This is a genomic window from Streptomyces sp. NPDC043867 (assembly GCF_056435845.1).
The window spans coordinates 38,446-96,116 of the sequence record NZ_JBWKDS010000030.1; the positions used below are offsets into that span (position 1 = coordinate 38,446).

General features: G+C 72.1%; 30 protein-coding genes (1 of these 30 running past the window's edge). 23 read left to right on the forward strand and 7 right to left on the reverse strand.

Going from position 1 to position 57,671, the window contains the following annotated elements; all coding sequences use genetic code 11:
- The first annotated feature begins 183 nt into the window (after window positions 1–183).
- The 3 genes from AC069T_RS26610 (at window position 184) to AC069T_RS26620 (ending at window position 2,942) form a co-directional block, all read left to right on the forward strand.
- A complete protein-coding gene (locus AC069T_RS26610) occupies window positions 184–567 on the forward strand; it encodes a peptidoglycan-binding domain-containing protein (protein WP_478785132.1) in 384 nt (127 codons plus the stop codon).
- A gap of 541 nt (window positions 568–1,108) precedes the next feature.
- A complete protein-coding gene (locus AC069T_RS26615; RefSeq protein WP_478785133.1) occupies window positions 1,109–2,089 on the forward strand; it encodes a pectate lyase family protein in 981 nt (326 codons plus the stop codon).
- A gap of 28 nt (window positions 2,090–2,117) precedes the next feature.
- The gene (locus AC069T_RS26620) at window positions 2,118–2,942 is read left to right on the forward strand and encodes a pectate lyase (RefSeq protein ID WP_478785134.1); all 825 of its coding nucleotides are present in this window, start codon (window positions 2,118–2,120) and stop codon (window positions 2,940–2,942) included.
- A 143-nt stretch (window positions 2,943–3,085) separates the two neighbouring features.
- On the opposite strand, the gene AC069T_RS26625 is transcribed toward AC069T_RS26620, so the two are convergent.
- Together AC069T_RS26625 and AC069T_RS26630 are read right to left on the reverse strand one after the other, a co-directional pair.
- Window positions 3,086–4,417 carry a jacalin-like lectin gene (locus tag AC069T_RS26625; protein ID WP_478785135.1) on the reverse strand — a complete coding sequence of 444 codons (1,332 nt, stop codon included), beginning with the start codon at window positions 4,415–4,417 and terminating at the stop codon, window positions 3,086–3,088.
- A 377-nt stretch (window positions 4,418–4,794) separates the two neighbouring features.
- Window positions 4,795–5,436, reverse strand: a complete 642-nt coding sequence (locus AC069T_RS26630) for a nucleoside/nucleotide kinase family protein (protein WP_478785136.1) — start codon at window positions 5,434–5,436, stop codon at window positions 4,795–4,797.
- Window positions 5,437–5,660: 224 nt separating this feature from the next.
- Between AC069T_RS26630 and AC069T_RS26635 the strand changes: the two genes are divergently transcribed.
- Genes AC069T_RS26635 through AC069T_RS26645 form a run of 3 tightly spaced genes read left to right on the forward strand, consistent with a single transcriptional unit; the run spans window position 5,661 to window position 9,322 of the window.
- Window positions 5,661–6,398: a beta-phosphoglucomutase family hydrolase gene (locus tag AC069T_RS26635; protein ID WP_478785137.1), complete on the forward strand. Its 738-nt coding sequence runs from the start codon at window positions 5,661–5,663 to the stop codon at window positions 6,396–6,398.
- Window positions 6,395–8,761, forward strand: a complete 2,367-nt coding sequence (locus AC069T_RS26640) for a glycoside hydrolase family 65 protein (RefSeq protein ID WP_478785138.1) — start codon at window positions 6,395–6,397, stop codon at window positions 8,759–8,761. Before AC069T_RS26635 ends, AC069T_RS26640 begins: the two co-directional genes overlap by 4 nt.
- Before the next feature lie 24 nt (window positions 8,762–8,785).
- Entirely contained in the window at window positions 8,786–9,322 is a 537-nt protein-coding gene (locus AC069T_RS26645; protein WP_478785139.1) for an AAA family ATPase, read from the forward strand.
- A 7-nt stretch (window positions 9,323–9,329) separates the two neighbouring features.
- Here the strand turns inward: AC069T_RS26645 and AC069T_RS26650 are convergent, their stop codons facing one another.
- The 3 genes from AC069T_RS26650 to AC069T_RS26660 all read right to left on the reverse strand — a co-directional run bounded on the left by AC069T_RS26650 (window position 9,330) and on the right by AC069T_RS26660 (window position 11,560).
- Window positions 9,330–9,650: a YkvA family protein gene (locus tag AC069T_RS26650; protein WP_478785140.1), complete on the reverse strand. Its 321-nt coding sequence runs from the start codon at window positions 9,648–9,650 to the stop codon at window positions 9,330–9,332.
- Between the two features lie 238 nt (window positions 9,651–9,888).
- Window positions 9,889–10,275, reverse strand: coding sequence for a hypothetical protein (locus AC069T_RS26655; RefSeq protein ID WP_478785141.1), 387 nt, complete (start codon window positions 10,273–10,275; stop codon window positions 9,889–9,891).
- Window positions 10,276–10,636: 361 nt separating this feature from the next.
- Complete coding sequence (locus AC069T_RS26660; protein WP_478785142.1) at window positions 10,637–11,560, reverse strand: MurR/RpiR family transcriptional regulator; 924 nt, start codon at window positions 11,558–11,560, stop codon at window positions 10,637–10,639.
- A 171-nt stretch (window positions 11,561–11,731) separates the two neighbouring features.
- On the opposite strand from AC069T_RS26660, the gene AC069T_RS26665 reads away from it, so the two are divergent.
- On the forward strand, window positions 11,732–12,130 hold the full coding sequence (locus AC069T_RS26665; RefSeq protein ID WP_478785143.1) for a hypothetical protein: 399 nt from the start codon (window positions 11,732–11,734) through the stop codon (window positions 12,128–12,130).
- Entirely contained in the window at window positions 12,127–12,960 is an 834-nt protein-coding gene (locus AC069T_RS26670; RefSeq protein ID WP_478785144.1) for a DUF1206 domain-containing protein, read from the forward strand. The genes AC069T_RS26665 and AC069T_RS26670 overlap by 4 nt, the downstream gene beginning before the upstream one ends.
- A gap of 140 nt (window positions 12,961–13,100) precedes the next feature.
- Here AC069T_RS26670 and AC069T_RS26675 read toward each other — a convergent pair whose 3' ends face one another.
- Window positions 13,101–14,063 carry a mannose-binding protein gene (locus AC069T_RS26675; protein ID WP_478785145.1) on the reverse strand — a complete coding sequence of 321 codons (963 nt, stop codon included), beginning with the start codon at window positions 14,061–14,063 and terminating at the stop codon, window positions 13,101–13,103.
- 543 nt (window positions 14,064–14,606) lie between these two features.
- Between AC069T_RS26675 and AC069T_RS26680 the strand changes: the two genes are divergently transcribed.
- The 4 genes from AC069T_RS26680 (at window position 14,607) to AC069T_RS26695 (ending at window position 21,348) form a co-directional block, all read left to right on the forward strand.
- Window positions 14,607–15,440 carry a type VII secretion system-associated protein gene (locus tag AC069T_RS26680; RefSeq protein ID WP_478785168.1) on the forward strand — a complete coding sequence of 278 codons (834 nt, stop codon included), beginning with the start codon at window positions 14,607–14,609 and terminating at the stop codon, window positions 15,438–15,440.
- On the forward strand, window positions 15,437–16,636 hold the full coding sequence (locus AC069T_RS26685) for a ricin-type beta-trefoil lectin domain protein (protein ID WP_478785146.1): 1,200 nt from the start codon (window positions 15,437–15,439) through the stop codon (window positions 16,634–16,636). The genes AC069T_RS26680 and AC069T_RS26685 overlap by 4 nt, the downstream gene beginning before the upstream one ends.
- Window positions 16,637–16,780: 144 nt before the next feature.
- Entirely contained in the window at window positions 16,781–20,098 is a 3,318-nt protein-coding gene (locus tag AC069T_RS26690; RefSeq protein ID WP_478785147.1) for a right-handed parallel beta-helix repeat-containing protein, read from the forward strand.
- The gene (locus tag AC069T_RS26695; RefSeq protein ID WP_478785148.1) at window positions 20,095–21,348 is read left to right on the forward strand and encodes a S8 family serine peptidase; all 1,254 of its coding nucleotides are present in this window, start codon (window positions 20,095–20,097) and stop codon (window positions 21,346–21,348) included. The genes AC069T_RS26690 and AC069T_RS26695 overlap by 4 nt, the downstream gene beginning before the upstream one ends.
- A 182-nt stretch (window positions 21,349–21,530) precedes the next feature.
- Here the strand turns inward: AC069T_RS26695 and eccCa are convergent, their stop codons facing one another.
- Window positions 21,531–25,559 carry a type VII secretion protein EccCa gene (eccCa, locus tag AC069T_RS26700; protein ID WP_478785149.1) on the reverse strand — a complete coding sequence of 1,343 codons (4,029 nt, stop codon included), beginning with the start codon at window positions 25,557–25,559 and terminating at the stop codon, window positions 21,531–21,533.
- Between the two features lie 455 nt (window positions 25,560–26,014).
- Between eccCa and eccD the strand changes: the two genes are divergently transcribed.
- From eccD to AC069T_RS26755, 11 genes are all read left to right on the forward strand, one after another.
- Window positions 26,015–27,421: a type VII secretion integral membrane protein EccD gene (gene eccD, locus AC069T_RS26705; RefSeq protein WP_478785150.1), complete on the forward strand. Its 1,407-nt coding sequence runs from the start codon at window positions 26,015–26,017 to the stop codon at window positions 27,419–27,421.
- 46 nt (window positions 27,422–27,467) lie between these two features.
- Window positions 27,468–29,066, forward strand: coding sequence for a type VII secretion protein EccB (gene eccB, locus AC069T_RS26710; RefSeq protein WP_478785151.1), 1,599 nt, complete (start codon window positions 27,468–27,470; stop codon window positions 29,064–29,066).
- Between the two features lie 502 nt (window positions 29,067–29,568).
- Window positions 29,569–29,904: a hypothetical protein gene (locus AC069T_RS26715; RefSeq protein WP_121409269.1), complete on the forward strand. Its 336-nt coding sequence runs from the start codon at window positions 29,569–29,571 to the stop codon at window positions 29,902–29,904.
- 85 nt (window positions 29,905–29,989) lie between these two features.
- A complete protein-coding gene (locus tag AC069T_RS26720) occupies window positions 29,990–30,298 on the forward strand; it encodes a WXG100 family type VII secretion target (protein WP_476750293.1) in 309 nt (102 codons plus the stop codon).
- A gap of 340 nt (window positions 30,299–30,638) precedes the next feature.
- Complete coding sequence (locus AC069T_RS26725) at window positions 30,639–31,100, forward strand: type VII secretion system-associated protein (protein ID WP_478785152.1); 462 nt, start codon at window positions 30,639–30,641, stop codon at window positions 31,098–31,100.
- Window positions 31,101–31,221: 121 nt separating this feature from the next.
- The gene (locus AC069T_RS26730; protein ID WP_478785153.1) at window positions 31,222–34,905 is read left to right on the forward strand and encodes an AAWKG family protein; all 3,684 of its coding nucleotides are present in this window, start codon (window positions 31,222–31,224) and stop codon (window positions 34,903–34,905) included.
- Between the two features lie 223 nt (window positions 34,906–35,128).
- Window positions 35,129–35,584: a YbaB/EbfC family nucleoid-associated protein gene (locus AC069T_RS26735; protein WP_478785154.1), complete on the forward strand. Its 456-nt coding sequence runs from the start codon at window positions 35,129–35,131 to the stop codon at window positions 35,582–35,584.
- Window positions 35,585–35,586: 2 nt separating this feature from the next.
- The gene (locus tag AC069T_RS26740) at window positions 35,587–35,964 is read left to right on the forward strand and encodes a hypothetical protein (RefSeq protein WP_478785155.1); all 378 of its coding nucleotides are present in this window, start codon (window positions 35,587–35,589) and stop codon (window positions 35,962–35,964) included.
- An 81-nt stretch (window positions 35,965–36,045) separates the two neighbouring features.
- Entirely contained in the window at window positions 36,046–56,136 is a 20,091-nt protein-coding gene (locus AC069T_RS26745) for a hypothetical protein (protein WP_478785156.1), read from the forward strand.
- Window positions 56,137–56,223: 87 nt separating this feature from the next.
- Window positions 56,224–57,207, forward strand: a complete 984-nt coding sequence (locus tag AC069T_RS26750; protein ID WP_478785157.1) for an aldo/keto reductase — start codon at window positions 56,224–56,226, stop codon at window positions 57,205–57,207.
- A gap of 227 nt (window positions 57,208–57,434) precedes the next feature.
- Window positions 57,435–57,671, forward strand: partial view of a TetR/AcrR family transcriptional regulator gene (locus AC069T_RS26755; RefSeq protein ID WP_478785158.1) — the start only. It continues 474 nt past the right edge of the window; only the first 237 of its 711 coding nucleotides appear in the window; its start codon is at window positions 57,435–57,437; the stop codon falls past the right edge of the window.

A 57,671-nucleotide genomic window follows, 5' to 3' on the forward strand; every position in this document is an offset into this window, starting at 1 on the left:
CGGGGGGGGGGGGGGGGGGGGGGGGGGGGGGGGGGGGGGGGGGGGGGGGGGGGGGGGGGAAGGGGGGGGGGGGGGGGGGGAGGCCCCCCCCCCCCCCCCGCCGCCGCGAGGGCCGCGGGGCGCCGACGCGTACGAGGGCTCGGTGAGGGGCCGGCCCTGCGCCGTGCCGCCATCGGCGTGGCGATGGCCGCGGCGGCCGTGCTCGGCTTCGCCGTCGCCGTGCTGCTGCCCGGTGACGACGAAGCGCGCGCCGCCCGGCCCGCCGCGCCCGCCGCTCCGTCCGCGACGCCCGCCGCCGGCGCGCAGTCCGGGGACGCCGACCCGGACGGCGCCGGCGCCCTCCGCGAGGGGGACAGCGGTCCGGAGGTGGTGGAACTGCAGGAACGACTGCTGCGCATCCCAAACGTGTACGAGGACGGACCCACCGACGGTGCCTACGACACCGTGCTGACCGCCGCCGTCGCCCGCTTCCAGCGCTGGTACGGCATACGGGGTGACGAGACGGGTGTGTACGGGGACGACACGCGCCACGATCTGGAGGCGCGGACCACGCCGACCGCGGAGTGAACGACGCCTCAAGGTCCGCACCGCGAAGCCCTGCCCCCGCGCCCCAGGAGGGCACGCGGTCGGTACGGAGGTCGTGTGGCTGGCGGCCTCGCAAGGGCACGCGGTTGGCGCAGAGGTCATGTGGCTCGGCGGCCTTCCCAGGGCACGCGGTCGGTACCGAGGTCGTGTGGAGCGGCGCCCCCGCGAGGGCACGCGGTATCTAGGGGGACCCCGGCGCCCAGCCCCCACACGGGCGCGCGGCACGCACCGCGGCCATCGGTCGGCAACGCGGAACGGCAGCTTCAGAGTTGGCCGGATGCATTCTGCGCGACACGTTGACTAGAAAGCGCTTTCCCCATACCTTCCCGTTCAGCAGCGTGACCCGCAGGCGTCACCGCACGTACGGCATGTCGGTGCGCGAAGGCCGTGCGACCTGGGTAAGTGCACCTCCCGGAAAGCTTCACGATTCCTGCGGAAAGCGCTCGCGTGCGCACCTAGTTCAACATGGCGTACGTCGTTCATGCACATGACCCCCGGATCGCACCCGAAGGGACACACCCGCATGCGTACTCACCCCCTGCGCACCCGCTCCCGCGGACCGGCCCTCGCGACGGGCGCCGCGGCCGCCCTGGCTCTCGCCGCCGCGCTCGTCCTCCCGCAGACCGCGAGCGCCGCGGAGACTGCACCGATCGGTTTCGGAGCCGGCACCACGGGCGGCGGCGGCGCCACCCCGGTGACCGTCACGACGCTCTCCGCCTTCAAGTCCGCCGTCACCGGCGACTCGGCCAAGGTGGTCAAGGTCAGTGGCCTCATCTCGCTGTCCGGGCAGGTGGACGTCGGCTCCAACACCACGGTCCTGGGCGTCGGTTCGTCGTCCGGCTTCACCGGCGGCGGCCTGCGCGTCAAGGAGGAGACCAACGTCGTCGTACGGAACCTGAACATCAGCAAGCCGCTCGCGCCCTCCGACGGCATCACCGTCCAGAAGTCGACGAAGGTGTGGATCGACCACAACTCGTTCTCGGCGGACCGTGATCACGACAAGGACTACTACGACGGCCTGCTCGACATCACCCACGCCTCCGACAACGTCACGGTCTCCTGGAACACCTTCAAGAACCACTACAAGGGCTCGCTCGTCGGCCACAGCGACAGCAACGCCTCCGAGGACACCGGGCACTTGAAGGTGACGTACCACCACAACCACTTCAGCAACGTCTACTCGCGGATCCCCAGTCTGCGCTTCGGCACCGGGCACTTCTACGACAACTACGTCGAGGACGCCGACACCGCGGTGCACTCCCGCATGGGCGCGCAGATGCTCGTGGAGAACAACGTCTTCCGCTCGACGAAGATCGCGGTCACCACCAGCCGCAGCAGCGACGTCGACGGCTACGCCAACCTCCGCGGCAACGATCTCGGCGGAGCCGCCACCGAGATCTCCCGCACGGGCTCCTTCACCAGCCCGCCCTACAGCTACACCGCCGAACCCGCCTCGTCCGTCGTCGCCTCGGTGACGGCCGGCGCGGGAGCCGGAAAGCTCTGACACCCCCACGCACAGAAGGAATCGGGACATGACCTCATCAGTAAGCCCGCAATCGCGTCGCAGCCCCCACCGGCGTCGCGCCCTGACCAGCACCCTCGCCGCCCTCGGCCTCACCGCCGGCACCTTCCTGGTGAGCGGCCTGGCGGGCACCGCCGACGCGGCGGCGGCCTGGCCGACACCGACGAGCAGCGTGGCGGTCACCGCGACGAAGTCGATCTCCGGCACGTACGACGGCGGCCTCAAGCGCTTCTACGGCAGCGGTGACCTCGGCACCGGCGGTCAGGACGAGGGCCAGGACCCGCTGTTCAACCTCGCGGACGGCGCGGTCCTCAAGAACGTCGTCATCGGCGCCCCGGCGGCCGACGGCATCCACTGCGCCGGCACCTGCACGCTGCAGAACGTGTGGTGGGAGGACGTCGGCGAGGACGCGGCCACCTTCAAGGGCAAGTCGTCCTCGGCGACCTACCTGGTGAGCGGCGGCGGCGCCAAGTCGGCCTCGGACAAGGTGTTCCAGTTCAACGGGGCCGGCAAGCTGACCGTGACCGGCTTTCAGGTCTCGAACTTCGGCAAGCTGGTCCGCTCGTGCGGCAACTGCTCGACGCAGTACAAGCGCACGATCGTCGTGAACGACGTCGACGTGACGGCGCCCGGCAAGTCCGTCGTAGGCATCAACACCAACTACGGTGACACGGCGACACTGACGAAGATCCGCATCCACGGCGACAGCAGCAAGAAGATCAAGCCGTGCGTCCGGTACACGGGCAACAACACCGGAGCGGAGCCCACCGAGACCGGCAGCGGTCCGGACGGCACGTACTGCAAGTACACGGCGTCCGACATCACGTACAGCTGATCCGGACTCCCGGCTCCAGGTGGCCGGCGGACCTGCCCTCCCGCAGGTCCGCCGGCCGCCTGGCGCGTCCCGGACCGGCGCGACCGGGCGGCCGGATCTGAGCCTGCCGAATCTGAGCCTGCCGATGCGGAAGCCGCCCGCGGTCAGTGCCCGGTGTAGACGAAGCCGACCTTGTCGACCCCGTCCCCGCTGCGGCCGTGGAGTCCCGCGATGTGGTGCCCGTCGGGCGCGGTGCGGGTCACGCAGTCGGGCGTCGTCGTCCCGCCCGCGAGAACGCGGCCGAGGTTCGTCGTGAACTTCGCGTAGAAGATGCGGGTGCGGCCGTCCTTCGTGCCCCGGCACAGCTGGGCCGAGGCCAGGTACTCGTCGGCGCCGAGCGTCAGGGACGAGGCCGTTCCGCCGGTGCCTCCGTGGGCGAGTACCGTGCCGTCGCTCAGCGTCAGCCCCATCCGGTCGACGCGTGAGCCGCTGCGCAGGGAGACGGTGGTGACCCGCGCCCCGGGCGGTACGCGGTCGATGTCCGTGAAGTGGTTGCCGTGCGGTCCGCCGAACTGGTCGCTGACCCGGTAGGCCGCGTTGCGGGACCAGGTGAAGCCGGCGGAGACGGGGTCGTGGTCGGAGAGCCCGAGCCCGTCGTCGGTCAGGAAGCGGGCGCGTTCGTTGTGGTGGGACGTGGCGTCGAGCCAGACGAGCCGGCTGCCCCGGTAGAGAATCTTGTCGACCACCTCGCAGGTGTCGGTGGCCGCCTTCTCGTCGCAGACCAGGGCGTCGCTGCCCTTGGCGGGCGGGGTGCCGCCGCGTACGAGCCGCACCCAGGTGTCGGTGAGCCCGTTGGCCGACGCGAACTCGGCGATCGTGTCGCCCGAGCGCGTGTAACGGGTGTTGGTGTCGCCCATGACAACGACGGCGTTGCCTGCGGAGTGGCTCCTGATGAACGCCGTGAGCTGGCCGAGGTTGTCGGCGCGGGAGGCCAGATCGCCCTCCCCGGTACCGGCGTTGGTGTGCAGGTTGTAGAGGTCCACGTAGACGCCCTCGGCCAGGCGCTCGCGCATGAAGGTGAAGCCCTTGGGGGTGAGGCAGTCGCCCGAGTCGAGCTGACAGGAGTTCCAGCGCACCCGCTCGAACTCGTCGGTGTCGTCCGGGAGTCCGGCCAGCGTGTTCAGCCCGCTGCCGAGGCCGGCGCCCCCGCTGGTGGCGGTGCGGTACGGGTGGGAGTCGGCGGCGTACAGGTGGGCGTGGTAGTTGAAGTCCTCCTGCACATGGACGATGTCGTACGGGCCGAGGCGTCCGCCGATCGTCGTGGTGGCTGTCCCGCGGGGGGTCGGCGCGCTGGAGATGCCGTCGGGCAGTCCCGCGATGTTGTAGGTGAGCACGTCGAAGGTGCCCGAGTCGGCAGCCGCGGCGGGCGGGGCGGCGGCGGTGAGCCCGCCGAGGACGGCGGCTGCCGCCGCCAGGCAGGAGAGAAGTCTGCGCACGGAAGGTGTCTCCTCGAGTGGGGGGTTGAGCGGGCGCCGCCGGAGCTGTGGCGCCGGGCGGACGGTGCGGGAGGACCGGTGACGCGTGCCCGACGGGCCGAACGCGGTTCGGATCGAGCGCTGAGAACCTAGAAGCCGATCGTGTACGCGTCAATAACGCGGATGGCTCGACACGTGAACCGAGCCCGTCCGCACGGCCCGTGCCGCTCCGGGTTGGCCCCGCCCCACGCCGCTTCTCGGGCCCGCCCCGACCCCGTGCCGCTCCGGGCCGGCCCCGTGTCGCTCCGCCCCGGCCCTGTCGCCCTCCGCCCCGACCGTGCGCCCCGTCCCGTGCGTCCCGTCCCGTCCCGTGCCGCCCGTTCCGGGGCTGCCCGGGATCAACCACCCGCCGTGAGGTCCGCCGGTACCACCAGATCCGCGCGGTCGCGGGTGGTCGCGACCAGGTCGGCGTTGCGCTGGTCCGTGCCGTGGACCCAGGCCACCGCCGCCTCGTGGTCCTTGCCGAAGCGTTCGTGGCGGGCGACGAGACGGCGTACGCGCTCCGCCTCGTCGAGTTCGCAGAACCAGACCTCGTCGAGCGCCGGCCGGACGCGGGCCCAGTCGCCGTCCGGCACCAGCAGGTAGTTGCCCTCCGTGACGATCAGGCGGGCCGCGCGGGGGACCGGGACGGCGCCCGCCAGGGGCTGCTCCAGGGTGCGTTCGAAGCCCGGCGCGTACACGACGTCGTCCTCGTCGTCGCGCAGCCGGCGCAGCAGCGCCGCGTAGCCGGCCGCGTCGAACGTGTCGGGAGCGCCCTTGCGGTCCCGGCGGCCGAGCCGGTCCAGTTCGGCGTCCGCGAGGTGGAAACCGTCCATGGGGACGTGCGCCGCCCACGGAGCCCCGGTCCCGTTGAGCGCCTCGACCAGGTGCTCGGCGAGCGTCGTCTTGCCCGCGCCGGGACCGCCCGCGATGCCGAGCAGGGCGCGGCGGCCGGGACGCACGAGCGCTGCCGCCCGCTTCACGAGGTCGTCGAAGGTCATGGACGTGATTCCCCTTCGGTGTCGGCCGGGCGGTGCACGGACTGGTGGGGATGACGGCCCCCATCTCGGGCAGACGCTCTGTCGAGCTCGTGGAAGGAGTATGAACCGACGATGCCCGCAGCCGAACAGCACCTCCGTACCCGGCGTCGCGCGGCTGACGCAAGCGATAGGCATGTGGTGCCCGACACCCGCTGGAAGGGCACCGACCGGGGAAGGTTGTCACCATGACGCAGTTCGGTCTTCCGAAGAAAATCCAGGCCTGCCTCTTCGATCTCGACGGGGTCATCACCAAGACGGCCGTCGTGCACGCCGCCGCGTGGAAGCGGACGTTCGACGACTTCCTGCGCCGACGCGACGGCGACGGCTTCCGTCCCTTCTCGGACGACGACTACGGCCAGTACGTGGACGGGCTGCCCCGTGCCGACGGCGTCCGCGCCTTCCTCGCCTCACGCGGCGTCGAACTGCCCGAGGGCGGCACCGACGACGCGCCGGACAAGGAGACGGTGCACGGTCTCGGCAACCGCAAGAACGAGCTGCTGCTGGACCTGATCCGCACCGACGGCGTCGAGGCGTACGACAGCACGCTGCGCTACATCCAGGCGCTCCGCGCCGAGGGGCTGCTCACCGCCGTCGTCTCCTCCAGCGCCAACTGCCAGGACGTCCTGCGGTCGATCGGCGCGGAGTCCCTCTTCGACGTCCGCATCGACGGTGTCGTCGCCGCCGAGCGGAAGCTGCCCGGCAAGCCGCGTCCGGACACCTTCCTGGCCGCCGCCCGTGACCTCGGCGTCGACGCGTCGGCCGCCGCCGTCTTCGAGGACGCGCTGGCCGGCATGGACGCGGGACGCTCGGGCCACTTCGGTTTCGTCGTCGGTGTGGACCGGGTCGGCCAGGCGGACGCGCTGCGGGAGCACGGCGCCGACATCGTCGTACAGGATCTGGCCGAACTGAGGGAGCAGCGTTGATCACCCACACGTCGTACGCCGTCGCGCCGTGGACGGTGCGCGAACACATCCTGCACCTCGATGTACTGCCGCAGAGCGAGTCGGTGTTCGCGCTCTCCAACGGCCACGTCGGCTGGCGCGGAAACCTCGACGAGGGTGAACCGCACGGCCTGCCCGGCTCCTATCTCAACGGCGTCTACGAGAGCCACCCGCTGCCCTACGCGGAGGCGGGCTACGGCTACCCGGAGTCCGGGCAGACCGTCATCAACGTCACCAACGGCAAGATCATCCGGCTGCTCGTCGACGACGAGCCGTTCGACCTGCGGTACGGGAAGCTGCGCTCGCACGAGCGGACCCTGGACCTGCGCACCGGCCTGCTCACCCGGACCTGCGAGTGGACGTCGCCTGCCGGGTCGACGGTCCGCGTCCGTTCCACCCGGCTGGTCTCCTTCACCCAGCGGGCGATCGCCGCGGTCGCCTACGAGGTCGAGGCCGTCGACAGCGAGAGCCGCGTCGTCGTCCAGTCGGAGCTCGTCGCGAACGAGCAACTGCCGGGCCACAGCGGCGATCCGCGGGCCGCGGTCGCCCTGGACTCGCCGCTGGAACCGGAGGAGCACTTCGCGAAGGACTGCCGGCTGCGGCTGGTGCACCGCACGCGGCGCAGCGGTCTGCGCGTCGGTGCGGCCGCCGACCACGCGGTGGAGGGACCCGAACCGACGACCACGGACAGCGAGAGCGACGACGACGTGGCCCGCCTGACCGTCACCTCCGTCCTGGCCCCCGGACAGACGCTCAGGGTCGAGAAGTTCGTCTCGTACGGCTGGTCCAGCGCGCGGTCGCTGCCCGCCGTGAGCGACCAGGTGGACGCGGCGCTGGCGGCCGCCACCCGTTCGGGCTGGCAGGGGCTCGTCGACGAACAGCGCGCCTACCTGGACGACTTCTGGGCGCGGGCCGACGTGGAGGTCGACGGCGACGAGGAGATCCAGCAGGCCGTCCGCTTCGCCCTCTTCCACGTCCTGCAGGCCGGCGCCCGTGCCGAGCAGCGGGCGATCCCCGCGAAGGGGCTCACCGGCTCCGGTTACGACGGGCACGCCTTCTGGGACACCGAGACCTTCGTGCTGCCCCTGCTCATGTACACCTCGCCGCGTGCCGTGGCGGAGGCACTGCGCTGGCGCCAGAACACCCTGCCCGCCGCCCGTGAGCGCGCCACGCAGCTCGGCCTCAAGGGCGCGGCCTTCCCCTGGCGGACCATCGCGGGGTCGGAAGGGTCGGCGTACTGGCCGGCCGGCACCGCCGCGTTCCACGTGAACGCCGACATCGCCGACGCCGTGGTGCGCTACGTCGCCGTCACCGGTGACAAGCACTTCGAACGCGACACCGGCGTCGAACTGTTGGTGGAGACCGCCCGGTTGTGGAGGTCCCTGGGACACCACGACCACCAGGGGAAGTTCCACATCGACGGGGTGACCGGGCCCGACGAGTACAGCGCGGTCGCGGACGACAACACGTACACGAACCTGATGGCCCGGACGAACCTGCTGGCCGCGGCCGAGGTCGTCGAGCGCCATCCCCGGCAGGCCTCGGCTCTCGGCGTCGACGACGAGGAGAGCGCCGCCTGGCGGGACGCCGCCGAGGCCATGCACATCCCGTACAACCACGAACTGGGCGTCCACGAGCAGAACGCCGGGTTCACGCGCTACCAGCGCTGGGACTTCGCGGCCACCGGCCCCGAGCAGTACCCGCTGATGCTGAACTTCCCGTACTTCGACATCTACCGCAAGCAGGTCGTCAAGCAGGCCGACCTGGTGCTGGCGATGTACAAGTGCAGCCCCTTCTTCGACGACGAGCACAAGGCACGCAACTTCGCCTACTACGAACCCCTCACCGTCCGCGACTCCTCGCTGTCGGCCTGCTGCCAGGCCGTCATCGCCGTCGAGGCAGGTCATCCGCACCTCGCCTACGACTATCTGATGGAAGCGGCGCTGATGGACCTGGAGGATCTGGAGCACAACACCCGCGACGGCCTGCACATCGCCTCCCTCGCCGGTGCCTGGATGGCGCTGGTCGCAGGCTTCGGCGGGCTGCGCCACCACGGGGACGCGATCCAGTTCGCGCCGCGGCTGCCCGAGCGGATCAGCCGCCTCGCCTTCCATCTGGAGATGCTGGGCCGCCGCCTGCGCGTGGAGGTCAGGCCGAACAGCGCCACCTACACCGTGCTCAGCGGCGAGCCGCTGACGATCCACCACTACGGTGAGCCGCTGACGGTCGACGCGGACAAGCCCCAGCAACGGGACATACCGAAGACCCCGCAGCGTCCGGCACCGGAACAGCCGCCGCACCGGCGCCCGAACAGCGGACTGCTGGGACGCGTCGGCGGGGGGTGAGCGGGCCGGCCGTATGCTCCCGACATGCAGCGCATCCTCGTGGCCGGCATCAGCGGGGCCGGCAAGTCCACCCTGGCGCGTGCCGTGGCTGCGCGGCTGGACGTGCCCTACCACGAGATGGACGCGCTGTACTTCGGCGGGCCCCGCTGGGCGGTGAGCGCGACGTTCGGCGAGGACGTCGGCCGGATCGCCGGATCCGGGAGCTGGATCTTCGACTCGTTCGGCGCTCCTGAGGTCCGCGACCTGCTGTGGGAGCGCGCGGACACGGTGCTGTGGCTGGACTACCGGCGACGCGTGATCATGCCCCGTGTCCTGCGCCGTTCGCTGCGCAGGACGCTGTCGCGCGAGCGCCTCTTCGGCGGCAACCGGGAGACCCTGGCGGACTGGTTCCGGACCGACCATCCCGCCTGGTGGGCCTGGTCCCAGCACGGGACCAGACGCGCGGAGATCCACCGGCGCACCCTCGACCCCCGGTTCGCGCCGCTGCGCGTGGTGCGTTTCGGCACTCCGGGCGAAGCCGCGCGGTGGCTGCGCTCCCTCGGTCCCGCCGACTTGTCCTGACGGGACGTCAGCCGGAGAGCCGCTTCTCGGACAGGGCCCGGCCGGTGTCCCCGGGCTCTCCCGTCGGCACGGCCCCGCGCATCGACCTGAGGGCGAGCAGCAGGACGCCGATGTCGTCCAGGTAGACGGGGTCGGGCAGCAGGTCGGCGGGGAGTACGAGATAGGCGACGGCGCCCCAGAAGACCCAGCGGGGCCCGGCCGGGAGGCCGGCACGGCGCAGGTCGCGGCGGGCCCGCACCAGCCGGACCAGCAGCGCGACCGCCACCGCCAGGACCGCCGCCGCGAGGATCGCGCCGACGACGAGCAGGTTCCGTGTCGTGAAGTCCATGTCCGCGTCCTAGTCGTGGTCGGGTGCGTCGAGGCGGCAGACGGCGAAGTCGGCGAAGGCGTGCCGTCGTGCTGACCGGCTCACGGCACACCTCTCGGCCGGGCCCGGCACGGCCGCGCCGCCGCCGGGACATCACCACGGCTCGCATACCCGCCCTGGTCGCGATCAGGCGTCGGGTGACGGGTGGCGCCACAGCCGGAAGAGCCGGCCGAGCCCCCCGGCCGGGCCCGGGGCGCCGTCAGTGCGGACGGGCGGCTCCACCGCCGGCGAGGGCCTGACTGACGGCCCTGATGCCGCGGGCGATGTGGTGGAGCTGGCCGACCTCGGCGGCGTACATCTTGATGGTGTGCTCGATGACGGACTCCGGGATGCCGAGGGCGGGGAGTTCGGCCCGGGCGGTCTGCAGGGCGGTCCGCGCGACCCGGATCTCGTGCTGCACCTGGATCTGCGCGTGGCGGGCGAGCAGTACGGGGTGGCGCATCAGCGCCGGGTAGCTGGCGTAGCGGGCCGGCACCAGGTCGCGCAGCCACTTGGCGGCCGACCTCTCCCAGTCGTAGCTGCCGGGGCTCTTGACCTGGCACGGCCAGTCCGTACTGATCGGCGAGTAAGTCAGGGGCATGTTCATCGCTTCCGGGGGACATCGGCGGCTCAGTGCGGGTTCTGGGGCGGCCCCGGCCTAGGGGATTGACCGGGGCCGCCGCCACGGCACTCGCGAGCGAGTCCCGTTCCGAGCACCCAGGACCCGTTGGGTAGGAGCGGACGGCCCCGGGCATTCGTCGGACGCGGCCCCGGAGGCCTCTGGGGCCGCGTCCGTCAGAAGTATTTATATATACCGCGAGATACGCAAGAACATGAAAAAATTCATGCACCGTATGGGACGAATAGTCGCGTGAAGATGTCGTGACGCACTGTGCTGCGGTCCCTCAGGGCGACGGCCGCCGCGGCCGCAGATCCTCCGGTTTCCGCGCCCGCGCCCCGCCGGTCCTTCAGTCCTTCAGGAAGAACTGGTGCTGCTCGGCGATCTGCTCGTACCCCTCCAGGCGTCCCTGGGTCCGCTCCGGGTCGGCGTCGGTCATCGCCTGGAGCAGCGCCGCGGACATCACCAGGGGCGCGGCATAGGTGTCGAAGACGAGGCGGGAGCCGGTCCCGGTGGCGAAGGTGACGTCGGCCTCGTCGGCCAGCGGTCCGAGCGGCAGGTCGGTGACCAGCGCGACCCGCAGCCCCGCCCGGCGTGCCACCCGCATCGCGGTGAGCGTCTCGTGCGCGTGGCGGGGCATGGCGAAGGCGAGCACCCAGGTGCCGCCCGCCTCACGCGACTGGAGCAGGGCGTCGTACGCGACGCTGCCGCCCCGGGTCACCAGGCGCACGTCCGGGTGGATCCGCCGTGCGGCGTAGGCGAAGTACTCGGCCAGGGACACGGAGATCCGCAGGCCCAGCACGGTCAGCGGCGTCGAGCGGGACAGCGCCCGGCCGAGGTCGATCACCTTGTCCGGGTCGGCGAAGTCGCGCCGCAGGTTCTCCAGGTTCTCGATCTCGGCGTCCACCGCCGCCTGCAGTTCGTTGCTCCGGTTCTCCGCGGGTGTGCCGGGCGCGCTGCCGAGGGTGGCCAGCGCGATGGCCTGGAGCCGTTCCCGCAGCGCGGGGTAACCGCTGAAGCCGACCGCGGCGGCGAACCGGGTCACCGACGGCTGGCTGACCCCCACGCGCTCGGCGAGGTCGGTGATCGACAGGAACGCCGCCTCGGTGATGTGCTCGATCAGGTACTGGGCGATGCGCCGCTGCCCGGGGGAGAGCCGGGGGCCGTCGAACAGTTCCCTGAGCTGCGAGGTCGGCGACGCGCCGGTCTCGGGTGCCGTTCTTCCCGAGGTGATCGCAGATGCCTGCGCGCGTGCCTGCTGCGGCGATGGCACCGAGTCGCCTCCTTCACGTCCCACAAGGACTCAACATAGCTCACTGTCCGTGCTGACCTGGGCGGGTACGGCCACACACCGGAGGCCGCCAACCTGTTTCACCGCCACGCTCGGGGTACCCGTGTCAGCACGAACGCGTCTGCGCGCAGGCGATAGGGAGAGGGTTTTCGAATGAGTACGAGTCCGCTGGCCGCATCGCAGGTCCAGGTGGTGCTCAGCGACTGCTCCGCGGCGGACGCCGGGAGTCTGTTCGCCGCACTGTGCAGCCGCTTCTCCTCGGACCGCTGTGCCGAGGACAGGCCCCATGAGACCGAGGGGAACCGGCCGACGATGTGGACCGGGACCTTCGACACCTCCGGCACGGCCGGAGATTCCCCCGTACCGCCGACCGAGCTCTCGGCGCCCGTGACGGCGGACGTACAGGGTGGTCCTCTCGCGGTGAAACACCTGCGTGAGGCGCTCGCCGAGGCGTTCACCGTGCACCAGCTGGGCGAGGAAGCCGGTGACCAGGAAGTGGAGATCCAGTTGCGGCTGGAGAACAAGCCGGCGCATCGGTCCGCGGCCGTATGAACACGGACGCGGCCGTGAGGGGAGGGCGTTTCCGCGTCCGTGGGGCGGCGACCGGGTCTCCGACGGAGACCGCCGCCAAGGCCGGGCTGGCCGCCCGGGGTGTGATCTATCTGCTGGTCGGTGTGCTGGCGCTGCAGATCGCCTTCGGCGAGGGGCACCGTCAGGCCGACCGCACCGGTGCGCTGGAGGAGATAGGTTCGCAGCCCTTCGGTGCGGCGCTGCTGTGGATCCTGGGGGCCGGGCTCGTCGGCATGGCGCTGTGGCGGCTCTCCGAGGCGGTCTTCGGTGCGGTCGGTGAGAACGGCCGTTCCTGGCGGAAGCGGCTGATGTCGGCGGCTCGCTGCGTCTTCTACGCCTTCGTCGCCTACTCGGTGCTGTCCTTCGCCGCAGGTACGGGCGGAAAGCAGTCCAGTGACAAGCAGTCCAAGGACGCGACCGCGCGGGTCCTGGAGATTCCGGCGGGCCAGTGGATCGTCGGCGCGGCCGGGGTCGGCATCGTGTGCGCGGGCGCGTGGATCGCCGTCCGGGCCGTGATGCGCAAGTACCACAAGCACATGAAGCTCGGCGAGATGTCGCGTACGACGCGCCGGGTGGTCGACCTCTCGGGCGTGGGCGGCGGCGCCACCCGCGGTGCGGTGTTCGCGGTCGCCGGTGTGTTCGCCGTGCGGGCTGCGGTGGCCTACGAGCCCGACGAGGCCAAGGGGCTGGACGACACCCTGAGGTCGTTCGCCGGGACCCCCGTGGGGCCCTGGCTGCTGGCCCTCGTCGCCGTGGGCCTGGTCCTGTTCGGCGTCTTCTCCTTCACGATGGCCCGCTGGCGCAGGGTCTGAGGTCCGGGCCCGGGAACACGGGCAGACGGCCGGCTCCCGCACGTCGGGGGCCGGCCGATCGGTGCCCGGGGTCGTGCCGCCGCCTCCGGCGGAGGGCGCGGTCGGGCAGAACCCCGGCCGGGGGAGCGAATCGGGGAGCGTCAGGTCGACCAGATGACTCCGCCGTTGTGCAGGACGACCACCTTGCCGTCCGCCCGCAGCACCAGCTGGGCGTTGGCGTGGCCGTGCGTGCGCGAGGCCCAGATGGGGCGGTCGTCGCCGTTGTGGATGACGAGGTTGCCGTCCTCCTGGAAGATCGCCCGGTGGTTGGCCCCGAAGGTCATGGACGCCCAGATGGCCTTGTTGTCCTCGTTGTAGACGACGAGGTTGCCGTCGGTCTGCATGATCATGCGGATGCGGTTGGTGGACCAGGACTGTCCGGTCTGCAGGACGCTGGTCGCGTAGACGGTCCTGGTGCCCCAGTTCGGCTTCGGGTCCGCCTTGGGCTTGGTCTCGGCCTTCGGCTTCTTCTCGGGCGACTTGCTGGGCGTGACCGACGGCGAGGGTGCGGCGGGCGGGGCGGCGACGGCCTTCGGAGCCCTGGTCTTCTTCGGCTTCTGCCTGCTCGGTGACGAACTGGGCTTCTTGGCCACGTAGTCGTCGAGCACGGCGGGGGCGGAGCTGGCGTTCAGGACGGTGTCGGAGCCCGCGGCCAGCCCCTTGGCCGAGTCGGGGCGCTCGTCGTTCGCGCTCCCGGCCAGCAGCAGAGGTATGGCGACCAGGACGGCGCCGGCGATCGCGGCCCCCGCCAGGATCGGCCCCCGGGGCCGCCCGGTGTCGGCGCCGGTGCCGGACTTGACGTCCGGCGGCGCCGCCGCGACGGCCACCGCCGCGACGGCGCCCTCCTCGGCTTCCTCGGCGGACCCGGCGGCGGCCGGCGGCGCCGACGGTGCGGCGGCGGTCTCCTCGGTCTCCGGAGCGGTTCCGGCCCCCGCTTCGGGAAGCGCGGTCGCGCTCGGGACCTGCTCGTCCGGTGCCGGGGAAGGGGGTGGGGACCCGGCCTCCTCCGTGCGGGCGGCGACCGCCTCCGCGTTCGCGCCGGGGGTCTGGGGCTGGGGGGACATGCGGTACTCCTCCTCGGTGGCGGAGCTGTCGGTGGTGGGCTTGGGCCTGCGCGGCGGGCGGAGCGACGAACACCCCTCGGCCCCGCGGGCGTTGGTCAAGAGCCGCACCAAGTAAGCCAGTTCGGTCAGTTCCGGTCCGCCGAGCCCGCACGACCCTCCGCGGCGACGGCCGCAGACCGGTCCGATGCCTTCCGAGCTGCGCGAAGTACTCCCGAACGGCCTTGGGTTGGATGTCCGGGCGGAAGGCACTTGTGCGTTCGACGGGTCCGATGGCCCACCCAACTTAGCCCGTCACCCGGGCGACAGCAGCACCCGCCGCCCCGAGGGCCCCACCGCTTTGTCCACCCACGCCTCACTGCTCCCCAAAAGTTCTTCGACCGGGCAGTAATCGGGCACGTGAGCGGCCTCATACGGGCCCGCCCTCCGCGCCCACAAAGGGGGCCCGTGTGGCATCCTGTTGGCTTCCCGATCTGATCAGAGTCGGCGTGCGCGCATCCGGTGCGGCACCCAGGAATCCGTACGGACCGAAGAGTTCAGGTGAAGATGCGGCCCGGAGAACGGCAAGAGGGCAGGCATGAAGCCCTGTCCGTGGCGCCCGAGGGCTCCGGCCCGGCCGTCGCCCGCGAGTCGTCCGCGGCCGAGGCCCCCGAAACCGGCGAGAGCGTCGAGGCGCCCGAGATACCCGAGGCCGTGCGGGCCGCCGCCCGCCAGGCGCCTGGGCACTGGATCGGCGTCGTCGACCCTGAGTGGACGGACGCGGGGACGCCGCCGGAGTGGGCCGTGCTGGGGGAGTGGCAGTCGGACGGGAGCGGGGGCGTGGGGGACTACCGCGCCAACCCCGCCTACCGGCCTTCGGCCCGCGTGCTCGGCTGGCCGGAACCCACCGACCCGGTGGACGCGGCGGCCCAGCGCGCCGCCACCGGCTACGGCTCGGTGGACGAAGCGATCGCGGAACTGGCGGCGGCGGACGTCACCGTGGTGCGCGGCGCGGACGGCGGACCGCTCACGGCCGCCGGTCAGGACGGGGTGCCGGTGGTGCTGTTGTTCACCTCACCGGCACACGAGTTCATGTCCCCGGCACTTCGGCATGGCACGCTTTTGGCCCGGGACCTGGCCCGTTCGCTGCGCGGTTCCGGGACCCGACTGCTCGCCAACGCCGGGGCCGCGGCACCTTTGCTCGTACCGGCGGACAGCCTCCTCGATCCCGTACGCGTGCCCGGCGCCGAGGAGACGCCCGCAGCGGACGGCGGGGAGGCGGAAGGCGGTGGTGGCCTCGCCGGCTCCGACGGTTCCGCGGACCCCACGGGCCCCGCGGCCGCGCCCGCCGACGACAACTCCCCGGAACCCGGGCCCCACATCACAGGGAGGACCACGTGACACGTCCGGCCCAGCAACCCCCCGCCTCCCCGCGTGCCTCGACCGGTTCGCAGGGTGAGGAGACGGCCGCGACCGCGTCCGCCGCTTCCGCGGCTGAGCCCGACTCCGGACCCGCCGAGGCGAAGGCCGGAGCCGAAACCGGTACGGCCGCTGCGAAGGCCGCCGAGCCCGAGCCCGCGCCCGAGCCCGAGCCCGAGTCCGCGCCCCCAACGGCCGACACCGAAGCAGAAGTTGAGACCGAGCACGGAACGACGGCCGGTGCGGCCGAGGGGACGACCACCCGGGGCGGAACCACGGAACCCGACGCCGAGGCAGACCCCGGCGCCGCCGCGGCGGCCAAGAGCCGGCTCCCCGCGCTCGTCCGGACCATGACCGTGACGGCGATCGACCGGCCTCGGCAGGAGGCCGGGCCGGTGGGACGGCCGGGCAGGGCGGTGCTGGCCGGAGCCGCGGTCGTGGGCGCACTGCTGGTGTCGGTGCCGTTGCTGATGCTCGGCGGGAACGACGACGAGGACCCCAAGGGGCCCGCGTCGGCGGGAACCGTACTCGGCGGCAACGCCCAGGAAGCGCCCGGCGAGTTCGCGGCGGCCGCACCCAGCACCAGTTCCCCGGACGCCGCCCCCAAGGACACCGACGGGAAACAGGGGAAGCCGGTGAAGGAGGCTTCCGCGTCCGCCACCGGGAAGACCGACAACGGCGACGGGCCGAAGGACGCCGGCGAGAAGGAACAGCCGAAGAAGCAGGACAGCGGGAAGAAGGCCGACAGCGGGAACGACCAGGCCGCGAAAGCCGGTTCGGGCGTCACCCTCGGCGCTCCCGTCTCCCTGCGCAGTCATCTCTCGGGCCGCTGCATCGACGTACCGGACAGTGACTTCTCGGACGGAAAGCAGCTGATCGTCTGGGACTGCAACGGCGGCGCCGCGCAGAAATGGCAGTTCGCGTCCGACGGCACCCTCCGTACCAAGGGCGGCCTCTGCCTGGACGTGGCCGGCGCGAACTACAGCGACGGCACACCCATCCAGATCGCCTGGTGCAGCGACAACGCCGCCCAGAAGTTCGTACTCAACGCCAGCCACGACCTGGTCAACACCGTGGTGGGCAAGTGCGTCGACATCAAGGACAACAACCGGGGCAGCGGGGCCCGGCTGCAGCTGTGGAGCTGCGCGGGGACCGACAACCAGAAGTGGAGCGTCTGACAGGACGCCCGCAGGGCGGGAGCAGGACTCCCGATGCCCGTCCGCACCGCGGGCGGGGCATGATGGCACCGTCGGCTCGCCGACACGCGCCCCCGAAGCAGGGGACGTTCACTGAAGACGCCCCCGTGGCAAGGAGGTTGGTGCGTGTCGCGCCAGGTACTGTCGGTCGGTCCGGGGGACCGGGACCGCTACCGGACAATCGGTGAGGCCCTCGCGGCTGCCCGGACCGGCGCACTCATCAGCGTCCGGCCCGGGACGTACGCGGAGAACCTGGTGATCAACACCAGGGTCACCCTCACCGCCGCCGAAGGGCGGGGAACGGTGGAGATCCGACCGCGCTCGGGCAGCGTGATCGCGCTGCGCGCCGACGCCGTGATGCTCTCCGAGCTGACGCTGCGCGGCGGCGACGCCGAGCTGCCGGCCGTGGACGTGCGGCGCGGGCAGGCCGCGCTCGACGGCTGCGAGATCATCGGCGCCGCGTGGACCGCGATGCTGGCCGGCGGGACGGGTTCCCTCGCGCTGCGGGAGTGCCGGGTCAGCAACGCGCAGGGCGCGGGCATCGTGGTCACCTCCACCACGCCCACCACCGTCGAGTCCTGCACCTTCGAGCACCTGGGCACCAGCGGCCTGGTCCTCGCGGAGCAGGGCGAGGCACGCATCCGCGGCTGCACGGTGCGCGACGCCCGCGGCAACGGCCTGCTCGCCAACGACGAGTCCCGCGGCACGGTCGAGGACTGCGACATCTCCTCCACCGACAAGCCCTCCATCGCCCTGGAGGCGAACTCCTCCCTCTCCGTGGTCCGCACCGTCGTGCACGACACCAGCACCGGCGTACACCTGAGCAGCGCGGGCCGTACGACGCTGGAGGACGTCCGCGTCACCGGGGCGTCCGGGAACGGGATCACCCTGGCCAAGGGGACCGACCCGGTGCTGCGCCGCTGCCGCGTCTCGCGCACCCGCGGGCACGGCGTGCTGGTCACCGACCGGGCGCGCGGCACCTTCGAGGACTGCTGGGTGGACGGCGCGCAGGGCGCGGCGCTGCGGGTCGCCGGGGCGGCCTCCCCGGCCCTGACCGGGCTGACGGTCCGTGACTGCGAGCAGACGGGGCTGCTCCTGGAGGAGGACTCGGCGGCGGAGCTGGACCGCCTCGAAGTGATCGGCGGTTCACCCGCCGTCGCGGTGCGCGGCGGCGCCAACCCGCTGCTGCGCCGGGCCCGGCTGGTGGAGCCCTCCGGCGACGGCATCTCGACCGCCAAGGACGCCCGCGGCCGCGTCGAGGACTGCGAGATCGTCCGGCCGAAGGGTGCGGGCGTCCGCGTGGCCTCCGGCAGCACCCTCTACCTGGCCGGCGGTGGAGTCTCCGACACGGCCACCAACGGTCTGGTCGTGGAGGACGGCGGCAACGTCACCGTCCGCGACTTCCGCGTCGAGATGTCCGGCGAGGAAGGTGTGGTCGTCGCCACGGGCGGCGAACTGACCGCCAACCGCACGACCGTGCACGCCCCCAAGGGGCACGGCTTCCTGCTCCGTGAGGGCGCGCTCGCCTCGCTCAGCGGCAGCGAGGTCTCCGGCGGCGCCCAGGACGGCTTCCGGGTGGAGTCCACCGCGCCGGTCTCCCTGGTGAACTGCCTCGCCCGCGAGAACGAGGGCGGCGGCCTGGTGCAGACCGCGCCCGGCGAACGGCTCGCCGTGGACGGCCTGAACAGCACCGGCAACGGCAAGCGCGACGCCTGGGGCTCCGGCAGCGCCGAGAACACCGACCCGGCCGGCTCCGGCGCCGCGGACGCGCCCCCGCCGGACCGCGCGGACGGCCCGCTCGGCGCCCTCAACGCGCTGATCGGCCTGGAGAACGTCAAGCAGCAGGTGCGCACGCTGGTCAACCTGACCCAGCTCGCCCAGCGCCGTGAGCAACTCGGCATGTCGGCCCCGCCGATGAGCCGGCACCTGATCTTCGCCGGGCCGCCCGGCACCGGCAAGACCACCGTGGCCCGCCTCTACGGGGCCATCCTCGCCGAACTGGGTTCGCTGCGCAGCGGGCACCTGGTGGAGGTCTCGCGCGCCGACCTGGTCGCGCAGGTCGTCGGCGGCACCGCCATCAAGACCACCGAGACCTTCCAACGGGCTCTCGGCGGTGTGCTGTTCATCGACGAGGCGTACACCCTCGCCTCGGACAGCGGCAACGGCGGCGCCGACTTCGGCCGCGAGGCCGTGGACACCCTGCTGAAGCTGATGGAGGACCACCGCGACGACGTGGTGGTGGTCGCGGCCGGCTACTCCCGGGAGATGGACTCGTTCCTCGGCTCCAACCCGGGCCTGGCGTCCCGCTTCTCGCGGACCGTCGAGTTCGAGAACTACTCGGTGCCCGAGCTGGTCGCGATCATGGAGAACATGTGCGCCCAGCACCAGTACGAGCTGGGCGAGGGCACTGCGGCCGCGCTGGCCGCGCACTTCGAGGCGATGCCGCGGGACAGCGGTTTCGGCAACGGCCGTGCCGCTCGCGGGGTGTTCGAGGAGATGGTGGACAGACAGGCGGTCCGGCTCGCGTCGCTGCCGCAGGTCGGTGAGCACGACCTGCGGCTGCTGCTGCCGGAGGACGTCTCCGCCACCGCCGCCGCGCAGGCCACCGAGACCGCCGCCCCGGCCGACGACCCGCTGACCCGCCTCGGCGACATGATCGGCCTGGCCGAGGTGAAACGCGAGGTCGCGGACCTGGTCAACCTCATCACCACCGCCCGCCACCGTGCCGCCGCCGGCCTGCCGGTGCCCTCGCTCAGCAACCACCTGGTCTTCACCGGGCCGCCCGGTACCGGCAAGACCACCGTCGCGCGTCTGTACGGGGAGATCCTGACCCAGCTCGGCATCCTCGACCGGGGGCAACTGGTCGAGGCGGCCCGCGCCGACCTGGTCGGCCGCTACATCGGCCACACCGCCCAGCTCACCCGCGAGGTCTTCGAACGGGCCCGTGGCGGCGTGCTGTTCATCGACGAGGCGTACACCCTGACCCCCCGCGGCGGCGGTGCCGACTTCGGGCAGGAGGCCGTGGACACCCTGCTGAAGCTGATGGAGGACCACCGCGACGAGGTGGTCGTCATCGTCGCCGGCTACACCGAGGAGATGGAGCGGTTCCTCGCCTCCAACCCGGGCCTGTCCTCCCGCTTCCCGCGCCGGATCGGTTTCGCCGACTACTCCTCCGAGGAACTGGTCACCATCGTGCGTGCCCAGGCGGCGAGCATGGGGTACGAGTGCGGACCGGGCACCGGCCCGCTGCTCAAGGAGTACTTCGACTCGCTGCCCCGGGACCGTTCCTTCGGCAACGCCCGGCTGGCCCGCCAGGTGGTCGAGTCGATGGTCACCCGGCAGGCGGGGCGGCTCAGTTCACTGGCCGCACCCACCCTCGACGACCTGCGTGTCCTGCTGCCCGAGGACGTCGTGTCCGCGGCGCCGAAGGCGGCTCCCCGATGAGCGCGTCCGCCCGCGGGCTCGCGCGCCTGCTGCCCTGCACCTGCCTGGCCGCCGCGCTGCTGCTGCCCGCGGCCGCCCCGGCCCAGGCGGCGCCTCCCTCCCGGCTGCCCGCGGCCGACGGGAAGAAGGGCCAGGAACTGCCCGGCATGCCCTCCGCGCTCGCCGCGGACTCCGGCGCGGTGAACTGCACGCCCGGCTCCCGAGAGAAGGCCAGGAAACAGGACTGGTCGCGCCAGCGCCTCGACCTGGACCGGCTGCACGGGTACAGCACGGGCGTGGGCGTGACCGTCGCCCTGATCGACACCGGCGTCGTGCCGGGCGCCGCAGGACTGGACGGCCGGGTCACCGCCCTGGGCGCGGCCGGTGAGGACTGCGTCGGGCACGGCACGTTCCTGGCCGGACTGATCGCCGGAGCCGGCGAGGGCGGCGCGCCGCTGACCGGAGTCGCCCCGGGCGCGAAGATCCTCGCCCTGCGCGGTACCGATACGCGCGGTCGGGCGAGCACCGGCCTGGTCACGGCGGCGGTGCGCGACGCGACCGAGGCCGGGGCCGACGTGATCGCGGTCGCGGTGGCCCTGCCGCGCCGTGACGCGGAGTTGACCCGGGCCGTCGCCGAGGCCCGTGACGCGGGCGCGCTGGTGGTGGCCGCGGCCACCCCGGACCCGCCGCGGAGCGGCACCGACGAGATCCCGGCCCGCACCTACTGGCCGGCCGGTGAACCCGGCGTGCTGTCGGTCGCCGACATGCTTCCCGGCGGTGGCCGCCCGGACAACGCGCTCGCCACCAGCGGGATCGACCTGGCCGCGCCGGGCGCCGGGGTGGTGTCCGGCGGCCCGCGCGGTGACGGCCACTACCTCGGCGCCGGTTCCTCGGTCGCCGCCGCCTACGTCGCCGGGGCCGCTGCCGCGGTCCGTGCCGTCCGGCCCGACGACTCGCCCGCCGCGGTCGCGCGCCGCCTGACCGCGACCGCCTACCCCGCCGACATCCCGCAGCTCGACCCCTACGCGGCCGTCACCACGGTCCTCGGTGACCCGGGTACGTCTTCCGGCGCGGAGCGCGCGGTGGTACCCGTGACCGTCCGCGACACCTCCTCCGCCGAGCGTGCCACCGGCCGTGCGACGCTCTTCGTCCTCCTCGGCACCGGCGGCGTCCTCGCCGTCCTCTGGGGCGCCTTCGTCCTGCCCCGCGCCCGAGCCCGGGGCTGGCGCCCGGCGGGGGCGGGAGCGGGCGCACCGGAAGGGGACTGCTGAGCACGGCCCGAGGGGCCGTGGACGCCCCTGGCGCCCGCCCACGGGCTCGTACGGCTGAGCGGTTCGGCGGCATCGGACCGGCGGGGCTGGTCGCGGCCTTCCCCGCGCCCCTCGCGGGGCACGCGCAACCGGAAGCGGGGGCCACCTCGGGTGGCCCCCGCTTCCTTTCGCTTCGTGTCCCCTCAGCCGTCCTGGCCCCCGGGATCCGCCACCAGGGCGGTCTGCATCAGCTTCGCGCGGCGGCGGGCGATGTGCAGTGCCCGGCCGGGCGGGAGGTTCCTGGGCTTCGCGTTGCCGAAGAGACGGCCCTCCGTGGGCGGGCAGGAGAGCAGGACGGCCGGATTGTTGGCCTCGTCCAGGCGCCGGATCAGTCCGTCGCTGAGGCCGCGGCCGGCCCCCATGGCACTGCGGGCGACGACCAGGTGCAGACCCATCTCGAAGCCGAGCGTCAGGTACTCGAACAGCGGCTCCATGGGGCTCTGGAACGAGCTGCCGGAGACCATGTCGTAGTCGTCGATCAGGATGAACAGACGCGGACCGGTCCACCAGTCGCACTTGCGCATGCGGTTCGGCGCGATGTCGGCGCCGGGGACGCGGGTCTTCATGGCCCGGGCCGCGCCCTCGATGGTCTCCTTGAGGTTGTCCAGCGAGATCACGTGTCCGATGCGGTACTCCTCGGGGACGGTGTCCACCAGGGTGCGGCGGTAGTCCACCACGATGATCTTCGCCTCGGCGGGGGAGTAGCGGGCGGTGATGCCCGCGGTGACATGGCGCAGCAGGTTGGTCTTGCCGCTCTCGGTGTCACCGACCACGATCAGGTGCGGAGTACGGCTGAAGTCGTGCCAGACCGGTTCCAGGGCGTCCTGGTCGATGCCCAGCGGCAGGCGCATGCCGCCGCCCTCGGTGGCTTCGGGCGCCGGGAGCTCGACGGCCGGCAGCCGGTGCGGCAGCATCCGGACCTGGGGCGCGGGTGCGCCGGGCCAGTGCCGGGCGACCTCGGAGACCAGGTGGGCGACGCCGTCGCCGAGGTCCTCCAGGGAACCGCTGCCGTCCAGCCGGGGCAGGCCGGCCAGGAAGTGCATCTTGCTGTCGGCGGTGATGCCGCGACCGCCGCTGCGCGGCACCGAGCGGGCCTTGCGGGTGTCGATCTCGGAGTCCATCGGGTCACCCATCCGCAGTTCCAGACGGGTCGCGGACTGGTCGCGGACCTGGGCGGACAGCTCCACCCAGCGGGTGGTGGTGATGAGCAGGTGAATGCCGTAGTTGAGGCCGCGGGCGGCGAGTTCGTTGAACTTCGGGATCAGGTCGTCGTAGTCCTGCCGGACCGTGGACCAGCCGTCGACCACCATGAACACGTCGCCGAACGGCTCGTCCGGGAACTCCCCGGCGGCCCGCCGGCGGCGGTAGGACTGCATGGAGTCGATGGTGTGGTCGACGAAGAACTGCTCGCGCCGGGCGAGCAGCGTCATCACCTCGGCGACCGCCCGGTGCACCCGCTCCGGGTTGAGCCGCGCCGCGACGCCGCCGACGTGCGGCAGCGCGGCGAGCTGCGAGAGACCGCCGCCGCCGAAGTCGAGGCAGTAGAACTGGACCTCGGCGGGCGTGTGGGTGAGGGCGAGGGCGCCGATCAGGGTGCGGGTGAGCGTGGACTTGCCGCTCTGCGAACCGCCCGCGACGGCGACATGGCCACCGGCCCCCGAGAGGTCCACGACCAGCGGGTCGCGGCGCTGCTCGAAGGGCTTGTCCACCAGTCCGACCGGGACCCGCAGCCTGCCGGTCCCGGACCAGCCGGCGGCGCTGAGACCCCGCTCGGGGTCGGGGGCGATGCCGGGCAGCAGGGCGTCCAGCGGGGACGGCTCGTCCAGCGGCGGCAGCCACACCTGGTGGGCGGCGGGGCCCGAGTCGCGCAGCCGGTCGAGGGCCACGGCGAGCAGGGTCTCCTCGTCCTCCTCGCTCGCCGGCTCCGGCTCGGGCGCGGCCTCCAGGGTGCGCGGCACGACCCAGCCGCTGGTCCACGGCACCACCTGGCTGGCCACCCGGGCCTGGACCACCGCGCCGGTACGACGACGGTAGGTGCCCGACGAGTAGGCGGCACGGAACCGGGTCAGCGCCTCGACACCGGACTTCAGGTAGCCGCTGCCCGGCTGCGCCGGGAGCTCGTAGGCGTCCGGCACGCCGAGCACGCCCCGGCTCTCCATGGCGGAGAAGGTGCGCAGGCCGATCCGGTACGAGAGGTGACTCTCCAACTGGTGCATCCGGCCCTCGTCCAGACGCTGCGAGGCGAGCAGCAGGTGCACCCCGAGGGAGCGGCCGAGGCGGCCGATCATCACGAACAGGTCCATGAACTCCCGGTGTGTGGACAGCAGTTCGCTGAACTCGTCGACCACCACGAACAGGCTGGGCAGCGGGGTGAGGTCGGCCCCCGCGGCGCGGGCCCGCTCGTACTCGAGGGCGGAGGTGTAGTTGCCGGCCGCGCGCAACAGCTCCTGGCGGCGCATGAGTTCCCCGTGCAGGGCGTCCTGCATACGCTCCACCAGCGCGACCTCGTCGGCCAGGTTGGTGATGACGGCGGAGGTGTGCGGAAGTTCCTCGAGACCCAGGAAGGTGGCCCCGCCCTTGAAGTCGACCAGGACGAAGTTCAGGGTCTCGGAGGAGTTGGTCAGCGCGAGACCGAGCACGAGAGTGCGCAGCAGCTCGCTCTTGCCGGAGCCGGTGGCGCCGATGAGCATGCCGTGCGGACCCATGCCCCCTTGCGCGGACTCCTTGATGTCGAGTTCCACCGGACGGCCGTCCACGCCGACCGCGACCGGGACCCGCAGCCGCGCGGAGCCGGTGTGCCGCGCGAAGAGCGTGGCCGGGTCGTGCCGGTGCAGGTCGGGGATGCCCAGCAGGGTGGTCAGCTCGACGTCGGCGTCCAGCGGCTGCGCGATGTCGGTGCCCAGGCTGATCCGGCGGGCCGTGAGCAGCCGGGCCAGTGACTCGGCACCGAGCGGGCCGAGCCGGTCCGGACGGCCGAGCGCCACCGAACGCTCCTTGCGGCTGCGGTCGGTGCGTACCAGGTTCACCCGGTCGGGGCCGACGGTCAGCCGCAGCGTGTTGCGTCCGGGCCGCCAGCGCAGCGCCCCGGAGACGTCGAGGACCACGGCGTTGCGGTAGCCGTGCCCCTCCCAGCGATGACCCTCGGGGACGGTGACGCCGTCCAGGACGACGACGGTAAAGGGCTCGTCACGGCCGGGGCGGGCATCCGGGTCGAAGCCGGGGCGCTCGGCGAACTCGGCGCCCAGCAGGTCGTCCAGCTCGGTCAGGTCGGCGGTGATCCGGCGGACCTGACCCGCCCCGTCCTCCTCCTGCGGATGCAGCGCGTGCGGCAGCCACTTGACCCACTCCCAGTCGGGCCGGCGCTCGTCGCTGACGCAGACCGCGAGCCACAGCTCCTCCGGCGCGTGGAACACGGCGAGCTGGGCGAGCGCGGCGCGCACCAGGGCACGTACGGCGTCGGCCGGGTCCTCGGCCGGGGCGCCGCCCCCCGTCCCGGCCTCGCCGCTGTCCCCGTTCGGCCGGACGCCCGGCCCGGCGGACGCCCGGCCGGATGTCTCCTCGGGGCGCAGCAGGATCCGGGCCGAGGAACGCAGGTAGAGGCCGAGCGGCTGTTCCGGGACGGTGGAGTAGGCGCGGATGAAGCGGCGCAGGGCGTGCGCGCAGAGCGGTTCGAGATCCTCCACCGGGCGGGTGGAGACCGGCTGCAGGGTGAGCGCGAGCTGCTGTTCACCCACTGCGAGGCGGGCCTCGCCGAAGTCCTCGTCGCCGGGGCGGCGCTCCCACAGCCGCGAGGTGCGGGCCAGGGAGCGGAGCGAGGCCGGGTCCGGGTGGCGCCAGGCGAGCGCCCGCTGCTGCTCCACGATGGTGGACCTGACCCGCTTGCGCATCTGCGCCAGGTAACGGAGGTAGTCGCGGCGCTCGCCCTTCAGGCGCTGCTTGCGCTCGCTGGAGCGGCGCATCAGCTGCCCCAGCAGCATCGCACCGGCGGAGAGCGCCATGACGCCCATCGCCAGATACATGAAGACGCCGTTCCCGCCGCCGGGGCGCAGGAACATCAGCATCATCGACACCGACATCAGCGCCATCGGCAGATAGGTCCATATCGCCGAGGTGTCGGGCACCGTCTCGGCGAGGACCGGTGGCTCCTGCAGAGTCAATTGACCCTCGGGCATCTCCGGTCCGCGTCTGCGGGCCGGCCGGCGAAACAGCACCACACTCAAGGAACGAAACCTCCGGTTTCAGTGGCTTTCCGGCCCGCACCGAATACCGGCGCACCCGGCAGCGGGAAAGACCGTACCGAGCTGATTCTCCGGGTTCCGCATCGGGCGGCGAACGCCGGGGTGAATGTTTCGAGCGGATAGCGGGGACGGTCAACTCCCGTGAAGGACAACTCCATACCGGACAATGAGTCCGGTCCGCAGCACGATCCGGCGGGCGTAGGCAGTAGTCTGCATTCACGGAACGCGACCTGTCCACGTGGGACGGGCGGTCGCCGACGGCGCGGACACAACTCTCCCGCTCTGTACCCCCCGTTCGCGGTCGCGCCGGCCTTCCGTACTCTTCGCAGGTCCCCCCTGCCGGGGAAGCCTTCCTGTCAAAGCCCCCACGGAAGACGAGAGTTCAGCTGATGACCGACAGCGCTGTGGCCGAACTGTGCCGCCTGACCGTACGTGCGCCGAGCGTCTCCGTCGATCTGGCCGTGCCCGCCGACGTGCCGGTCGCCGATCTCCTGCCCACGCTGCTTCGTTATGTCGGCGAGGAAGCCGAGGAGGCCGGTCTCGACCACGCGGGCTGGGTGCTCCAGCAGCTCGGCGACGCCCCGCTCGACGAGGAGACCACCCTCACCCGCGCCGGGCTCGCCGACGGCGCCGTGCTCTACCTGCGCCCGCACACCGAGGCGCTGCCCGAGGCCCGCCTCGACGACCTGGTGGACGGAATAGCCGACACCGCGGGCCGGAAGCTGCACACCTGGCATCCCGAAGCGGCCCGCGGACTCCTGGTCGGCACCGCGGTGGCGACCGTGGTGGCCGCCCTCGCCCTGGTGCTCTGGCCCGGGGCGACCGGCTCCGGCCGCCTCCAGGTCGCCTTCGCGGCCGTGACCGGGCTGCTGCTCCTCGCGGGCGCCGGCTCGGCCAGCCGCGCGGTCGGCGACCGTCTCTCCGCGACCGCGCTCGCCCTGCTGGTCGCGCCCTGCCTGGCACTCGCCGGCTGGCTGCTGCCCGGCGGCGACCTGACCGGCCCGGACGCGGCCCGGGTCGTGGGCGCACGGCTGCTCGCCGCGGGCGCGGCGGGCGCGGGCGGTGCGGTCCTCGCGCTCGCCGCCACGGCCGTCGGCGCGCCGGCCCTCTTCGCCACCGCGGTCGTCTCGGTGGCGACCGCGGTCGTCGGCGCCCTGATGGGCTACTCCGGCCTGGACGTGGCGGCCTCCGCGGCTCTCGTGGCGGCGGTGGTCGCCCTCGCCGCCGGAGCGGTGGCACCCTTCGCCTTCAAACTGGCCGGGATGCGGCTGCCCGCCCTGCCGTCCTCGGCCGCCCAGCTCCAGGAGGGCATCGAGCCCTACGCGGGCGACGAGGTGGCCGAACGCACCGAACTGGCCGGACGCTGGGTCACCGCGCTCTTCGCCGCCACCGGCATCGTCGCCGCGGCCGCCCTGGTCGTCCTGACCCACGGCCCGAACCTGCCCGAGGTGCTGACCTCCGCCGGGCTGAGCCTGCTGCTGCTCCTGCACAGCCGCGGCCTGGTGCACATCGGACAGCGGCTGACCCTGGCGGTACCCGGCGTCTGGGGGCTGCTGCTGCTCGCCCGCGCCTGGGCGGTGGACGACCACGGCGACGTACGCGCAGTGGTCTTCGCGGTGCTGCTCGCCGCCGCCGCCGCGCTCGTGATCGCCGCCTGGACGGTGCCCGGCCGCCGGATGCTGCCGTACTGGGGCCGTGCGGCGGAACTGGCGCACACCGGCCTCGCGGTGGCGCTGCTGCCGTTCAGCCTCTGGGCGGCCGGGCTCTTCGGCTGGCTGCGCGGCCTGTTCGGCTGAGCAGATCCCCCACGCCGCGGCATGCAGAAGGAGTTGAGGACAAGCCGTGCAGTCCAAACGAGACCAGGTCCACGCCCACACGTTCATGATGGGCAGGCTCAGCTCGAGCCTGCTGATGGCCGACCCGGACGCCCCGGAGAGCCCGCTCGGACGCACCACCCGCGGTGTGGTCTTCGGCGTGCTGGTCACCGTCCTGATCGGCGCCGGCGCCACCGTCTACGGCCTGCTGCGCCCCGGCGGGAACGACGGCTGGCGTGACGGCGAGCACCTGGTGGTCAACCGTGACACCGGGGCCCGGTACCTGTGGACGGGCACCGACGGTGTACTGCACCCGGTGCGCAACTACGCCTCGGCGAAGCTCATCGGCGGCTCCGACCTGGCGACCGCCGACGTCCGCACCCCCTCGCTGCAGGGCGTCCCGGTGGGCGCACCGGTCGGCATCCCGGGCGCCCCGGACGTGGTGCCCGAACCCGGCCAACTCGACGACGACGCATGGCACATGTGCGTCACCGGACCGGACGGGGCACTGCCCAGCACCTCCGGCGCCGTGACGACCAGCGGGGTGGACAAGCCGGGAGCGACCACCGTGGCCGCCGGGATGTCCCTGGACTCCCGCGGTATCGGCCGCGACCGCGCTGTGCTGGTGCGCGGCCCGGAGGGCACCGAGTACCTGGTGTGGCGTGGCAGCCGACTGCCGCTGGACCGCGACTCCGACGCCCGCAACGCCCTCGGCTACGGCTCCCAGAAGCCGATGCCGGTCTCGGCGGCCTTCCTCGACGCGCTGGCACCCGGCCCCGCGCTGAAGCCGCCCGCGGTGCCGGGGCGCGGCGAGGAGGGCCCCACGCTCGGTGGAGAGGCCAGCAGGATCGGTCAGCTGTTCAAGGTCAGCGTCCCCGGCGGCGGCAGCACCTACCACCTGCTGCGCAAGGACGGCCTGGTGCCGCTGACCCGGCTCGGTGCCGCCCTGGTGCTGGGCGACCCGGCCACTCAGCAGGACGCCTACCAGGGGGAGTCGCCCGAGGTGCGTACGGTCGGCGCGGACGCGCTGCGTGAACACCGGGGGAAGGACTCCGACGCCGCCGCGTCCGCTGAGCTGCCGGACGCACCGCCCCTCCCGCAGTCCGCGGAGCGCGGCACGGCCCTCTGCGCGCAGGTGGACGGCGACAACGCCGGCGTACGGATCAGGTCGGTGCTGGTCCCGTTGGCTCAACTCGCGCCCGTCGCGGTGTCGCGGGGCACCTCGCAGCCGCTCGAGCCGGCCTGTGTCCCGACGGACGCCACGGTCGTACGGCCCGGGCACGGCGCCCTGGTCCGGGCGCTGCACGCGAGTGGCGCCGCGCACGCCGCCACCACCTACCTGGTGGCGGAGAACGGCGTGAAGTACCGCGTGTCCGCCAAGGAGTCGCTGGCGGCGCTCGGGTACGAGGCCTCGGACATCGGCTCCGTCCCGGCGCCGCTGCTGGCGGCCTTCCCCACCGGCGCGGACCTCGACGCGACCGCCGCCTCGGGTGCCACGGAGCCCAGGGTCACGGCTCCGGAGTGCGGTGCGGCGGGCCGGTCGGAGAAGGCCGGGCAGAGCGGCGCGGCGGACAAGTCCGGCAGGGCGGGCGAAGCGGTCACGGCGGGCACCGCTCCACAGAGCTGACGCCGCACGGTGATTCCGGCAGGGAACGCATACGGGCTCAGGAAAGGGAAACGGAAAGGCCGGGTGGGAGAAGAGATCGGGCCGAACTCGGTGTCGGTGGCGCGAATTGGCCAGTGCCGCCCTGCGTCGCGGTACCGGTTACCCGGGAGAAACCTCAGATAAAGCTCAGAGATTTGAACGGTGCGCACCCGTGGAATCCCGCGGGTGCGCGCACATTGCCGGGCGCGGTCATTCTCCATGACCGTTCGGCCTCTTCGCGTGCCCGCTTTCTGCCCGCTTCGCGCACCGTGCGGTGGCGGTACTCGTCCGGCTGCCGCCATCGTTGGCGCCCACCTGTTCATCCCGCTGCAACGTCGGCACAACTCCGTTGCCATGAAGGCGAATTCTGCCGGACCGGCTGTTGCCCACATCCTTCCTGCACGCGTTGCGCGAAACCCTGTTTTCTCTTTAGCCTCAACTCGCAACGGTGCGACGAGACGCGCCTGAACGAAGGGAGCGTGACATGGCGGACAGCGCCGCAAGGAAAGCGGACTATGCCAAGGGCTTGGGGGGCGTCTCCTCCCTGGAGACCGCCCGGGACCAGGTCGAGAAGACGCAGAACAACGTCGCTGAGATCGCCGCGCGTTCCGGCGTCGGCGGCGACGAGGGCCAGGCCCTGCTGAAGCTCTTCCGCAGCTGGAACGCCGAGGCGCAGAAGGTCGTCATCCAGATCAGCACGATGATCGACGCGCTCCAGGAGAACGTGACCTCCGCCAACCGCCTGGCGAAGGAGAACCAGGACCTGACCGAGGTTCTCAACAGCAAGACCAGCCAGGGCGTCTTCGAAGCACTGAGCTGAACCACCCGCGGTACCGGCGCCCTTCGGTGCGGCCGGACTTCGTGAGCGTCCCGGGCCCCGCGCCCGGCCTTCGAGAGGAGACGTCATGGCCGACGGCATCATTGACGTGCAGTATCCCAAGGTCCAGCAGGCCATCGAGGAACTGATGGAGCAGACCCAGGTCATCATCAACACCCTCAACAACCTGGAGGACGAGCTGAAGCCGCTCGTCACGTCCTGGGAGGGTGCGGACCAGGAGAAGTACCGTGAGGTCCAGGCGGAGTGGGACAACGCCACCAAGAACATGGCGCGGCTCCTCGGTGACAACGGCGAGCTGATCCGGACCATCCACGACAACCACTCCCGTGACGAGCGCAGGAGCGCCGACAACTGGGGCAACGTACGCGCCCGTTGAGCCCTGGGGCCCCGGGCCTGTCCGGAGCTACCCCTCCGTCCTGAGGACGGGGCGGCGCCCGAAGTCGCGTGCGTGCGATCGAGAACGCCGAACCGCCCGCATGGCGGCGCCATGCGGGCGGTCGAGGCAACGGTCCCGTGCGGGCGGTCGCGGCAGCGCCACCCCGGGCCCGCAACGCCCCCGTCCGACCCGGGCCCGCAACGCCCCCGTCCCACCCGGGCCGCAACGCCCCTGTCCCATCCGGCTCAACGCCCCCGCCACCGGGCCGCAACACTCCCGGCCCCGCCCACCGGGCCGTCCCCGTACCCCCGTCCGGCGCCTAGCAGCAGGAGATCGTCCCATGGCCGGTGAAAAGGCCGACGTCAAGCATTTCGACCTCAAGCAGATGGAGAACTTCCGCGACAACGAGGTACAGCCGGTCTACACCGCCGCGAAGAAGCACCGTGAGGACGGCGACGGCGCCACCATCCGCCCGCTCGGCCAACTCGTCGACGGACACACCACTCCGGACAACCTCGCCCAGGACAAACAGCTCCTGCGCATCGGCAAGATGGTCACCGACCCCCTGGTCTCGGGACCGAAACTGATCGAGGGCGTCCGCACCGCGGCCGAGGCCATCGACAAGCTGCTCGGCGACCAGATGGACCTCTTCAAGGAGCTCAAGGAAGCGCTCACGGACACCATCGAGGAGGCCAACAAGACCAAGGACAAGAACCTCGGGGCGATCGACGCGCAGACGCTGCTGCAGACCTTCGAAGAGGTCGACACCCTCACCGCCGGCACCGCGGAAGAAGAAGACTGACCCCTCGCGCGCCGACGGCGGACACGCCGACCGGCGCGCCCCGTGAGCGAGACCCGCCTGCACGTCCGTACGAGGACGCGGTGTGCCGGCACGGACGACAACCGACCAGAAAGGGCGCCCGGTGGCCGATCGGTACGATCCCAACTCCGTCGCCAATCTCGACAAGTTCGACAACGCCGGCAACCCGTCGAGCGACACCTGGGCCACCCTGGTCACCCACATCACGGGTTATCCCGTGCCGGACCGCAACACCGTCTTCGACACCCTCCGCTCCGACCACGGCGGCAAGCTCTTCCGGATGGACATCAAGGAGCGCAGCCTCGGCCTGCTCGTCAAGGACTCCGGCTTCCTGAGGAACAAGGGCGAGGACTACGACATCTGGTTCTTCGACAGCGGCAAGAGACGGTCGATCATGCAGGCCCGGATCGTCTTCGAGGGCCGCGTGAAGGCCGGTGAGGAGGTCATCTTCGCCGGCCCGGGCTCCGACAACGTCCACGACGCCCAGGTCCGTGAGGGCAACGAGTTCACGGACTACAACAAGGACAAGATGTCCACCGTCCCGCTCGCCCGGTACATGAACGGGCCGCGGGCGGCGCTTCTCGCCCTGCTGGGCGGCAGCAGCCAGGACGCCCGGTTCAGCAACCTCGGGGTGCCCAGTGCCGACGCGGTGGACCTGAACTCCTTCGACACCACCGGGGACTCCTTCGACTTCGCCGCGAAGTTCTTCCGCGACCACGCCGTGGTGCTGAAGGACTGGGAGGACCGGTTCGGCCGGGACGACGCGAGCTGGAAGGGCGAGGCGGCGGAGGTCTTCCGCAGCCTGCTGAAGAAGATCCGCGAGAACTACGACAGTTACATCGAGACCTTCGACTCCTCGGCCGGCACCGGCGACGAGACCGGCACCGGCAACACCGTGTACTCACGCGCCCTGTCGCTGGGCCGCAAGTACCTCCAGGACTCCGCCACCAAGCTGCTGGACGCGTGGCTCGCCTGGGCCAAGTCCTCGTACTACGACCCGCATCAGGTGCTGCGGTACGTCCTGGACGACCTCGCCCAGTGGGTCGACGCGAACAACGTCGCCAAGACGGACATCACGTCGACGACCACCCGCTACTCCACCACCGTCAAGCACAGCCCGCAGGGCGGCTTCTCCCAGGTGCACCCGGAGTACGGCGACCTGACCGACATCGCCAACTGGGCGAAGGTCGGCGACAAGGCGGTCAAGATCTGGACTCAGGGCGTCGACGAGTACCTGGGCAAGCCCGCCGCGCAGGTGCAGTCCGCCCTGAACAACCACTTCCTCGAACTCGGCGAGGACTTCTCGGACAACGTGCCCAAGCCGAAGTCGACCGGCACGGCCTCCGAGGAGTACGAGAAGAAGAAGCTCAAGGAGGAAAAGGACGAGATCAAGAAGCAGAACGCGGAGAACAAGAAGTACCAGGACGACCTGCGCGCGGAGCAGGAGCGCCAGCGCGAGGAGGACAAGAAGTACCAGGAGGAGCTGCGCAACGAGCAGAACCGGCAGCGCGAGGAGGACAAGAAGTACCAGGACGAACTCCGCGAGGAGCAGAACCGGCAGCGGGAGGAGGACAAGAAGTACCAGGACGAACTCCGCGAGGAGCAGAAGAAGGAGCAGGACGAGGCCAAGCGCATCCAGGACGACCTGCGCAACGAGCAGAACCAGCAGCGCGAGGACGACAAGAAGTACCAGGACGAGCTGCGCAACGAGCAGAACCAGCAGCGGGACGAGGACAAGAAGTACCAGGCCGAACTCCGCGAGGAGCAGAAGCGCGAGCAGGACGAGGCCGAACGCGAGGCCCGGGAGCAGACCAGGGCCATGCAGGAGAGCCTCGGCGGCCTCAACGATCCGAACGCGGTCACCGAGCAGAGCCTCGACGGCCTCGACGACCTGCTGAACCAGAACAACCCGGTCACCGAGAGCACGGGCGGCATCGGCGACATCAACGGAACCGGCCAGGGGTCCGGAACCGACCTGGGGCCGGTCACCCAGAGCCTCGGCAGCCTCGGCGGGCTGAACGCCGGTGGCGGCTCCCTCAAGACCCCGACCGGCGGGAACACCCAGGCCGACGGAGGCAAGCTCACCACCGACTTCCCGGACGGCAGCAGCACCTCCTTCGACCCGGACAGCGGGGTGCTCACCACCACGTCGCCCGATGGCACCGTGACCACGCAGGACCTGGGTGACGGCCTGAAGGTGACGAACCCGGACGGTTCGGTGACGTCCCTCGGTGACGACGGCAAGCTGACCACGACGTTCCCGGACGGCACCACGCAGACCGTCGACCCCGTGACCGGTCAGGCCGTCACCACCAACCCGGACGGCAGCACCACCACGACCGACCTGGGCAGCCTCACCGACCTCAACGGCAGTCTCAACGGCGACGGTGTGCTCGACGGCCCGACCGGCACCAGCACCCAGCTGACGAACGCCGGTGACCTGACCACCGACTTCCCGGACGGCAGCAGCACCTCCTTCGACCCGGACAGCGGGGTGCTCACCACCACGTCGCCCGACGGCACCGTGACCACGCAGGATCTGGGTGACGGCCTGAAGGTGACGAACCCGGACGGTTCGGTGACGTCCCTCGGTGACGACGGCAAGCTGACCACGACGTTCCCGGACGGCACCACGCAGACCGTCGACCCGTCGACGGGCCAGGCGACCACCACCGATCCGGATGGCAGGACCACCACCGAGAACCTGGGCAGTCTGGGCGGCCTCAACAGCCAGAACGACCTCAACGGCCTCGGTGATCTGAACGGCCTCGGCGACCTCGGCGACATCAACTCCGACGTGACCACCGAGACGATCGGCGGCCTGGGGGACATCAACGGCGGCCATTCCGGCCTCGAAACCCCGACCGGCGGCCACACCGAACTCGACGACAGCGGTGACTTCACCACGACGTTCGCGGACGGCAGCAAGGCCACGTTCGACCCGGACAACGGGATGCTCACCACTACGGACGCGGACGGCACCACCACGACCACCGACCTCACCCACGGTGCGAAGGTGACCAACCCGGACGGCTCCACCACCCTCCTGGACAACGGTCAGCTGACCACCACCTTCCCGGACGGCAGCAAGCAGGTGATCGACCCGGACACCGGCATCGCCACGGTCACCGACCCGCAGGGCAACACCGAGACCGTGAACCTGCACGACCTCAACTCGTCGCTGAACGACAGCAGTTCCGACATCCTGGACGGTCTCGGCGACCTCGACGCGAGCGGCGGTGGCGGCACCACGTCCCGCGACGTGCCGCTCTCCGAACTGAACCTCGGCGGCGGCGGGGGCGGTGGCGCATCCGGCGGCGGCCTCTCCGGAGCGGACCCGCTCTCCTCGGACGTCTTCGGCACGTCCGGTTCCACCCCCCTCTCGGGCAGCACGGCCACCCCGCTCGGTGCCGCCTCCGCGGCGGCCGGTGCCCCCGGCGCCCCCGGAACGCCCGGCAGCCCCGGTATGCCGATGGGCGGCGGCATGGGCGGCATGGGCGCGGGCGGCGACAAGGGCGGCAACGGCGAGCGGGTGCGTGCCGTCCTGGTCGACGCGGCCGAGGAGAGCGAGCGCCGCAACCGCCGCCGGCGCAGTCCGTGGAACCGCCAGGAGGACAGTGACACCTTCCTCGCCCCGTCCCGGGTGAACACCACCGGAGGCGGCGACTCCACCGAGGAGGAGGCGGAACCGGGGCGCAGGTCCACCAGCTCCGCCGACTATCTGGAGGAGGACGAGGACGTGTGGGGCACCGAAGAGGGCGGCACCCCGGCCGTCATCGGGCGGTGAGCACCGTGCGAGCCCGGCACGACCCCCGCGGGGAGACGAATCCCACCCGGTCCCGGCTTTCGCGGCGGGACCCCCACCGGGCAAGATCAGCAGGGGAGTTGCAGGTCCCGGACCCGGAATCCGACGCACGGACCGCTCGTCGGGACGTACGGACCGGACTTCCCACCGCACGGACCGGACGACCGGGCATGCGCACAGACCGACGGAGAAGGGCGGAGCGGGCGTGACGGAACCGCTGGAGAAACGCCTGGAGAAGGCGATGGCCGAACTCCAGGCTGCCCAGGAGGCGGTCGCGCGCACCGAGCGCGAGCTGCGGCAGGCGTCGTTCGCGGTCCTCTCGTCGGACCGCGCGGTCCGCGCCACCGCGGGCCCGCAGGGTGAGCTGACCGGGATCGAGTTCCTGGAGAACAAGTACCGCGACATGTCCCCCCAGGAGCTGGCCGCCAGCGTCCTGGAGGCGGCGAACGCGGCACGTCGGAAGATGAACCGGCACGTGATGAAGGCGATGGCGCCCTTCACCGAACCCAGCGCCAACGTGCCGGAACTGAAGGGCTTCGAGCTGGACTGGGAGCGGATCTTCGGCCCGGAGGTCCTGCGCGAGGACGACGAGGACACGGCGCGCGGCGGCCGGGCCACCCCCGCCTGGCGGGACGCGCTCGGCGAGGACGGGGAGGACTGACGATGGGACAGCGGTACTACGTAGACCCGCAGCGCATCGAGGCCCTGGCTGGGCAGCTGGCGGAGATCGGCACCCTGGCCAGGAGCATGACCGAGGAGTTCCTCGACGAGCTGGCGCCCACCGTCAGGTGGCCCGGTACGGAGGGCGAGTTCGCCGAGAAGGCCAAGCCGCAGGAGCAGAAGGAGCGGCAGACCACCAAGGACACCATGATGTCCATCCGTGACGCACTGGTGGGCATCACCGACGCCACGGTCAGCCAGGTCCGGCTGATGAAGACCACCCGCGACGGCAACATCGAGGCCATCGAGCGGAACAACCGGGAGCTCGACACCCATGGACTCGACGGCAACGGCGGCCCGGGCGGGCATGGCCGCCGCTGACCGGACCGCCGCCGGCCGCTCCCGCACCGTGCCGGGAGCGGCCGCTCCGTCCTGCCCGAACGACGTGCCGGGTGAGCCCCGATGAGCATGATGGCCTCGCCCGAGGTCAACGCGATGCTCTTCATCCTCACCGGGGAGCGGCTCATCGACGCCGACGAGGACCTCGCCTACGAGAGCCGCCGGCCCTACTCCGGCCTGGGCCGCAAGCTCGACAGGATGTCGTCGCTGATCGAGAAGTCCATCCACGACATCGCCGAGGTCATGCCCGACGACCTCTCCAAGTCGTACGCCAAGGCGATGGGCATGCTCATCGACGACGGCGGCAAGAACTACCTGCGCGACTTCGCCGAGCAACTCGACAAGATCGCCGAGGGCCGGCGCAAGACCTCCATGGACATCATGGAGTCCAAGTGGCAGGTCATCGCCGAGGTCATCCGGCTGCTCATCGAGATCGCCATCTACCTGGCGATGTCCTTCTTCACCGGCGGCGCCTCCGCCAGCCAGATCATGATGGCCAAGCTGCGCAGCCGGTTCATGATCCTCACCACCCTCAGCCACCTGCTCCAGCGGCTGCACCTCGCGCCCTCGCTGACCGAGGCGTTCGCGGAGGCGTTCACCACCTTCGCCGTGCGGCTGGCGATGATGAACTTCGCCCCGAACGGCCGCCGCCCCGACGGCTTCGACTGGAACGACATCCTCAAGTCGGCCGCGTTCGGCGCCGCCGCCGGCTTCCTCACCAGCATCTTCGACGACTTCGCCAAGAACATCGTCAGGAGCTACGACAACAACTTCCTCAAGAACGGCCCCGACCTCAACTTCAAGAACAACCCCAACCTCAAGAACCCCCCGAACCTCGACATCAAGAACAACGGCCCGCACCCCAAGCCGAACCCCGACCCCACCCCGAACCCCCACGACAACACCCCGAAGGACCGCCCGGAGCCCACCCCGCACGGGAACGGCCCCAACGGCACGAACAACACGCCGGTCACCTTCCGGAACAACCCGCTGTCCTTCCGGAACAACACCAACCTGTGGCGGAACAACCAGATCCTGCGCAACAACGCCGACCGTCCTGGCGCGCTGGCCGGGCACTACGGGCTCAAGGGCACGGCCGACTTCCTCGCCGCCGGCTCCGGCGAGGCGCTCGCGGAGATCCTCATCAAGGGTGCCTTCGACGGAGACTGGTCCACCAGCTGGTCCACCTTCGTCGGCGCGGGCCTCAGCAGCCAGGTCGAGGCCACGCTCAGCGACACCGCCCTGAACAGCGGTGCCGAACTGCGCCACGCCATCGACAAGTTGCGCAACCCGCCGCCCACCGTCTCCGGCGGCAGCACCGACTCCGACACACGCGACTCGGACTCCACGCGTTCCCGTGGCGGCTCCGACTCTACCGACGCCCCCTCGAACACGGACACCTCGGGCTCCGTGGGCTCCGTGGGCTCCGTGGGCTCCGTGGGCTCCGCCGGCGGTGGCGGTTCCGGGCGCCCCTCGCCCTCTCCCGTCCCCCAACGGGTGACCATGCCGGGGGACTTCACCGGGACCGGTGCGCCTCCGCCCTACTCCGCCGCGGAACCGCCCCCGTACACCAGCGTGGACCCGCCGGCCTACTCGCCGGGGCCGCTGCCGGTGACCGCCGCCGAGAACCAGTTGTGGCAGCAGATCCACAGCGGCACGCCCGAGGTCCGCGAGCAGGCCCTGCGGGACCTCGCCGCACTGCGCGGCTCCCAGCCGCCCGGCAGCACCGAGATCGGCGTCCGCGACAGCCTGCACGGCAACCTGTCGCAGGTGCCCGAGGTCCGCGTGGTGCCGGCCGGGAACGGCCCCGCCGCCCGGATCGACACCGACGAGGTCCGCCGCGCCCTCGGCGCCTTCGGCACGCCGGTCACGGTGGACTCCCCGGTCACCGCCGGCGGTTCCGGCAGTGGCTCCACGGGCGGTCCCGCTCCAGGTCCCGGCGCGGACACCACCGACGGCGGCCCGGTGGTGGACCTCGACGCCGACGTCCGGGTCGACAGCGGCTCCGATCTGAACCGTGCCGGTGCCGGTGCCGCACCAGTGGTGTCGCCCGAGACCCCGGTCGTGGGGTCGCCGGACGCGGCCGTCGTGGGTTCGCCGGACGACTCCGTCGTCGGTTCGCCGGAGAACACCGTCCAGACCTCGGTTTCGCCGGAGAACACCGTCCAGACCTCGGTTTCGCCGGAGAACGACGTCCAGACCTCGCCGGACGAGGTGGCCGCGCTGGACGTCCGTACGAACGGCGACCGTACGAATCCGGTGCCCGGGCAACCGGTCGGCGGTCCCGGCAACTCCAACTCCGCCGCACCTACGACGGGGACCGGGCCGGGGTCGGGCACGGGCTCCGGAGCGGGCGCCGGCGCCCGGCCGAGTGGCGTCCCCGCCGGCGGCGGCAACCAGACCCCCGCGGGGCCGCAGCCCCAGGGCACCCGCAACCCGGACGCCACGGCCCCGGCGGACGGCCGGCGGACCACGACCGACGACGCCTCGGGGACACCGGTCGACGACGGTCCGCAGACCACAGCCGACGACGGCTCCCAGGTCCCGCGGCCGCCGGTGACCGTCACTCCCTCGGAGACCGTCTCTTCTCAGGGTGTCGACCCGGCGGGCAGCGACGGCACTTCGGGCCTCGCTGGGAGCGGCCCCTCCCCGGCCGCCCCCGACGTCAACGGCGCTCCGCCGAAGGTCAGCACCACCGGCTCGTACGCCGACGAGGGCGACGTACGAGAGATCGGCGACGTACGCGGCACCGGAGACGTACGCGGCACCGTGGGCCCGAGTGACATCAAGGCCGGTCCGTCGCCCACCACCCCGAACCTGTCGTCCGCCCAGCCGCAGCCGTTGACCATCGTGGTCTCGCAGGTGCCGCCGCCGGGGGAGGGGGCGCCGGAAGCCGCCGAACTGCTGGACGGGGCAGGAGTCGACCGTGCCGTCGTGCTCGGACCGGCGGTCGCGTCGGACGGCGCGGGACGTCCGGTACGCGCCGCTGCGGAGCTGACCCGTGAGGGCCCGGGCGCCCCGGTCCGGGTCCGTCCGCTCACCGGCCCCCCGGCCGCCGTGACGCCGGACGGCACGTCCGACACCCCGGACGCCGCGTTCCCCGGCGCGGACGTGTTGCTGCCGCTCGCCGACGCCCTCGGCCAAGCGCCCTCCGCGCCCTCCGCGCCCTCCGGTCCCGTCACGCAGAGCGGCGCGACGACCGACAACGACCCGCTCTTCGACCCGGTCACGCGCCCCAAGCTCGTCTCGGACGTGAAAACCGCCCTCGACGGCATCGGAGCCGGGCCGAACCCCACGGACGCGGGCGCGCCCGTCACGCCCAAGCTCGCCACCCTGTCCCGCTCCTGGACCGAGACGGCCACCGACCTGCATCTGGAGTCGGGCAACGGTGACGCGAACGGCGGACAGATCTCCGGCCCGGGCGCCGGCCGAGGGCAGGGCAGCGGCGGAACCCCGCCTCCGCCGCCCCCCACCGGTCCGGACGACTCCCCGGCGGTGCCCGCCCCGGCGACGCCCCCCGTGGTGCTCCCGCCCACCGGGCGCATCGTCGTGCGGCCCGCGAACGGCGACAGGACCGCCGACACCGGGAACGGCCCCGCACGGCCCGCGGCCGAGCCGGTCGTCACCACCCTGGACGGCCACACGGTGCCCGTCGCCCAGCTGCGGCGCCTGATGCCGGACGCGACCGTCAAGCCCCGACCGGGCCGGGCCGTGCGGACGTTGACCATCTCGCAGAGCGCGGCGGAGGACGGTACGGCGCACGGTGCGGGGCGGCGCGCGCTGCTCGGCCAGGACACCTTCCGCGGTGTGCGCACCACGTCCGCCGGCCCCACCACGACAACCGCGACGGACCCGCCGGTCCGCCGTACGGTGTTCACCGGCCCGCCGACCGCGCTGCCCGGCTCGGGCACCGGGCGGGGTGCCGACTACTTCGCGACGCACGGCACCTCCCGTACCGTCACGCTCGGCACCAAGGACGCGGAGCGTCCCACCGTGAAGGTCAGCGGCGTGCAGTTCGGCGACGTACTCAACTATTGGGCGCAGGACGGCGACCAGGAATGGCCGCTGGTGCTCTTCTCCTGCGAGACCGGGCGGCAGCCGGAGGTGGCGGGACTGCCGGTGGCGCAGCATGTGGCGAACCGGACCCGGCGGCACCTGTACGCGCCGACCACCGAGGTGGGCACGGCCCGCGACCGGGACGGCAACGTCCGGGCGGTGCTCACCGAGGGCCCGGACGGGCCCGGAAGGTGGAAGCTGTTCACCCCGGAGCCCACTGGTACCGATCTGGACGCTCTGGCGCGCGACGCCGGCCTGCACACGGGCCCGGAACCGGCCGACGCCTTCACCCGGGCCCGTACCCTCCAGCAGATCCGCACACTGCGTGACGCTCTCGGCACCGACGCCGAACAGCGCCCGGAGAACCGCGAGTTGCTCGCCGGTCTAGCCTTCGTGGACGGTCTGCGCTGGCTCAGCCCGGACACCGCGGCCCGTTACGGCGACGGCCGGATGACCTTGGACCTGCTGCGCCGGATGGTCGTCGACCGGGGCCGTGCGACGGGCGCCGCCACCAGCGATCCCGCCGCCGATCCCACGGTCGGGCAGTACACCGAATTCCTGCGCGCCGCGGGGGAGTTGCGGACCACCGCGGGACCCGGCACCACGCTCGACGCCCTGCTGCCCCCGCCGCCGCCCGCGCTCCCGCCGACCACCCTGGTCTCACCGCAGGACGTGCGCGGTCTCTCCTACGCGCCCTCCGCGCAGATCACCTGGTCGCTCTCCAGCACCCCGCTGCCGCTGTCCGAACTGGGGCTGAGCTCCGAGGACACCGCCGAACTCGCCCGCCGCCGACCTGACCTGGCGCCCACGCCGAGCCCTCCGGGGAGCCTCGCCGAGGACATGGCCCTCCTCAGCAAGGCCACCCCCGGCACCGCGGACACCGTCCACGCGGACGGCCTGGCCTTCCGGCGGCTGGAGACCCCGGGCGGCGGCAACTGCCTCTTCCGCTCGCTGCTCGACAGCGCGCGCGGCCGGCCGGTCCCACCGGCGTGGGCCGCACGGAACGTCGCCGGGCTGCGCGGTCTGCTGCGCGACCGCATCACTGGGTCCGAGCTGGGCGACAGCGTGGCCCTGGCGATCCCGGACCCGGTCTTCTCCGTGGTGGACGACCTGCGGATGCGTGCCGTCACCGGGGTGCGGGACGCGGACGAGCGGGACCGGGTCACACAGCTCTGGAACCGCGTCGCGCAGGACGTCGTCACCGGCGCCGACACCGACGATTGGCAGCGGATCCTCCGGGAGAGCGACTACCCGCAGCTCGCCGCCGTGGCGCCCACCCCCGCCGCCGCCCGGCGGCTCGGCGCCAGAGGGCTCGTCGCCGCGGCGGCCGAACTGCCCGCGCTCTGGTCCTCCCCGTTCGCCGACCTTCTCCCTGAGGCGCTGGCGCACACCCTCGACCTCGACCTGCGGCTCGTCCAGCCCGACCCGCAGTCCCCGGGGAACACCTTCGTCAACACCCTCAACCCGGGCGGGCGGGGCGGCACCCTGCACCTGTCCTACAACGGCACCGACCACTACGACGCGCTGGTCCCGGCCTCGGCGCCGCTCACCCCCGTACCCGACCCGGCGACCAGCCCGGACCCGGACCCGGCCACCACCACCGACCCGGCGACCACTCAGGACCCGACCACCCAGGACTCGGACGGTGCCGACCCCTTCGGGGAGTGGCTGCGCGGCATGGGTGGGATAACCGACCTCGACAGTCCCGCCACCGAGGCGCCCGACCGCGGCGACCCCGTGCCGCTGGAGACCCAGCTCGAGCGGCATCGCCCGGCAAGGCTGCTGACCGGCAGCGACGCCCGGCCGCCGGGCCCGGTACCGAAGACCGTCACCTTCGAGGACGGCAGCCGGCTGCCCACCATCCTGATCGATCCGGACGCCGACCCGGGTGACGGGACCCCGGGCGGCACCCCGCGCAGTCGCCCCGCGGGTCTCTTCACCGGCCCCGGCAGGACCACCCTGCGCTCGCCCGAGCAGGTGGCCGAGGAGATCCTCGGCAAGCTGCCGAAGAAGCTGCGCGCCCAGTTCGACGAGGCGGAGCTGCTGCGCCTGCTGACCGAGCAGCCCAGCGCGTTCACCGCTCCGCGCGGGGCGCGCTTCGTGGGCCGGGAGAGGTCCGGGGTCGGCCACGAGATGACGGTCGAGGCCATCCCGTACCACCGCTGGGAGCGGTTCTCGGACGTGAACGGCGGCACCGTACGGCTGGACACCATGCGACGCGGCCAGGCCGGTACGGGCGGCGGGCGCAGCGTCGGCTTCGGGCGCCGGATCGCCGGCGGGCTGAGCATGGGCCCGCCGCTCAACTGGCTGCTGAAAATCGGTGTTTCGCTGGGCTGGACCCGCAGGACCGACTACGTCCAGGGCACCCAGGCGTACAACCAGTCCGAGTGGCGGGCCCACGAGGGCTCGCACCTGCACCTGGACGACGTGTACTACCGGGTGCGGGTGGACCGCGTCACCGAAGCACCCGAGAAGGCCGGTACGGACAACGGGGCCGGCCGGAGCGGCGACCCGTCCGGTCCCCCCGACCCGTCGCTGTCGGCACCCCTTTGGCGGCGCACCCTGGTGCACACCGCGGAGTTCGCGATGCGCGACGGGCTGAGCTGGCGGCTGCCCGACGACGTCACCGTGCCCTACCAGGGACCGCGGCGGGCACCGAGGACGCTCACCTTCCCGGACGGGGTCGAGCCGCGGATCACCGACACCGCCGGGCTGCACCTGGTGGACCCGCCCGAGGACATGGCACTCGCCATCTCCGGCGCGCGGCCCGGGAGTTCGGCGCACCGCACGCTGGTCTCGTACGTCCGTCCCGGGCGGCTGCTCGCGCTGTTCGGCCGGTTCGCCGGGCCGGTCACCGGGCCCGAACTGACGCGGGGCAGCGGACAGCACCCGCTGGGCCACCTGATCGTGCAGCGGTCGGTGCCGCACCGGGCCACCCTGGTCACCGAGTCGGTCAAGGCGGAGCTGCGCGACCTCACCCAGACCACGTACCAGAACGAGCGCGGCCACGTCCGTGACACCCGCCTGGGCATCCAGGTCACCGCCGGGCCGAACTACACCCTCGTCGGCCCCGAGACCGATGTGCGCCTGCAGGGCGGTCCGCTGGTGCGCGCGGACCTCAGTGCCGGACGAGGCCATTACCTCGGCGTGGACGCGGCCCGGAAGACCACCGGCCGCGTCCGCAACCACCCGATCGCCCTGTATCGCGTGGAGCGCACCCTTATGGTGCGCAAGCCCGGCGAACCGCCGTCGGCCGCCCGACCGGTCCGGGTGGTCAGCCTGGACTGGATCTCCACCCAGGACGCCCGCCGCCTCGCGGGCTGGGACAGCCGCACGCCCGGCCAGGCGGGCCCCAACCCGCACGCCGAGCCGCCGGTGCCGTGGTACCTCACCCGCGAGGATCCGGTCCACCTGAGCGGTCAGGTCCGGGCCGAAGGCTTCCGCCCCCTCCGCCCGCAGTCCCAGCCGCAGCCGCAGCCGCAGACTCAGCCCCAGCCCCAGGTACAGAACCAGGCGGAATCCCAGCCCCAGCCCCAGCCCCAGACCCAGGTACAGCCCCAGCCGCAGAGCCGGCGCCAGAGTCAGCCGCAGCCCCGGCCGCCCGCCCCCCAGGACCCCATGCAGGCCTTCGCGGACGCCGTCCTGGACACCCTGCACCGCTCCTACCCGTCGCTGTTCGTCCCGCCGTTCATGCTGCGGCACCCGCGGCTGGCCAAGTTCTGGTACGGCGACGGGCGGATGCGGACCGCACTGCACAACGACCGCCAGGTGCGCGAGGCGCTGAACCGGCCCAGCCTGGCGCAGAGCCTGGACGACCTGACCACCACCGGGGTGCCGGTCACCCTCACCGAGGACGGCAAGGTGCGCCGCGGCCACCACACGCCCATCCTCAGGGCACGCCTCACCGACCGGCGGTTCGAGACGACCATGAGCGAGCGCTCGCTGCGGAACGCCGTGATCGGCACCGAGGTCTCGGGCCAGGGGCAGCAGGCGTCCCTCACCCTCTCCGGAGGTGTCGAGGTGGGCGTCTCGCCACGCGACCACGACAAGGTGCCCGATGTCGGGCTGCCCCGTCAGGCGGGCAACGTGACCGTGGGGGTCCGCCACGCCAGGACCGACCAGAAGGCCACCAGGAACACGGTCGCGGTCGCCCACGACCAGCTGACGTTCCAGACCGGCGCCGATCTCTACAGCTACCAGGTGGAGCTGAGTGCCACCTTCGAGGGCCACCGCCGCCCGCGCGGCTGGGCCCGCCTCGCCTCGGTCGGCCTGCTCGGCGCGGGCGTCTTCGTCAGCAAGATCGAGGAACGGCCGCTGTTCAGCCGGGGCAGCGAGACCGTGGGGCGGGTCGAGCTGGCCGTGCCGTCCGCGCACGGCTCCGACCGCTACGCCCCCGCCGACCCGCCGCCCACCGGGCCGGTCCCGGCGGCGGCGACCACGCCCGCGCCGCAGCTGCTCTCCGCCACCGACGCCGACCAGCTCCTCGACGGCACCCGCCCGCCGCCCACGACGGACTCACCCGACCGGCAGCTCACCAGGAGGCTGCTGAGCGTTCCGCACGTGGTGCTCAGCGCTGAGGGCGGCCCGCAGCGCCAGCAGCTCATGCAGGACACCGCCGACCGCGCCTCGGGCACCTCATGGCACGTCAGCGCCCCCGGTGCCCCGGTGCGCACCGCGCTGCGCCGGGCGATGGCCAACCTCAGCGTGGCCGGACAACTCGGCCAGTACCTGGGCCCGTTCGGCTCCCGCGTCACCGGACTCAACGGCGCGGGACCGTTCCGTACCCACTACCTCAAGGCAGCGGTCCGCGGCGAACTGGGCAACTTCCGGGTGAAGAGCGACCCCAAGCCCGCCAGCCTCGAGGCCACCATCGGCAACGAGCACCGCGTCACCGGCAGCACGAGCACCGTCTCACGCACCACCGTCGGTCTCCAGGGCGCCGACACGCCGCTGCAGCAGGCCCCGGGCCAGGCGGCGGTGGTCGGTTCCTACTCGACCGCCCTGCAGTACGCCTGGGGCAAGGGCCGCGGCGTCTCGCAGACCCTCACCCGGGGACGCAACACCACCCTCACCTTCGCCGGGCGCATGTACCTGGTGGTCGCCGACGCCGCCGAGACCGTCGCGGTACGGGACCGCTGGACGGCCGCGATGGGCACGGTGGGCACCCGCGCCGGGGCCCGGATCAGCTCCGCGGCCGGACGGCTCTCCGGGCGCCTCGGCGACAGCCTCGCCCCGCGCCGGGCCGCCGCCGCGCTCCAGCGCATCCGCGACGCGGTGATGTTCCATCTGCCGATGCAGGACGTCATCGAGGCCGGGCTCGCCCCGGACGGCCTGGGCACCACGACCCCGCACAACCTCGGCCGCGGCTACCGCGTGCCCCCCTATCTGCGCGACCGCCGCTTCCCCACCCACCCGAGCGGCCAGCTCGACGCCGGCCCCGCGGTGCAGCAGCTGAGCGGGCAGCTGGAGAAGATCGGGGTGCCCTCGCACGACCGGGAGCAGGTCCTCCAACGGCTCTCCCCGGACTTCCTCCGCGGTCACCTGCACGAGCTGACGACCGACGGGATGAACCTGCCGGTCCGCTACCGCGCCTGGTCCAGTCCGCATCACCTGCCGGTCGGCGGCAGCCCCGGACAGGTCAGGTTCCAGCTGACCCCGGTCACCACCACCGTGGACAGGCTGCGTACCGGCTACGAGCTGGAGGACTACCGCACCATCGCCCGTGACGACGCCGACGGCACCTCCCAGGACCGCGGCGCGGACGTGACGCTGAGCGCCGGCCAGCGCGCGGCGGAGAGCGGCATCCTCGTCGCCAACCCCTCGCTCCAGGGCACCGCGGCCAAGCAGCGGTCGAGCACCCGGACCCAGACCGCCGGCACCACCGCGATGCCGAACATCGCCACCACCCAGGCGCACGCCGAGATCGTCACCGGCTACGTCCTGACCGTCACCATGACCGACGCGACCGGCGATCCGCTCGCCCCCCGTGTCAGCACGCCGGTCGGCAGCCTTCGCGAGATCCTCCCGGCGAACCTGCTCACGCCGGACGGCGACGGCGCGGACGGCGCGCTGACCGAGCAGGACGTCCCGGAGCCCGAACGCGCGGTGAAGATGCTGACCGCCGCCGAGGCCCGCCCGGAGAACATCGCCTCCTGGCGCACCTCCGCCGGGGACGGCACCGGCCGCGCCGATCCGGACATCCTGCCCTTCGACGACCGGATCGGTTCCGGCATCCTCGCCGTGGACATCCGCGGCGCCGCCAACGTGCAGGACGCCCTGACCCTCGCCACCGCGCGCGCCGACGGCCTGGGCGACGGCGACCTCGGCGCACGGCACACCGGCAACGCCCTCGGCTCACGCGTGCGCATGGCCCGCCATACCCCGCTCACCGGTCTCGGCACCGCCCCCGCCCAGGCCCAGCAGGAGGCCACCGCGCAGGGCGGTCTGACCGCCGGCTTCCGCGAGGCCCTCGGTGCGAACGGCTCACCGCTGCCGGCGCAGACCTCCGCGCGGCTTCTCGGCCAGTACCACACCGCGGACTCCCGCCTCTACGCGAAGATGCACCGCCGCGGCGCCCGTCTGCTCGCCGTGGAGAACAAGCCGCGCATGGAGGCCATGCAACGGGCGAAGACCTCCGACGCGCTGGAAGCGGGCATCACCGACAACGTCGAGGGCGCGGTGGGCACCGCGCCGATGGCGGGCAACACCAACGCGGGCATGACCAACCCGGGCGCCACGGTCCCGATCGCCGGCACCAACGACGGCACCGCCCTCAAGGGCACCGCGGACACCACCCTCGGCACCCACCTCAAGGTCGTCACCGACCGGAGCCTGCTCTTCGCGCTGCCGGTGAGCTGGCTGTCCGTGGCCGAGGTGGACCACCGCATCACCGACAGCCGCCCGCTGCACGCCCTCGGCAAGGCCAAGCGAGGGCCACGCGCCGCCGAGGCCGAGACGACCGCGCTGGTCTGGCTGCGCGAGGACATCGCCCGCGACTACGGCCTCCTGGACGACACCACGTTCCCCGACGAGGTCGTCGCGGCCTGGGACAGCCAGGCCAAGGCGGCCGCCGACCTCGCCACGGCCGAGAAGAACTACTACGACGCCCGCGCGCGGGCCAGGGAGACGTGGCTCGACCTGAGTACGGACGAGCAGGACGTGCTCGGCGACGACAACTCCGGCTCGCCGGCCGACCTGCCGCAGGACCTGCTCTGGTCCCCGGCCGTCGTCGCCTGGCAGGCGGCCCGCCAGGAGGTCCACCGCTGGGAGCAGCACACCGACGCCGCCGCCCGGGACCACCACCGGCTGCACCTGGCTGCCTCCCGCCTCACCGCCCACCACCAGGGTTCGGCGACGGTCACCGTGCCGGACCGGCCGCAGGAGTACACCGCGCCGGAGTGGCGCTCCGAGGCACCCGCGCCGTACGTCCTCTCCGACGGGACCGATTCCGCCCCGCGCACCATCACCTCGCCGGACGGCGCCACGGTGCGCGAGCTGTACGACATGCCGCACGACGGCGCCTCGTTCTTCCACGCGCTGCTCGCCGCCGCCGAGGCCCGGGGCCGCCTCCCTCACCTGCTCGGCAACGACCTCGCCGACCGGTTCGCCGGCACCCCCGGAGACCCGGCGGTCGCCGCGGAGGCCATCGACACCGCCCGTGGCCGCCTGGCCTGGGCACTGGGCGAGGACAGCAACCAGGACCTGCTGGACGGTCTCGCCCTGGACGCCGAGGACACCTTCACCCAGGACGAACTCGACACTGCGGGAGTGGAGTTCACTCCCGCGCAGCAGGCCGAGTTCGACGCCCTTGGCCGGCTCCCGCAGACCTTCTGGCCGAACCCGGCACAGCGGGTGGCGCTCGCCACCGCGGCCCTCTCCCGCCCGTTCGCGAGCGAACCGCCGCAGGACGGCGGCACGGCGCGCCCGGACGGTGAACCGGCCCCGCCCGAGCGCCGCGCGGGCGACCACGGCGGAGCCGACCTGCTGCCCGCCCTCGCCGCCCGGGTCCTCGGCACCCCGCTCACCGTCGTGACCGGTGAGGGCCGCGATCAGCTGTTCCTCCCGCACGGCGCCGATCCGGCAGCCGTGGACCCGGCCGGCGATCCGGTCCTCTTCGCCACCGGAGGCTTCTTCCACGCCGCGCTGCCGCCCGGCACACCGCCTCCGGTCGCCGCCGCGCTGCCCGCCCCGGCGACCGCGGCGGCCGGACCCGGTACGCACACCGCCGCGTCCGGGACCGCCGTCACCTCCGGGACCGCCGTCACCTCCGGGACCTCCGGTGCCGACACCACGCGCCCGGCCCCGGAGCAGCCGCCCGCACACCGCAGTCACACCACCGCGCCCTGGCTGCCGCCCGCCGACCACAGCGGCCCGCGCTACCGCCTCGACCGCGACGGCGTCCTCACCGCACCCGACGGCGCCACCTACAGGCAGGGCACGCCCGCGGGCCGCGGAAACGGCTTCTTCAGCGCGCTCTCCACGACCTTGCGCCAGGCGGCCGAGCAACCCGGGCTCGACCGTCGGGAGGCGGCACGGCTGCGCCTGCGCGCCGGGGCGACGCCCGCCCAGCTGATGCGCCTGAACGGCCTGCCCGGCGACCGTGCGGAGCGCGACGCGCTCTTCACGCCCCCGCCCTTCCGGGTCCGTCCCGGCGCGCCCGCGCCGAGCCAGGACGCCCTCGACGGGCAGCTGCGCCGGCACCTCGCCGAGGCGCCGTGGGGCCCCGGAGCCGACCGTGCGGTGGCCGAGTGGGCCGCCGCCGCCACGGGCACCACCGTCACCCTGGTCGAGGAGAACGGAACCGCCCACACCTACCCCGGGCCGTCCGGCGACAGCGGTCCGCACATCCGTCTCCGCCGCAGGGGCGGCGACTTCGTCCCCCTGACCCTGCTGACCCCGGCACCCGCGCCGAACGCACCGGCGTCGAAGAACTCGGATTTGAAGGACTCGGAGTCGACGGCCCCGGACCCGAAGGACGTGAAGACGCCCGAGACGAAGACGCCCGAGACGAAGACGCCCGGGACGAAGACGCCCGGGACGAAGACGCCCGGGACGAAGACGCCCGGGACGAAGACGCCCGAGGCCAAGAGGCCTTTGGCGAACGCGCAGGACCCCGCCGCGCAGGACGGGGTCCTCCAGGACGCGGCCGCGCTTCCGCTGCCCCCGTCACCGACGGACAGTGACCTCCCTGGCCTCCTGGAGGAGGAGGCGTACGAGCTGAGCACACTGTCCGGCACCGGCGCGGGCCCGGACGTCCCCGGGGACCCGGACACGGCGCCCGCCGCACCGGAGCGGACCCTGCGTCCCTTCAAGCTGGGGAATTTCGAGTTCACCAACTTGAATCAGACGGAGAGGTACCTGGACAAGGCCGTCCGGATCATCGAGCTGCTGGACGAGCACAGCAAGATCAAGAACTACGTCGGCGACCGCACCGTCCGGATCACCCTGCACCTGCGGACGACCGAGACCCCGGCCGACGTGCGCGACTTGGGCGACGAGGGCGTCGAGATCAACCTCGCGAGCTACTACTTCGAGAAGTACGACATCGGTTACATCATGGGGATGCTGGCCCATGAGATCGGTCTGCATCCCCTCGCCTCCCGCAACACGGACATTCCCGAGGAGGAGGAGGCGTACCGGGGTATGCCGCTGACCGTACCGGGACTGACCGATCTGAAGACGCCGCGCACCATGAACACCGAGGGAGCGGGCCAGGCCGACCACGTCATGGCCGCCTACCCCCGCACCATCCGGCACGGCATCTACCGAGACATCGTCATCGACATGGCCAAGGTGCTGGCGCGGCGCGCGCGGGTCGGCGTGCCGGGAGCCAGGTCCCAGGACGTCACCGACCTCTTCGACACCTACCTGATGGACCTCGCGTCCATCGCGGTCACCAACGACTACCGGTTGAACGCGGTCAAGGAACCCAATTACACGGCGAGGGTCTACAACGCCTACAAGGAGATGCTCGACGAGCAGTTGGCGGACAACACCGCACTCAGGGACCTCCTGCCGTCGAACAAGAACCTGTTCGGCGTCGCACGGTCCTTCACCCAGCTCGCCACCAGCATCGCGACCAACAACCGTGGCGACAGCATCCAGCGGCCCGTCGCTCCGGACCGGGCCGGCACCGCCACCGGCGAGGCACGCCCCCGGCTTCCCGGGGCCGACGCCGGCACCGCGCCGCGGACCGCGCCGCCCGCCACCTCGCCGGTGCGCGGCCCGCGCGACAGCCGTCCCCGGTTCGTGGTGCGGTCAGGCTTCGACGCCCGGCGTTTCTCGTACCGGCGCGAGCCGGTCACCGACCTCACCGTCCGGATCGCGCTGCGCGGTACGAACGACCAGGCCACCCATGTGTTCGACCAACTCCGCGCGGGTGTCGACGAGTTCCTCAACGACCCGGAGTACCGGCTGCCCAACGGCGAGCGGCTGCATGTGACCGTCGAGCACGTCGACCCCGCCGAAGGCCCCCACCTGACCGTGGACCTGGCGGGCCGGGACCGGGCGATGGAACAGACCACCTGGTGGGCCGACGCCGCCCCGGTGCAGCTGGTGCACGAGCTCACCCACCAGCTCGGCCTGCGCGACGAGTACCGGGACGCCGATTCCCCGCACCGCCCCCACATCCTCGGCAGCCTGCTGGGCGACATCGACGAGGCTCCCGAAGACCCGTCCCAGACCTCCGTCGGCCTACGCGACCGGCACCTGGCCCTGCTGGGCGCGCTCATCGGTGACGTGACCCCGGCACCCCAGCGGGACGGCGACCAGGCAGACAAGGGCGATCAGGCCGACCAGCCCGATGACGCCGACCAGGCCGATCAGGCCGGCCAGAGCTGGGCAGCCGCCCGGAGCGCCGCCGCTGCTCAGACCCGCGAGTCCATCTGGGTCGACCCGGTCTCCCTGCCCCGGCCTGCCGACGGCACGGCGGGCACCGAGGTGCCGGCTCACATGCCGCAGGACCCGAACGCGCCGCCCACCGCACCCGAACCGGCCCTCGAACCCTTCAAGCTGGGGAATTTCGAGTTCACCAACCTGAACCAGACGGAGAGGTACCTGGACAAGGCCGTCCGGATCATCGAGCTGCTGGACGAGCACAGCACGATCAAGGACTACGTCGGCGACCGCACCGTCCGTATCACCCTGCACCTGCGCACGACCGAAACCCCGGCCGACGTGCGCGACTTGGGCGACGAGGGCGTCCAGATCAACCTCGCGAGCTACTACTTCGAGAAGTACGACATCGGTTACATCATGGGGATGCTGGCCCATGAGATCGGTCTGCATCCCCTCGCCTCCCGCAACACGAGGATTCCCGAGGAGGAGGACCTGTACCGGGGCATGCCCCTCATGGTTCCGGGGCTGGAGACCCTGGCGACGCCGCGCTTCATGAACAGCGACGGCGCCGGTCAGGAGGACCACGTGATGGCGGCCTTCCCGCACACCATCCGGCACGGGATCTACCGCGACATCGTCCTGGAAATGGCCGAGGTGCTGGCGCGGCGCGCGCGGGTCGGGGTGCAGGGCGCCAGGGCAAAGGACGTCACCGACCTGATCGACACCTACCTGATGGACCTCGCCTCCATCGCGGTCACCAACGACCACCGGGCGCAAGCGCTCAGGGAACCCAACTACACGGCAAGGGTGTACAACGCCTACAAGGCCCAGCTGGCCGAGCGCATCGCCCAGAACAGCCCCGTCCGCCCCCTGCTGCCCGCCGACAAGGGGCGGTTCGGTGTCCTGGGAGACTTCGCCGCCCTCGCCACCAGTATCGGAACCAACAACCGCGGCGACAGCATCCAACGGCCCGTTGCTCCCGTCCAGGCCGCAGGCAGCACTGGTGAGGCACGCCCCAGACTGCCCCAGAGCGACACCGACAGCGTGGCGAACACCGGAGTGCCTGCGCGCATGCAGCAGGACCCGAACACGGCGCTCGCTGCACCGGAGCCGGTCCTCGTCCCCTTCAAATCGGGGAATTTCGAGTTCACCAACCTGAAGCACACGGACGAGCGGTACCGGGACAAGGCGGTCCGCATCATCGATGTGCTGCGGAAGCACGACACGATCCGGGAGTACATCGGCAACCGTCCCTGCCGTATCACCCTGCACGTGCGGACGACGGAGACCCCGGCCGACGTGACGGATCTCGGCGACGACGGCGTCCGGATCAACCTCGCCAGTTACTACTTCGAGAAGTACGACATCGGTTACATCATGGGGATGCTGGCCCATGAGATCGGTCTGCATCCGCTCGCTTCGCGGGACACGGGCATTCCCGATGAGGAGGAGATGTTCGCGGGGATGCCGTTGACGGTTCCGGGGCTGACGGATCTGAAGACGCCGCGTTTCATGAATACCGAGGGTGCGGGGCAGGCCGATCACATCATGGCCGCCTACCCCAGTAGTACGAGGCACCGGATCTACCGGGACATCGTGCTCGCCATGGCCCATGACCTGGCGGAGGACGCGCGGGCGGGTGAGGAGGGTGCGAGGGCGCAGGATGTCACGAACCTGATCGACTGCTATCTGATGGACCTGGCCACGATCGCGCTGACCAATGACAAGCGCAAGGACGCGGCGTGGGAGCCGCGTTACACGGCGAAGGTCTACAACGCCTACAAGGGGCAGTTCGCCGCGCGGTTGGCGCAGGACAGTCCGGTACGGGCCCTGCTGCCGGCCGACAAGAGCTGGTACAACGTCACCGGCAACTTCCTGGGCCTGGGCAGCAGCGTCGCGTTCAACAACCAGGGCGACAGCATCCAGACCCCAGTCCTGACGCAGACCGGCGGCGACACCGGTGAAGCCCGTCCTCAACTCCCGCCGGGGACAGCTGACACCGGGCCCCAGGTCTCACCGTCCGGCACTTCGCGGCCCGGAGGACCGCGGGACAGCCGACCGCGCTTCGTGGTGCGGTCGGGCTTCGACGCCCGCCGGTTCACCTACGACGGCGATCCGGTCACCGACCTCACCGTCCGCATCGCGCTGCGCGGCACGGACGAGCAGGCCTCGCGTGTCTTCCGCCAACTCAACGCGGGCGTGGTCGAGTTCCTGAACGTGCCGGGCTACCGACTGCCCAACGGCGACCTGCTGCACGTGACCGTCGAACACGTCGAGCCCGCCGACGACCCCCACCTGACCGTGGACGTGACGGGCCGGGACCGGACGATGGACCAGAACACGTGGTGGGCGGACGCCGAGCCGCCGCAACTGGCGCATGAGCTGACGCATCAGCTCGGGTTGCGGGACGAGTACCGGGACGCCGACTCCCCGCACCGCCCGCACGTCCCGGGCAGTCTCCTCGGTGACCTGAACGCCGAACCCGAGGACCCCTCCCTGGGTGCCGCGGGTCTTCGTGGCAGGCATCTGGCCCTGTTGGGCGCGCTGATCGGGGACCTGACTCCGCCGCCCGAGCCCAGCGCGCAGGACGGCGAGCAGACCTGGGACGCGGCGCGTACCGGCACCGAGCCGGTCCTGCGGAAGTCGGTCTGGGTGGATCCGGTCTCCCTGCCACGACCGGCGGACGGCACCGACGACACCACGTCCGCCGAAGTCCCGGCGCACATGCCGCAGGAGGCGAACACGGCACCTGCCGCTGACGCCGGCTCCGGGCCCTTCGTGATGGAGAACTTCGAGTTCACCAACCTGAAGCGTTCGAACGAAAAGTACCGGGCCAAGGCCGTCCGGATCATCGAGGTGCTCAGGGACCATCCGACGATCAAGGCGTACGTCGGCGACCGGCCCGTCCGGATCACCCTGCACGTGCGGACGACGGAGACCCCGGCCGACGTGCGGGACCTGGGCGACGACGGCGTCCAGATCAACCTCGCGAGCTACTACTTCGAGAAGTACGACATCGGTTACATCATGGGAATGCTGGCCCACGAGATCGGTCTGCACCCGCTCGCCTCCCGGAATCGGGACATCCCCGATGAGGAGGAGATGTTCCGGGGTATCCCGCTGCCCGTGCCGGGGCTGGCCGATCTCAGGACGCCGCGCACGATGAACACCGAGGGTGCGGGGCAGGCCGACCACATCATGGCCGCGTTCCCCAGCAGTACGAGGCACCGGATCTACCGGGACATCGTGCTGAGGATGGCGGAGATGCTGGCCGAGTTCGCGCGGGCCCAGGTGCCGGGAGCCAAGCCCCAGGACGTCACGGATCTGATCGACTGCTATCTGATGGATCTCGCTTCCATCGCGATCACCAGTGACTACCGGGTGAACGCGGCCAAGGAACCCGGCAACACCGCCAAGGTCTACAACGCCTACAAGGCGCTGTTCGCCGCGCACATGGCCGAGAACAGCGCTGCCCGTGCCCTCCTGCCCGCCGACAAGGGGATGTTCGGCGTGGTGCGGGACTTCGCCACCCTGGCCGCCAGCCTCGCCACCAACAACCGCGGCGACAGCATCCAGCCGCCCGCGCCGACGGGCGAGGCCCGCCCCAGGCTGCCGCAAGGGCCCGGCAACGCTCCGCAGACCGAGGGGAGCGTCCGGCAAAGCCCGTCGGCCCGCACCCAGTTGGCCGGTCCGCGCGACAGCCGCCCCCGGTTCGTGGTGCGCTCCGGCTTCGACGTGCGGCGGTTCACCCACGCCGGTGAACCGGTCACCGACCTCACCGTCCGTATCGCGATGCGCGGCGCGGCGGAGCAGATTCCACGCGTGTTCGGCGAGCTCAGTGCGGGCGTGAGTGAGTTCCTTAACGTTCCCGGCCATCGCCTGCCCGACGGTGATCTGCTGCACGTCACCGTCGAACTGGTTGAACCGTCGGACGCCCCGCACTTGACCGTGGAGCTGGCGGATCGGGACCGTGCGATGGATCAGGACACGTGGTGGGCGGACGCCGATGCGGTGCAGCTGGTGCACGAGCTGACGCATCAGCTCGGGTTGCGGGACGAGTACCGGGACGCCGACTCCCCGCACCGCCCGCACATCCCGGGCAGTCTTCTCGGTGACCTGAACGCGGACCCGGAGCACCCTTCGTCGGCGGCCGCCGGTCTTCGGAACCGGCACCTGTCCCTGCTGGGTGCGCTGATCGGTGACGTCGCCCCGCGACCGCGGCGGAGCGAACAGGACAGCGCGCATGACACTGAGCAGACTTGGGACACGGTCCGCACCGCCGCCGAACCCGTCCTGCGCGAGTCCGTCTGGGTGGACCCGGTCTCCCTGCCCCGCCATGCCGACAGCACCGAGAGCACCGACGGCACCGCGCCCACCGGCGTGCCCGCCCGCATGCCGCAGGACCCGAACGCGGCGCCCGCCCCGGCGGCGACCCACGTGCCGTTCTCGTCGGGGAACTTCGAGTTCACCAACCTGGCGCACACGAACGAGCGGTACCGCGACAAGGCGATCCGCATCATCGATGTGCTGCGGAAGCACGACACGATCCGGGAGTACATCGGCAACCGTCCCTGCCGTATCACCCTGCACGTGCGGACGACGGAGACCCCGGCCGACGTGACGGATCTCGGCGACGACGGCGTCCGGATCAACCTCGCCAGTTACTACTTCGAGAAGTACGACATCGGTTACATCATGGGGATGCTGGCCCATGAGATCGGTCTGCATCCGCTCGCCTCCCGCAACACGAGGATTCCCGAGGAGGAGGACCTGTACCGGGGCATGCCCCTCATGGTTCCGGGGCTGGAGACCCTGGCGACGCCGCGCTTCATGAACAGCGACGGTGCCGGTCAGGAGGACCACGTGATGGCGGCCTTCCCGCACACCATCCGGCACGGGATCTACCGCGACATCGTCCTGCAGATGGCCAAGGTCCTGTTGGAGGACGCGCGGGCAGGGGAAGAGGGGGCCAAGGTCCAGGACGTCACCGACCTGATCGACTGCTACCTCATGGACCTCGCCTCCATCGCCCTCACCAACGACCACCGGACGAACGCAGCGAGGGAGCCCGGCTACGCGGCGCGGGTCTACAACGCCTACAAGGACCTGTTCCAGGAGCGGTTGGCGCAAGCCCCCGATCTCCGGGCGCTCCTGCCGTCCGGCAAGAGCATGTTCGGCGTGATGAACGACTTCCGGCGCATCGCCACGTACGTCGCGATCGGCAACAGCGGCGACAGCATCCAGCGGGCCGGTACGACCTGAAGCACGCGTGTCGCATGACACGCGCGACGCCGGGCGCATCAGGAGAGGCAGGCCCGCGCGCGGACGGGAAGGTGTCAGACTGGCGCCATGAACGAGCGCGAATTCGGCAGGTCAGGACAGCATGCATCGGTCATCGGCCTCGGCACGTGGCAGCTGGGCGCGGACTGGGGCGACGTGAACGACCAGGACGCCCTTGCCGTGCTGGAGGCGGCGGCGGAGTCGGGGGTGACGTTCTTCGACACGGCCGACGTGTACGGCGACGGGCGCAGCGAGCAGACGATCGCCACGTTCCTGCGCGGCCGGCCGGATCTGCATGTGCTGGTCGCGACCAAGATGGGCCGTCGCGTCGACCAGATCCCGGAGAACTACGTCCTCGACAACTTCCGTGCCTGGAACGACCGGTCCCGCCGCAACCTCGGCGTCGACCGCATCGACCTGGTGCAGCTGCACTGCCCCCCGACCCCCGTCTACTCCTCCGACGAGGTGTTCGACGCCCTCGACAGCCTGGTCGCGGAGGAGCGGATCGCCGCGTACGGGGTGAGCGTCGAGACGTGCGACGAGGCGCTGACGGCCATTGCCCGCCCGAACGTGGCGAGCGTCCAGATCATCCTCAACCCCTTCCGCATGAAGCCGCTCCGGGAGGTCCTCCCGGCGGCGGCCGAGGCGGGCGTCGGGATCATCGCCCGGGTTCCGCTGGCCTCCGGGCTGCTGTCGGGCAAGTACACGAAGGACACCGTGTTCGGTGCGAACGACCACCGGACGTTCAACCGGCACGGTGAGGCGTTCGACCAGGGCGAGACCTTCTCCGGCGTCGACTTCGCCACCGGGGTGGAGGCGGCGGCCGAGTTCTCCGCCCTCGCTCCGGAGGGCTTCACCCCGGCTCAGCTGGCGCTGCGCTGGATCGTGCAGCAGCCCGGCGTGACCACGGTGATCCCGGGCGCCCGCTCGCCCGAGCAGGCCCGCGCCAACGCGGCCGCCGCGAGGATGCCGGAGCTGCCCGCCGAGACCCTCGACGCGATCGAGGACCTCTACACCCGCAGGATCAAGGAGCAGGTGGAGAGCCGCTGGTAGCGGCCGACGGGACTGCCGCAGGACCGGAGGGGCTGGAGAAGGATCCAGCCCCTCCGGGCGTTTCGGGACCCGGAGCGGGACCGGGGGTCGGTCCTGCCATGGCCGGGCTCCTGGCGGGACGAGTGAGCCGCGCAGGGCGGGGAGACGCACACCACCGGGGGCACGCCCGTGACGAACATGTTCGTCACGTACTTGTTCTGAACGAACATGTTCGTTACCTTGAAGGAGTGACAGCACACCCCCCGGAACGGCCCGCCCCCCGCCCGAGCCGTCGCGAACGTCCGGCCAAACCCGCGCTGACCAGGGAAGGCATCATCGCGACCGCCGTAGCGCTGATGCACGCCGAAGGTCTCCAGCGGGTCACCATGCGCCGCCTGGCGCAGGAACTCGACACCGGCCCCGCCTCGCTCTACGTGTACGTGCGCAACACCGCCGAACTGCACGCGGCGGTCCTCGACGACATG

What these genes read in the sequence shown, in the direction of transcription:
- AC069T_RS26610 (WP_478785132.1), top strand. Translation starts at nt 184, where the DNA reads ATGGCCGCGGCGGCCGTGCTCGGCTTCGCCGTCGCCGTGCTGCTGCCC.
- AC069T_RS26615 (WP_478785133.1), top strand. Translation starts at nt 1,109, where the DNA reads ATGCGTACTCACCCCCTGCGCACCCGCTCCCGCGGACCGGCCCTCGCG.
- AC069T_RS26620 (WP_478785134.1), top strand. Translation starts at nt 2,118, where the DNA reads ATGACCTCATCAGTAAGCCCGCAATCGCGTCGCAGCCCCCACCGGCGT.
- AC069T_RS26630 (WP_478785136.1), bottom strand. Translation starts at nt 5,436, where the DNA reads ATGACCTTCGACGACCTCGTGAAGCGGGCGGCAGCGCTCGTGCGTCCC.
- AC069T_RS26635 (WP_478785137.1), top strand. Translation starts at nt 5,661, where the DNA reads ATGACGCAGTTCGGTCTTCCGAAGAAAATCCAGGCCTGCCTCTTCGAT.
- AC069T_RS26645 (WP_478785139.1), top strand. Translation starts at nt 8,786, where the DNA reads ATGCAGCGCATCCTCGTGGCCGGCATCAGCGGGGCCGGCAAGTCCACC.
- AC069T_RS26650 (WP_478785140.1), bottom strand. Translation starts at nt 9,650, where the DNA reads ATGGACTTCACGACACGGAACCTGCTCGTCGTCGGCGCGATCCTCGCG.
- AC069T_RS26655 (WP_478785141.1), bottom strand. Translation starts at nt 10,275, where the DNA reads ATGAACATGCCCCTGACTTACTCGCCGATCAGTACGGACTGGCCGTGC.
- AC069T_RS26665 (WP_478785143.1), top strand. Translation starts at nt 11,732, where the DNA reads ATGAGTACGAGTCCGCTGGCCGCATCGCAGGTCCAGGTGGTGCTCAGC.
- AC069T_RS26670 (WP_478785144.1), top strand. Translation starts at nt 12,127, where the DNA reads ATGAACACGGACGCGGCCGTGAGGGGAGGGCGTTTCCGCGTCCGTGGG.
- AC069T_RS26675 (WP_478785145.1), bottom strand. Translation starts at nt 14,063, where the DNA reads ATGTCCCCCCAGCCCCAGACCCCCGGCGCGAACGCGGAGGCGGTCGCC.
- AC069T_RS26680 (WP_478785168.1), top strand. Translation starts at nt 14,607, where the DNA reads ATGCGGCCCGGAGAACGGCAAGAGGGCAGGCATGAAGCCCTGTCCGTG.
- AC069T_RS26695 (WP_478785148.1), top strand. Translation starts at nt 20,095, where the DNA reads ATGAGCGCGTCCGCCCGCGGGCTCGCGCGCCTGCTGCCCTGCACCTGC.
- eccCa (WP_478785149.1), bottom strand. Translation starts at nt 25,559, where the DNA reads ATGCCCGAGGGTCAATTGACTCTGCAGGAGCCACCGGTCCTCGCCGAG.
- eccD (WP_478785150.1), top strand. Translation starts at nt 26,015, where the DNA reads ATGACCGACAGCGCTGTGGCCGAACTGTGCCGCCTGACCGTACGTGCG.
- AC069T_RS26715 (WP_121409269.1), top strand. Translation starts at nt 29,569, where the DNA reads ATGGCGGACAGCGCCGCAAGGAAAGCGGACTATGCCAAGGGCTTGGGG.
- AC069T_RS26720 (WP_476750293.1), top strand. Translation starts at nt 29,990, where the DNA reads ATGGCCGACGGCATCATTGACGTGCAGTATCCCAAGGTCCAGCAGGCC.
- AC069T_RS26725 (WP_478785152.1), top strand. Translation starts at nt 30,639, where the DNA reads ATGGCCGGTGAAAAGGCCGACGTCAAGCATTTCGACCTCAAGCAGATG.
- AC069T_RS26740 (WP_478785155.1), top strand. Translation starts at nt 35,587, where the DNA reads ATGGGACAGCGGTACTACGTAGACCCGCAGCGCATCGAGGCCCTGGCT.
- AC069T_RS26745 (WP_478785156.1), top strand. Translation starts at nt 36,046, where the DNA reads ATGAGCATGATGGCCTCGCCCGAGGTCAACGCGATGCTCTTCATCCTC.
- AC069T_RS26750 (WP_478785157.1), top strand. Translation starts at nt 56,224, where the DNA reads ATGAACGAGCGCGAATTCGGCAGGTCAGGACAGCATGCATCGGTCATC.